Raw genomic sequence first — 57,671 nt, forward strand, 5'->3', positions numbered from 1 at the left:
TTCATTTGCGGCGTTCATGTAGTATGGGCGGCGCGCTTTGAAATGGCGCGTACGGTCGACGACGTTCTCGCCCGGCGCACCCGCGCCCTTTTTCTCAATGTCCAAGCCGCCTTAGCGATGGCTCCCGCCGTAGCCCGCCTGCTGGCGGCGGAGTTAGGATTTGACGAATCCCGGCAACAACGTCAGATCGAAACGTTCAAGAAAATAGCTGAAAAATTCACTATCGAACCCTAATGGACATAAAAAAACAGTAACGAGTGACGAGTGACGAGCGATTAGTTTTTCAACAAAGAAACATCCGAGAGCGTCTTCAAAACTGGCCGCCCGGCGGCACCCCCGCCGTTATCCCATAAAATAACGCCTGCGGCGCCCCGATATCCATTCATATCTGCGATGGCATCGCGCAATCCCGACCGGCTGGGACCTGATTTTTGAAAACTTGCCATTAAGAGATTCGCAGCATCGAAGCCATAGGCGGCGCAAGCGTCGGGCGATTCCTTATATTTTGCTCGATACCCATCGGATAAGTTAAGATATTCCTCCGTTGGATTTTGATCGTCGAAAGGATGAATAAGCTTAATCTGGCCAGAATAAACCCCAAGCAGATTTTCCTCGTTAAGACCAGGCATCCACATTAAATAAACAGGACATACGACGTTTTCATTTTTCAAAGCGCATAGCATCGGCGCGAGGCGATCCGGCGTCAGGCGTATGACGATCGCTCCCGGCGAGAATTCTTTCGCCCGCTTGGCGATTTCCGAACCATCGCCATCGGGAGTCAATTGAAAATGGAAGATTGGAGACATCGCCTCTCTTTGCAAAGCCTCCAATAGCGCCTCAGCGGCGATGCGTCCGTCATGGCGAGTGGATGTAATCATGCCGATCCTTTCGATTTTATCTCTCTTGATTCCATCTTTAACCAATATTTCCGCCTGACGGGAATCATTCGGCGGCAAACGGAAAATCCAAGGGATGCGGATATAGGTCAAAGTGGGATCGGAAGAGATAGGCGCGATCAACGGCGCTTTTAATTTGGTTACAATCTGTTCCGCTATGTGAGTTGAATCTCCGTCTATGGAGCCGATGACGGCCCAGACGTTATCTTCGATCAAGAAGCGGATCATCTCTTTGGAACCGGCGCTCCAGGGATTGTCCGACCAGCGCGGGATCAAGCGAAAGGGAACGCCCCCATAACCTCCCCGCCGATTGGCCTGTTCCAACGCCAGCGCCGCGCCCTTCCACAACGATTCGCCAATGGAACCGTCTTGCGTCGGCGCGAAAAAACCAAAACGGATTTCATCCAGCTTGGCTGGATTGTCTTTCTGGCTGTCGACGCCAGTGAATTGCAATGGATCGTCCAGCATTCTTTTATGGGGAATCGGATCGTTTTCCGCCGCCCATAAAACAACGCCGCCCATAAAGAGAAAAACAGCCCCGCATCGCAGGGCCATTAACCATAAATATTGGAAGAAAACTATATAAACCGGTTTCGGGATTTCTTTCTCATAAAATAAACCCCGATTTGGAGCGACGGCCAACCAACGTACTATTATGAGCAACGCCTCCATCATCCTTCGCCAAACAGTTCTTGCCGCGAATGAAACGTAAATACTCCGTTTTTCAAAATCGCCAAGTAGGCGGGAGAGCGGTTGGAAAAGATCGGATCGATCTCTTTTTTCCCTGTCACGCCGTCGAACGTCGTCATCTCAGCCAACTCGTCGCGTATCAACGCCCGGTTAAGACCGCCTTTTTCGATAGCCTGGATCGTCATGTTCATGCCGTCATAACCGTGAGCGGCGTAGGTTTCGGGATTGTCTCCATACCGCTCCTTGAAATCCTTTTGGAATTGTATATGAAGAGAATCTTCGCTTGCGGGATTGTAGGGATAACCCGCGACAACTTTATTCTCCTCTTTGCCGACGATATCGATAAACTCTTTCGTCACCAGGCGGTCGCTGCCCAGGAACCATTGATCCATCCCCATCGACCGCATCTGCTTGAGGATCATCGCCGATTCAACGGCGTCGCCATAGGTAATCACAGCTTCTGGTTTGAGCGCTTTGATTCGTTCGAGTTGCGGCGCGAAATCCTTATCTCCTACTTTATAATTCAGTTCGGCCAAGAAGGGAAATCCCAAACGCGTAGCGCCGTCTCGGAACTCGTCGATGCTGATGCGTCCATAACGGTTGTTGGCGCGCAAGGCAGCGATGCGGGTTACGCCCAGTTTCTTGAAAGCGTAATCGGCGAGCAGGTAGCACATTTGCCGGTCGTCCGTGAGGCAGCGAAAAACCCAGGGAATATTCGTTTCGATAAAAGTGGGATCGGTATCGCCAGTATTCATCATGGGAATTTCGATCTTCAGCGCGACGCGAATGGCGATATGGCTGTTGGCGCCGTCGATGGTGCCGAGGATGGCCCAAACGTTATCTTGATAGGCCAGATTGATGATCTCATTGCCGGAAGCGCCCCAAAGTCCGTTATCGTTTTTGACTACCAATTCGTATGGCGTCTTGCCGCGATAGCCGCCTTTGGCGTTGGCTTGTTCGATGGCCAGCCGCGCGCCTTCGAGCATTTTGATTCCCATCGGTTCTTCATGAGACGCGCCGCCTGTGGCGACGGAAACAGTTTTCATGATAGGACCGATAAAGCCAATCTTCACGGATTTCACATGCTCCGGTTCGGGAAGATGGCGACCATAGCCGCGATATTGCAGAGGTTGAAGAAAAAACCGCCGGTAAGGTTTAGTAAATTTGCCATAAGGAACGAATTCTTGCGGCGTCTTGCCGTAATCGTCCTTCGATTCGTCGACTTGGGGCGGCAATGCCGTTGTATCCATCACCCGTTGAAGGTTCTCTTCGCCTTTCGCCAGAGAAAAAAACATAAGGAACGCCGCAATAGCAAAAATCGCAAAAAACCGTTTCATCGCCATTCCTCCTTTATTTGGATTTCGACGATTCGTTCGGCGAGGATTGATTATTCTTCAAACCAGGCCAATAACCTTTTCCAATTCCCCGCGCTAGGCCATGACCCGTACCAATCCATACGTCGTCTCCCTGAAACTCGACGCAAATCATAAAATGATTGGGTAAAGATAGATTCGTAGTTTCGGCGCGGATTTCCTGGTTGCCAACGAGAACATGCGCCGTCCAGGTTTCCGCGTCTTCACGGTCGCGCCGATAGGTTACCCACGTATCGGAATCGAAATCCGCAATCGTCGCCAATCCCAAATCGGTGCAGCTGTAAGCCGACGTTCCGCTGCGTCCCTTTATGAAATTGATGAAACTGCTGGCTAGTCCGCTGTCGATTTCAGTATACCCCCGCCAATGGCGTCCATCGTAGCGGCTCATTCCAAAATAGGTAGAAACCCAAAGGACGTTGTCGATGTAAGAGGCGGCGGTGGTAATAATGTGGATCAAGCCGTCGTCGCGGTAGAGATCGATCTCCATCTCCCGGTCGGGATCGTGATGGGCGTCCCATTTTTTCGTCTTGACGTCCCATTCCAGAATGCCTCCGCCCCAGACGGCGCAGTAGACTTTATCCTCATGGGCGTCGACGTTGTAACACCAGATTTCATCCATCGGCGCATTTTTTTCCGTGAAGATTTCCCATTCGCCGGTGACGGTGTTGTAGCAGCTCATCCCCGCCGTCGTCGCCGCCCAGAGGTTGTCGTTTTCCATCGATACGCCGTAAACGACATCGTTGACGAGGCCGCTGTTCAGCTGGTGGAAATGATCGAAGCGTCCGCCGCTGAAGCGAGCTACGCCGCCGCCGAACAAGGCCAGCCATACGTCGCCCGTCTTTTTGCTTACGGTAATGCCGGTGATGACTCTCCAAGGCAGGCCGTCTTTTTCCGTCCAGCGCTTCCAAATTCCTTTTTCATATAGGGCAAGTCCGTTTTCCGTACCCACCCAAAGGCGATCGCCATCGGCTTTGAGCGAAAAGATATGGTCGTTGGGCAAGCCATTTTCTTCCGCGTAGAAAGTTTCCCACTCTTTATAGATAAATGGTTCGCCCGCCAATTGGGGAAGTTCGGCTTTCTTCTCTTCGCTCCATCCCAGCGAGAAACCGATGGACAATGCGATAAAGATCCATGCCATACGCTTCATCGTTATTCTCCATATTACAATGTTTTTAAATATTCGATTAAATCCTTCAACTGATCCTTGGTCATATCGTTGGTCACGCCATGCTCGTCGTAGGGATTGAATCGAGTCCAAATTTCTTCCAACGTTTCCGCCCGTCCATCGTGCAGGAAAGGCGCCGATTCGTAGATATTATTCAACTGGGGCACATCGAACTTATCGTTCGTATCCAACCATGATTTCGATCCAACGACTTCCACGTTGCGATTCGTAAAAAAGGGAGCGGGATGGCAGGTTACGCAACGTTTCTTGACGGGAATTTCCTCGCCGCCGTTTGTGCGATCGCGTTCGAAAAGAAGTTTTCCGTTCCATTGCGCCGGGGTTAATTCCGAACCGGCGCGGTAACGGTTTGGGGGAAGAGGAATCGTGCAGATATAACGATCGAGCGCATTGGCTTGTTCCAACGTAAAGGGATCGCTGCGCGTAAAAAATACGGCCAACCGGGGGCCGCATTGGCGCCGCAAGCTGGGATTGGTTCCTTCCCACTTGAAAGGCGCGGTATCCAGAATGCCGCGCAAAGTGCGGTTATCGACGGGATTGAAGCCGACGCCGTCCGGTTCGATGTCGTAAGTGATGCCGTCGATGCCGCCGTCGGGATGGCAGGAATGGCAGGAAAACTGCCGATTGAGCGTAATTTCTGCGCTATGGAATATTCGTTCTCCTTCGCGTTCGATAGTGATTTCCTGCGGTCCGCCAAGAGATATCGTTTTGACGCGTTCCTGTTTCGCAATATCAATAACGGACACAGCGTCGTCCAATCCATCCGCTACATAGACGAATTTTCCATCGGGAGAAACCGCCATGCCTCGAGGACTGCGGCCTACGGAAATTCTTTTCAAGACGTATTCGACGCTTACGCCAAGATTGTTGGGAAGTTTGGTTCGCCGGTATTCGGGATCGGCGCCGTCGAGAAGCGCTTTCATCTTTTCGATGTCGATTACAGCCACGGCGTTGATGCCGCCCCCGGTTACATAAGCGTATTTCCCATCCGGCGCGAATACGACGTCGGTGGGATCGGCGAAATAACCGTCGATTTCGTCCAATAACAACTGATCGACCCGCCCGTCCTTCCAGAGAACGCCGAAGCCGTTATTCATCACCCATCCTTGAATAACGCGGGTCATCGGAACGAGATTCTTGGTGCGTATCAAGGTAACGAGCGCAAATTCCCCATCCGGCGATACGTCGACGCCCTGAACCATGTTGGCTTCGGGAATCACAATCCGGTTTTCAACGAAGCCCGTACCGGAATTGATGACAGTAACCTCAGAGCGACAGGGTGTGCGGAAAGGAATGAAATGGGACAGATTGTTGGTTAAGTAAAACCGCTTTCCATCCGGCGAGCGGGCGATTCCCCAAGCGCCCCGCCCGGCGGAGAGGCGCTTCGCTTCCGCGCCCCGGCGCAAATCCACAACGGAAACGTCATAGGACCCGGCGTTAGCGACGTAGAGATAATGGCCATCCCCATCGGTCATCAGCTCATGGGGTTCGTCGCCGACGGAAATGTGGAATAACACCCCCAAAGTGGCGGCGTCAATGACGGAAACCGTATCCGAACCGCGATTGCTGACGTAAAGAAATTTTTCGTCCCGAGAAAGAGCGATATCGTGCGGCTGATCCTGGACTTCAAATTCGGAGACGATCTCGCTCGTTTCCGGATCCAAGACGATGACGCTGTCGGAGGCTTCGCAAGCGACGTATAACCGTTTGCCGTCGCGGCTGAATTCCAAGTTGAAAGGAGTTTTATATTTTCCAATAAACGCCGCCTTTCTTTCCGGCGGTTTGCCGTGTTCGATCTTCTTCCACATAGCGTCGAAGTCGAACGGCTTTCCATCGATTTCTTTGGGATGGCATTTCAAGCAGGTCTCGCGATCGGCTTTCTGCAATCCGGCCTGACGAGCGGCGATGGGATCGTTCATCACCGCTTCGGGAATATACTCGCTGCCGGGGCCGTGGCAGCTTTCGCACTGGACTCCCTGGCCTATATCGAAAGACTCCATAAATCTTCCCGCCGGTTCGCCGCCGCCGGTGGAATGGCATTTCAGACATTCCGCCGCTTCCTGGGGATTGCTTTCGATTCCCTTGTTTCTGGCAATCTCTTCCGCCTTCGTAGTTCCCAGAATCGCGTAGGCGTTGGCATGGGAAGAGAGGCGCCATTTGCTGAAGGGATACCCTTTCTCTTCTCCACGATGGCATTTGGCGCAAACCATGACGCCGACGTATGTTGGTCCGGGCAAAGGTTCGATGGAAGGAGTCTTTATTTTGATCTCGCCGCCTCTGCCGGAATGATCGATTTCGCAAAGCGCTTGCTTGAAATCGAATTTCTTAACCTTAATGACGGCGGTGTGGGAGCCTTTTTCCTTATGGCATACTAAACAGGTGGTTTCATTACTGGCGTTATCGTCCGGCATTCGCAATCCGGCTTTCATAGCTTGCTCTTTATTCGCCATGACGTTTTCTTCCGAATAGGCGCTGCCGGGGCCGTGGCACATCTCGCATTGTACGCCGTCTTCAATATAAAATTTTTCGTCGCGCTGCCATGCCTCCGTCTGGGAAGCCGTAGCGTGACAGCCGAGACAGATGGGGCTATCGAATGGATCGACGGCGATTCCGGAAAGCTTGGCGATTTCTTTGGCTTCGGGCATCGCCAGCGCGGCGTAGGCGCGGGAATGAGCGGAGAGACGCCAGGGATTGAACTGGTTGCGCTTGCCCATGATGTTATTATGGCATTGGCGGCAAGCCGTTTCTCCCACATAGTACCTTTCCAGCGGTTCGGCGGACTCGACGCTCGCCGTCCCGGCGGAGACGATCGCGGCGAGTAGAATAAGGGCGAATAGTCGTCCCATCGTGCGCAACTCCCCTCTACGAACCGGATTCGGATGGTTCCTTCACAGTCAACACTTGATCGGCGGCTATGTTTTCCAAGACTTGGACGGCGCCGCTGGGCCAACGCAATTCAATGCGCTCGGCGCGATCCACCGTTCCCAAGCCGAAATGGGCGCGGTAATCGCTTTGCGAAAGATAGCCAGAACTGCTGGCGATATCCCGCGTCTGCGTTTTGCCCCCCGCGGTGAGACGGATGCGCGTCCCAATGCCGTCGCGGTTGCTCTGAGTTCCTACAGTATGAATCTTCAACCAATGGCCGCGGTTGCCGCCGTCGTTGTGTAATAAGCGAGGCCGGGCATTCAAGTTCAGGATCAATATATCCAGATCGCCGTCGTCGTCGTAATCGCCCACCGCCGATCCCCGGCTGACGAATTTGTCCTGAAAATCCTTGCCGCATTGGGCGGATATATCTCGAAACCGCTTCCCTTCGATATTTTTAAACAACAAATCCTCTTCCGGTTCCAAATGGTGGCTATCGCCGTTGCTTATGAAGATGTCGATATAACCGTCATTATCGTAATCGAAAAAATTTCCCGACCAGCTCGTGTATTGTCCCACAACAGCCGCGATGCCCAATTGAGCGCTTTTATCCTCGAATAAACCTTGGCCAGTATTTATATATAGACAACAAAAACTCATATCGGGAACGAAAAGGTCGATGAGTCCATCTAGGTTAATATCCCCAAATTCCGGCCCCATCGCGGAAGTGGCCTCGCCGTTTTGGCCGAAACCCGTCGCCGTCATCAACGCAATGTCGGTAAAGGTTCCATCGCCGTTATTCTGGTAAAGATAATTCTCCATGGCGTCGTTGGCGACGAAGATATCCTGGTCTCCGTCATTGTCGATATCGCAGGCGGAGACGCCCATCGCCCGCCCTTCCGGATTGTAAACGCCCGCTTTTTTCGTTACGTCTTCAAAGGTCCCGTCTCCCCGGTTGTGGTAAAGAGTATCGGGTTGGCCTTTATAAGCCAAAGGGCCGGGAAACGCATCGGCGGGGTAATAATATTTGTATTCGGGATCGTAGGCGACGTAATGGCCTACATAAAGATCGAGAAAGCCGTCCTTGTCGTAATCCAAAAAAACGCAGCCGATTCCCCATAGGTCGCTTTGATCGCTTTCAAGCCCCGCCTCCTTTGTATAATCAACGAAAGTTCCATCGCCGTTATTCCGGTAAAAAACGTTGCGCCCATAATTGGTAACCATAAGATCGGCGTCGCCGTCGTTGTCGTAATCGGCCGTCAGGCAGGCCATGCCGTAGTTCTTATCGCCGATGCCCGCTTCTTCCGTCGCGTCGGTAAAGGTTCCATCGCCGTTGTTGCGGTAAAGGGCGTTGGATAGTTTTCCCTCCATTATGCGCCCTTTCACATGGCTGACGCCTTTGAGATAAGCCCCATTCATCAGATAGATATCCAGATCGCCGTCGCCATCGTAATCGAAAAAAGCGCATCCGGCGCCGGTGCCTTCGATGATATTGCTCATCTCATCGTCGCCGATACTGTGAACGAAATGAATTCCCGCCTTTTCGGTCGCATCCGCAAGTTGGGGAACGGCTTCTTCGCTGAAGCCGTTTCTATTGGCTAACGCCATCAATAATAACAGGCAAGGAAGGATGATTCTCACCACATTTCACCCCCTTCAAGTTTTTCGTTCTGAGTTTTGGCGTACTCCTGAGAATACGTCCGGCTGTCCCAGGCAGCGCCCATATCAGTCCATTCGACAAACAATCTGCGTTCGAGCTCCTCAAGCGGTTTCTCCGTCGGCATCAGTTTGGGAAGAGGGGAATATTTTATCGCTTCGGACGAATTCGTTTCCATGCGTTTACCGAAAAGATGCCAAATTAAGGGACTTTCGCGGGCAGAACCCGGTTTCACGTAATATTCATCCTTACGATCATCGATAGCGGAAAGAAGAGCAATATAAGCTTGGCTGTACGAATCGCCGCCGCGTTCGACAAGTTGACGAACATCGAGATTCGGCGGCGCTCCGCCGGACGAGTGACATGACGCCGTGGAGCATTTAGCTTCTACGATTGGAGCGATGTCATGTTTAAAATCCACCGTCCGCCGCCGCGCAGGAGGAAGAAGCAACTCCACTGCTGGCTTAATTACAGCATCCGCTAAGCGATTGGGTGGGGAAAGTTCGAGATCCTCGTGACAGCCCGTGCACCCCCGCGATTCTCGCGGCATTACCCACGTCCAGGAGCGCTGAGAGATGAACGCCATGCCGTTCTCATCCAACGCCTGGAAAGCGATAGGCGTCCGGGCGGGAACTTGAATATGAAACGAACCGTCCGCTTCAATAGGAATATCCCCTAAAATTCTTTGCAGACTTAAACTAGGAATGGAAAAATCATCAGCGTCTTTCTCCGAAAAATCGCAAAGGGGATATCCCGGCAGTCCCTCAACAAACGGCAATCCTTCAATCACCCGCAAACGCTTGATTGCGCCTGGCTTGATATCCCGCAATTCGGGCCGGTCGCTGGCGTAGGCGTTCAAACAATAAAAAACGCCCACGGTTCGCTTCTCGTCGACGACGGTAGCGCGCCCTTTTACCCGCGCATGAGGCGCGAGGAATTGCGCATCGATGCAATGCCAACCCGGCTCGGATGCTATGGGTTGGAGCAGATCGCCAAAGCGATAGATAGCGTAACTGGAATCCAGCGAATTGGCTCGGTGCGATACATACAATAATTGTTCGCCATGATCGCCAGATAGAGGGCAAGGGGAATGATAGAATCCATCACCCGCTGCGGCGAGAACTTCATGAGTATGCAAAGGACGGCGCAGGGAGACGCAAGCCAAATCGCCCCCGCCCAGCCAGGAGTTGCGGTTCGATTCGATGAAATAGACGCGCCCGCTGGGGGAAAAGCGCGCCATTTCTTTGAATAAAGGCGGTTCGCCGCCGCCATAAAACAAAAGTTGATCCGTCCCGTCGTTGCTGATTTCCAATAAGGACAAACGTCCCAACGGCGTATTGGGCGATCCGTCATTTTTCCAGCTGGTATACGCCACCCGGCCATTGGGCAGCACTTCGGGGTCGAAATCGGAATTTAAATTGAAAGTAATGCGCTGAGCGTTTCCGCCGTCCATATCGCAAACATAAAGCGAATAGGCGGAACCCAAACCGTTTTCATTGCGCCAGCCGTGATCGGCGCTGACGAATACGATGCGGTCGGCGGGCGCCGGATCGTTCAGGTGGAAGAGAGCGCCTACATAAAGGGGAGAGACGCAATCGCGCAGTCCTGTGGGCAATAGGCGTTTATTGGAGCCGTCGCGATCCATGCGCCATAGGCTCCAAGAATCATCCTTACTCTTTTTCCCGGCGAATAGAATCGTCTCGCCGTCGAAGGAAACGGCAGGGTCTTTGGCGGAAACAAATTCCGGCGTTAGAATCGCGAGATCGGATCGATCGGGAAGCAGCGCGGCGATGCGGCATCCATCGACATACCGGTCGGAAGGAACGAAATAAGGACGCCCCGCCGGTTCGGCGGAAGCGGGGATTTGAACGAAAACGATTCCCGGCGCTGCTAACGCGCCTTCAGTACATTCCCCAATGATTAAGAAAACCATCCACCCCAACAAATAACCAACCATTCTACAAACGCCCATAAATGTCCCTAGCGCGCCGGGAGTACGGCGCTGGCATCGATTTCAAACAACAATTCCTCGCGGCAAACGTCAGCCGCCATGCAGACGGCTTGTTCCACCTTATAGCCCATACGTTCGGCTACGCGGTAAAACGCATCGATATCTTCCGTCCGCTTCACGAAAACGGTTGCTTGGCAAATATCGCCGAGACCCGCCCCGGCGGAAGCGAGCAACGCTTCCACATTCTCCATTGTGCGAACGACCTGGCGCTCGGCGTCTCCGGCGTAAAGGCTTACCCCTCTTTCATCGATAGAAGCGGTGCCGGATACAAAGAGGCATTTCGATTCCGCTAAGGAAACCGACAATCCCCGCGAGAAAGCCGATCCATAATCAGGCGCTTCGTTTTGCTTGGGATTAATCATCCGTTTTACTTGGAATGGACGTCTTTCCAACGGCTTCATCGCCAATAAATCGAGCGTACAGCGCGCGCCGCGCGGATTTTTGCCTTCGATGCCGGTGCTGGCGGGAATGATGCCGGTAACTTGGCCGTTGAACAATCCAATATTGTGATAAATCGTATTGCGGGCTTTATTGAAATCGTTATACCATCCCAAGATGTCGTCCAAATAAAACCAAGTGCGCTTCACATCGGTAAACGACCAATTCGACTCCCTAAGAATTTCATTGGTCAGACGGATGGTTTCGCAAGTTTCTACCGAACGGTCGGCGGGAAGCGCATCGATCAAACGTCCTACATCGGAAAGAAAAATATGCTGCGCTTCGCTTCCTTGATAATAACGTCCGCAGATTTTATCGCCGCGCCGCAATAAGCGCGTTGAATTGCCATCCGCTGGGGAAACGGCGATGGCGTGCAGCCCCGCCCAGAACATCGGCGGAATGGGCTTCCCTTCCACAAAGGTTGCAGGGGACAAAACGGATTCGCCGAGTGGCTCCATGACGGAAGCGCGAAGTGAACGGATGCGTTCGGCGTCAGCTAGGGAAGCATATACGCGTTCCTGCAAAAGAACGGATCGATGGCTTTGAAGATAATCGGCCAATTCGCCGTAAGCCTGTTCGACGGAGCGGTCAAACGCCTCGCCAGGTTTGGGCGTAATCGTCAGAAATTGCAAGTCCCCAATTTTGTCGGATACATAAAACATAAGATGCCTCGCCGCAAAAATCGATTATATCCCCATTCCCAATTCATTCCATAGTTCGATTCAATCGAATCGTCATTCTGGCTCACCCGGTTTCGTTGCATCCCCCAAATCCAACTTCCTAGAAAAAGAAAAAGTCCCCTTTCCCTTATGCTGGACGTTTCGCAACTTTCTCGAACGCCATACTACCAAGTTCCAAGCAAATCCTCAAGACCTTCTTAGTTCAATCCGTAAATCTGTTATCCGTACTTTTTTTTCTTTATTGAATCAATTAAATGACTGTATTTTTATCATTTTTACTTTAATTAGATTTAATTTATTGACGAAAATCTGAATTTAAGATTTACTATGTATTAATTACAATCATCGATTCGGAAAGGCTGCAATGATATGAGCATATTACGCTTCAATAGATTTTTGGGTAGAGTCCTATCCTTCGCTTTATGGGCAACGATTTTCGGCGCAACCGTTCAAGATATCTATTCCCAAACAAATTCAACGCTTTTGCGTCCTATGTCGGAAACGCCTACATCAACGCCAATGCCGAAAGAAACGCCAACGGAGACGCCGACGCCATTCTCTACGCCCATTTCAGTACCCGCGTCCTCATTCCTCGTCCCCAATATCCAAGGAAAATTCATTACGTTTTGCAATAATGAATCTAGCCTGAGGATGGCCATCGATCCTTGTACGGGAGAATTGTTTATTCACGAAGAAGTTAGCACTATTAAACATCTTATCTATGGACCCATCGATCCTAGTCATCCGCCTATCGATACGCAAAGCGCTCCAATCTACGCCGAATTGCCACGGGTATCTCCATCCAACTCCTATAGCGTTCGCGGCATGATCATGATGCCAACGGGAGATCTTTTTCTATATACCAATCGTTTAGAGGCGAATTTCCTAATTTCTAAAAATAATTCCATTACGAGTCTATCTATTTCTCCTCAGTTGCCGGATGGGCGGGAATTCTTCGTGTTTCAGGATCTTTATATTGTGAAAGAAGGCGACGTTATCCCCGGAACCCGACCAGGAAGATTGATCGGTTTAGTTTTTTTTCGAGAAACGAATGAATCCGACGTAACAAAAAATCTTTACACGTTCTACATTATCGATCTTGAAATCGCAGGAGAAGAAATGCGCGCAAATGTTCTTGCTTCTTATGAGATATACGACGGGTATCCAGAATCCTTTTGTATCGGCTCGGATCGGCGGCTTTATATTATCATAAGGGGGAATGCGGATAGCTCGTTGTTTTTTGAAGGAGTTGAAAGATATCCTATTATCTTTCGTTTAGAAGCGGACGCTTCGTTTACGCAAGTGTATGAAGAGCCGCCTCAATTCGGGTCTCCTGCCTGCTTGACATTCTGGCCGAAGGACGGCGCTTTTTATTTCTTCTTGGCTAATCATCCATACGTTAGATTGCGTTTGCGCAGGGTGCATCCATTGGAAGGCATCCCCATTACAATCTTTGAGTCGGAATGGTATAACGAACCATCGTGGCATTACAACACTTCCCTATCTTCTATAGACGGCGAATATCTTTACATCTTCGATAAAGATCAGAAGGGCGGGAATAAAAAATTTATCAAAGAACTCTCGTTAACATCCCCTTTCCCCGCATTGACGATCGATCCCGACGCGATGCAGGCGCATCCTTTCCCCACGGCATTGCCCCAAGGCCCCACACTTACGCCTACCTTCACTCGCACCCCTACCGCGACGCCTACTTTTACGTCTACGCCTTCTATGACGCCGACTCCAACACTTTACATACCAACTCCCACGCCGACTCCGATTCGCGCTTGGTTCGTTCTGGACGGATACGGCGGCATCCACTCGACGAATCCCAACGTGAAGCCTCCTCTCCTGCCTTATTTCGCCCCTTTTAACATTGTCCGAGATATTGAACCGGATCCGCTGGGCCGGGGCTGGTATATGCTGGATGGTTTCGGAGGCATTCATACATCTTCTCCCGATCTACCCAAACCGGCGGAATTGCCCTATTTCGGTTTCGACATCGCCCGCAACCTGGAAATTGCGCTTATGGAGGAGGGATTGCAATTCTACTTGCTGGACGGCTACGGCGTCGTCCATACCACGGACAAGCATTTCGATTACGGTGGATTGCCTTGGCTGAGCATCGATAGTGCTCGCGACCTGGAACCGGACCCGAACGGAAACGGATGGCTGATGTTGGATAGTTTTGGATATATTTATTCAAGCCAAAGAGGAGGATACGATCTGCCGTTGTTAATCCCTTGGTTCTGGGACCCTAAAATCCGGGCTTTCGTCCGTTTTCCCGATGAAACGACGGTTGTCACCGATGGCTATGGGGGACGATACACGAATCCTTATCACCCCGCTATGGATTTACTCAACGGCTTGCCGCCGAATTTCTATTTCTCCGGCTTCGACATCATCTGGGACATCGAGGTTGTTCCCTATCAAGAACCGCAATGAGCAAAGATCACTCAATCCCGCCGCCGGAGCGGACGACGAGTTCGCCATTCGAGGTTAGGCCGTTGCTGGCGTTGTAGGGAACGCCCCAGGTAGTGTTAGGCATGTCGCCATCCGGGCCGAAACCCAGCAACACCCACTCGAAGGGGCGCAATGGCCGGACGCCGAACATATTCGTCGTGTTCTGTTTGGGATTGTAGACGGGAATATAGAAGCCGCCGATATCGGCGTCGAGCACTTCGAGATCGCCGTAGATGTAGGCCTTGAAATTGACGTTATTGCCGCCATGCACATTGACGCCGTACTTTTCGATAAAGGGATCGTTGGGAACGGACGACATATAGGAAATGGGCGTCGTCAACGGAGCGAGCACATCGGAGCTGGTTCGTTGCAATTGGTTGGATACGAAGCCCACGCCATTGAAGACCTCCTTAATCCGCTTCGTCGCCCATTCGTAGTCGTCGTCCCACAAATCGACGAGCATGACGCTCTTGTCCATGCGCAGCATTTCGATGGCCGTGCCGATGTTCTTCATATCGGCGTAGCTGCGCGCCACTTTCGCCCGCACTTGGGCGTTGAGAAAATTGGGCACGGCGATGGCGGCGAGGATTCCTATGATGGCGACGACGATCAGCAGCTCGATCAACGTGAAGGCGGAATTCCGTTTCATGTGAACAAACCTTCTCATTCAAGAGTTGGAAAACCAGATTTCGATTTCCCTTGTCCCAAAAAATGGGCGAAGATAATTAATCCATATCATATTCGAAATTATAATGTGAAGCATAGAGCGTAAAAAAAATACTACCCTACGCATTAATTCTTTGCCTGACGATTCGTTTCTCTTCCCAGTTTGGTGGATTGCAATAAACTGAATTTTTCTTGTTATCGAAGAGGAAAAGCCATGCCATCCGTCTCTCAAAGAAAGAAAAATCCGGTTATCGTCTTCCTTTTAGAAATCGCCTTTGGTCTCTGGGTTTTCATAATCCTATCTGCGCCATGGATCGTAATTCCCAACCGCGTAGGCGACGTTTTAGTAAAAAAATACGCTATTTGTTCTTCCATTAAAGATTTTTTCTCGATCGGGAATCGATACGTAAAACCGAAAGAAGCCAACGATAAATGATCGAGGCATCCATTCGCGTCCTATTCGCCGCATTCCTCGTCGTATTCTATTCGGCGGCGGCGTTTTCTTTAGGTTCGACAGCGTTGCGGCGGCTGGGTTTTAGCGATCAGGACCAGCAAGAGCTGTCTTGGGCGGGGAGAATAGGAACGGCGTTTATCCTCGGAGAAGGTCTCTTAGCCTCCGTATGGCTGATTTTATCGATGCTTTACGGCTTCACGCCTTTCTTTATTTACACCCTTCTTGTTCTCTGTTGCATTCTCGGATATCGAGAAGCGTTCTATTTTCTCGCGAAAGGGGCGCAACGCCTTCGAACTGTTTTTTTCGATTTTCAACAGGAAAAAAGAACCTGGAAAATCGTTATTCTGCTCGCCGCCGCATGCGTATTGATTTTTCTGCCCAAGACGCTTGATCCACCTTCCCATGACGCGATGAGTTTATATATGGCTGTACCGAAACTTATCGCCTCAACGCATCGCCTTTGTTCGTGGGATGGCCCTATATACGAATTGCTTGGCTATCAAGGAGAAATGCACTACGCAGCTCTATTGTCCATTGGAGGGGAATACGCCGCAAAGATGTTGACCTGGCCCACCGCGTTAGCGGCGGCGGCGCTCTTGTGGGCGATGGCTTCTCGCGCCGGTTTGAGACGCCGGGGGCAATGGATGGTCATGAGCATGCTTTTCTCGTCCAGCGGCTTTACGCTTTTTATAGGAGACGGGAAAGTGGATATGTTCACGGCGGCTTTGGGACTCGCCTCCCTCTATTGGGCTTTGGAAATCAGGGGATCTGGCTCGCGGCTGGCGATTCGAATTGTTGGCTTGGCTGGTGGATTCGCCTCCGTCGCGAAATTGTCCTATATCGCTACGCTCGGCCTGCCACTTTTTCTGATAGTTATATGGCGTTCGCTCTTCTGCGCCAATCCCACCAACGCTTCTCGGCTGCGCATGCTGACAGTAACGCTGTTTAGCGTTGCGCTTTGGGCTTCTCCGCCAGCGATTCTGCAAATGGCAAAAACCACCGTACTTTTCCAAGAACCTCTAGCTCCCTTCATCACTTTTGGGGATCATTCAAGTCAACAAGTTCTCTCCGTGGATATTTTTTCACCCTCCGAAAAATGGCGCACGGTTCTCTTCTATCCTTTTTTCTTGACCTTCGGACGTTGCGACACGCAATACGGCCACCTTTCGCCGCTGGCGTTGGCGTTTTTACCATTGGCTTTTCTATTGCCAAAGCCAAAAAAGTTAAGCCAATCCCTTCTTTTCATGCTTTCCTTGGCGTCATTGGCGGGAGTGGCGTTTTGGGCGGTATTTCATATATTTCCCGCTCCCCGTCACTTTCTCCCTCCATTGCTTACCTTGACGCTCCTGCCCGCCAAAGGCGCAGAAAAAGCGTCGCTCGCCTTGATTCCAAAACGATTCGTCAACATCGTTATTCTCATTGCCTTATTCGGCGTTTTATTGAAGACGCTGGGCATGGAAAGTTGGCATCTGAAATCGACAGTCCATTACGTCCTAGCCGGAAGCGAACATTATTCTCATCCCGCCTGGCAAGCCGCCAACGCCGTCAATCAAGCCGCCCAGCCCGGCGACCGCATTGCTCTTTCATTTTCATTTCCCTATTTATTCAATGGTTATCTGCTTAAAGATATCGTATCGGGCAATGAGTGGAACCGTATCGTTACCGAGTCGGACGATTCAAAGAAGTTATGGGATGAATTATATAAAACCGGGGCAAAATATTTTATTATCGACAAATTATGGTCTCGGAACACATTTAAATTCAAAACCAGCGTCGATCCATCGCAAAAACCAGATTGGCTGCAAGTGGAAGAAATTTTTCGCGATTCCGGCGGCCGTTATTGGGTATATCGCATAACCAAGTTGAATTCATCGTCAACGCCTTCACCATGACGGCGTCTGGGCCGCTTCTTCCGCCGTTCGGGAAATATTCAATCCGTAATACATGGCCGATCCTCCCCCTAAAGAAATAGCCAATAACAAACTGAGCGATTGCCAGATGAGAGAAAAAGCCACGGCTTCCGATTCGGCGATGTCAAATAGACCGAGAGCCAGAATGCACGCCGCCTGGTAAACGCCGATATACCCTGGAGAAGAGGGCAAGGATGCGCCCAGAGCCATGAAGACGCCCGTTGTAACCGCCGCGATAAAGGGCAAATTCCATCCCATCGTCCATAGCATGAGATAGATGCCCGACAGATCGAAAGCGAAACATGTGGCGGCGATGGCGAAGACGAGCAAAAACCGAAAGGGATTGCGAACGTTTTCCAATCCATCGATGATCTGTTCTCCCCAATCCGTAAATCGCTTGCTTTTATCGCCCAGCCGATTTTCCAACCATCCGATCATTGTTTTAATCTTCGAACCGCTGAGAAGAAAAACTGCCATTAAAATCAAAGCCGCGATGCCAATGAAAATGCCTTTACGAAAGGATGCGTAAAGGGGATTTTGCGGCAGCGAATACGTCAGTAGCCATAGCGCGATTAACGCCAGCGCCGACATATCCATTAACCGGTCGATGACGGAAGCTGCCGCCGTTTTCAAAAACGGAATGGCGCGCTGGCGGCTGATAACGACGATTCGCGCCATCTCTCCGGCGCGGGCGGGAAAGATGTTGTTGAACAAATAGCCAATTTGCAGCGCCCGCCAATAGTGGAGCCAGGGCTGCGACGACCATTCCGACAATAACGCCCAGCGCAAGGCGCGCAAGAAACCCGCCGTAATACAGACGGCGACGGCGGGGAAAATCCACCGCCATTGAATTTTCTCAAGGGCGCCGAAAAATTCCTTCCATTCTAAACGGTAAAGAATTATCCCCAATAGAAGAAGGCTTAGGGCGAAGCCGATGATTATGCGAGTTTTTCCATTTTGAATTTTCACAAACGATCCTATTATTTTATCCATCAAATGATAGAAATCGTAGGATGGGTCATGTTTTTCGACCCATCAATTACTCCATCCCAAATTCTTGATGGGTCAAAAAACGCGACCCATCCTACTTTTCTAACCACATGTCGCATGTCACTGTTTTTCATGCAGCCGGATTCCCAAAAGAGACAACTGATGCGCCGCAATCGCCATCACCGACATCACGTCCTGAATCTCCCCCCGCCGGATCATTTCCAAGCATTGGGATAAAGAAAACCAGGCGATTTGAATCACTTCTCTTTCGTCAATCTCCGCATTAGGAACCGCTTCAAAATGGGAACTGGAAAAAACATGCGTGGGATTGTCGAACGTGTCCATTCCCGGCTGATAATAAATCAGCGGTGAGAGTTCCCGGCAGCGCAATCCCGTCTCTTCGAGTCCCTCTCGGATGGCGGCCTCTTCCGGCTTTTCCCCCTCGTCGATCTTCCCGCCGGAAATTTCCCACGACAAGCCGTTAATCAACTGCCGGTATTGTTGAACCAGAAGAATCGAATCGTCCCGATGAATCAGCAATCCCGAACGCGGCCCGTGCTTGATGACGAAATACTCCTTAGCGTATTCGCCGAAGTCCACCTTCGTCCGTTCGATGGAGTAATGGGGATTGCGATATTCGATTTGCAGGATTTTACGGGACAATGGCGGATTCATATAACATACTTTCATGACCATCGTTCGGATCGCCAATTTCTATTCGTCTTTGACGCGAATGGGAGTTTTATCGAATAAGGATTTATGGGAAAAATAGATTTCGTAATACAGTTTAAAAAACGTCGTTACGACTTCGCGGAAATTCTTGAAGGAAAAGGAGGTGCTGCCTTCCAAGCCTCTCGTTTCATAGTAGGGTATTTCATAGTAAGAGCAACCCGACCGCAAGCATTTCACGGCCATTTCCGCCATATAGCTGAAACGCTTGGATTGAATATGGAAAGTCCTAAGCCTTTCCGTCGGATACATGCACCCACCGTTGATGTATTGAACGTAAATATTGAAAACAATGATATAAATCAGACTGAACATGCGGGAAAGAATCAACCTCTTTCTCCCGCGAATTTCGTTGTTCATCATATAAAGAAAGATGACGTCCGCCTTATCGCGATGGTGGAAAAGCAATTTGATGCTGTCGAGGGATACGGGATCGTCGCCGGAAATAATGCTGAATCGAGGATATTTCGCGGTCGCTATCGCTTCCTTCAAGCCTTGGCCGAGACCTTGATTGCGCGGGTGATGGATGGAGCGGATAAAGCTGTATTTCGATTCGAGTTCCTTGATAACCTCGCCGGTTCCATCCGTGCTGCCGTCGTTGACGATGATTAAATCGAGGGGAATGCCGCCGAGGCTATTCGCCGCTTCGATGATTTTCAGCGCCGTATTTTTCAAATGTTTTTCTTCGTTCAACGCGGGAATGTAAATGGAAATCATCGCAGAGCAACTCTTTTCCTCGATGAAAAACTTCTAATCTTTCGAACGAAGCGATTCTAGGGATTGCTGCAAGAATAATCGCAAATCTGCATCGCTTTTAGGCTCCCAAGCGGGAAAATTATTTTCTTCAGGATAGAACGGACCCGCCGCCGCTTCGTGAATCACGGCGAAATCGGACAATAAAACAACGGAATGCCATAATGAAGAAGAGATGCGGTATATGAAGGTTTTTCCGCTTCCTCTCGGCCCCATTTCGATTTTGTTAATCGCTTTTCCTTCCTCGTCGAAAAGAAGGACGGCCAAATCGCCCTCGATGACATGAAACGATTCGCTTTTGCCTACATGCCGGTGGGGACGAACCAAAGAATCCCGGCAAAATGCGATGACCATTTCCTGCACCAAGTCTTTATGGTTGCGATGAAGGCAAAGGCGCGAACGCCTTCGCGGCGAAGCCTCCGCTTCCTGCTTGAGTTTCGACAACCAGGCTTCATCGACTTCGATAATGTCCTGTTCGCAAAAAAACGCTTCCGCCATTAAACGCCGCTCCGATAGAATTCTTTAATTTGCTTTATGACGTAATGGATGTCGTCTTCCGTTAACTTTTCATGGCAGGGAACGCACAGAATCCGCTTCAACAGCCGTTGCGCGTTGGGATATTCTCCCTTTACGCCGTTCCGATAAGCCGGTTGTTCGGGCATCAATATAGGATGTTGGATTTTGGTCTCAACACCTTGGGCTTCGAGAAAAGTTTTCAATTCGTCTCGTCGGGATGCGCGTATGGTGAAGGTATAATAAACATTCCATTCACCCGCCGATTCGCACGGCAAATCGACGATTCCCGCCAATTCTATTTGATAAATCGCCGCGAAGCGTCTTCGCGTTTCGATAATCTCTGACAATCCGCGCAAACGTTGCAGGAGAACGGCGGCTTGGATCGTATCCATCCTTCCATTGAGACTGGTTTCGTAGCACGTCTCGCGGTTGACAACGCCATTATACCGCAGGTAAATCAGCCGGTCGTAAAGTTCCTTTTCATCCGTCACTACAACGCCCGCTTCCCCGCAAGCGGCGAAGACTTTCATAGGATTCATGCTGAAACAAGCGATGCGGCCATAAGAACCTGCAACTTGGTCATTCAATCGCGCGCCAAAAGCTTGGGCGGCATCTTCGATCACTATGAGATTATGCTTTTGCGCCAGTTCCATGATTTCCGGCATGCGGCATACCTTGCCAGTATAGTGCACAGGAACGATGGCTTTCGTTTTGGGGGAAATGAGTTTTTCGATGCTTAGCGGATCGATATTCAAATCGTCGCGGATATCGGCGAAAACCGGCGTCGCGCCTGTCATGGCTATAGCGTTAGCAGAAGCGATCCAGGATAAAGAAGTAGTAATGACTTCGTCTCCACGTCCAAGATCAAGACTTTTTAAACCTAAGTATAAAGCGTCCGTCCCGGAATTGACGCCGACGGCGTATTTCCTTCCACAATAAGACGCGATGGCTTCTTCGAATTCCTGAACTTCCGGACCTAGAATGAAGCGTCCATGAAGAAATACCTTATTGATCGCTTCTAACAAATCGTTTCGAGATTGATCGTCGAGGATGCGCAAATCTAAAAAAGGTACTCGTCTTTCCATTATCATTCATCACCAAATCGAAGATGCTCGGTTTGAGATCGATCTTCGTCTTTATTCCGTTAATTTGGGAGAAAAACCAATGGCGAAATAATACCACGCCATTTTGGAATATCCCGTGTGAACCAGTTCGTCATTCATGGTGAACGCAATCGTGCGATGGTAATATTGATCGATCAAAGTCATCAACTCTTCTTGCTCATAACAATGAACATGGGATGCTTGGCTTAACGGACTTTGATAAGGATAGGAATAAATGCTTGGCGAGCCGATGACGATCATTCCATGTGGCTTGCATCGGGAAGCCATAGCGGCGATCAATCGATTCCCTTGCTCTACGGTCAAGTGTTCGATGACGTCCAGGGCAATAACTACGTCGAATTTTTCTGGAAGATTCAATTCGAACAAGTCGCCTTGAATAAACTTGCAATTCGAACGCCGATTGATAGATCGCGCCTCTTCTATTTCCGTGCATTTCAATTCGACGCCCGTGGCTTCGGTGCAATGCTGACTGAGAAAAATGCAGCCGAGTCCAGACCCCGAACCGATCTCCAATAGACAGTCGCTTTTCTTGATTAACCGGGCGACGAATTTATATCGCGCTAACCGGATCAGAAACCGCAGCATATCCTTTTCAATAAAACTGGCGTATTCCGGCGGCAGGGTGATCGGCGGATGCTGGGCGTATAATTCCTGCACCAATTTCTTATATTGTTCCGGATCGGCGTTGTAGGTCCCGATATCAATATCCATTGCCTTGTTCTTTCAGTTTCTTTTCCCATTCCAACATATCTTGACGGCGATCTTTGAGCCTAATGGCGGGAACGCCCGCATAGACGCCCCACGGTTCCAGGTCTTTGTTGACGAGAGAAAGCGCGCCGACCGAGCAGCCTTCACCCAACGCGCAAGCGGGAAGCACGACGCTTCCCGCTCCAATCAGGACGTGCTTTCCGAGAGTGACTTTCCCTTTCTTCCCCCCAGTCATTTCCGGCGGAACTATCGGCCCTGAAAGAAATTCTCCCGAATAGTCATCGCTAGAAGTAAATATTTTCACCCCCGGCGCCAAGGTGACGAAATCTTCCATAACAAGGCCGTACTTCGCACCAATAAAACAGAAATTGGGGATGCTTACATAATGGCCAATCTCTAACGGCCCCGTAGCGATGATAATGGTAAAGTCGTCAATGCGAACATGATCGCCTAGCGATATATTCTCCACGCCGTAAACGCTGGCGCGGTTATGGATTTTTATATTCTTGCCCAGTCGGCGAAAACCGTAATTTTTTAGTTCGTTTTCGGTTAGGTATTCCCCGCCAAGATTCATTTTTTTCTCAGTTCTAATCTAATAAAAAGGGTATTTTAAACCAGTCAAATAGAAACTACGGCTTGCATTTCACTAAGCACCGCCCCGTAATCTCGCCCTTCGTCATTTTCTCGATGGCGATGTTAATGTCGTCTAGGTGGAAATGGTCCGTAATCACTTCTTTCAAGTTCAATTTCCCCGCCTGGCATAATTTGATGTAGCGGGGAATGTCCTCCGTGGGATACGTTTCGCCGCCTTCGGAGCCGGTGATGATTTTCTTGAAGTGAATCGGCAGAGAATAGATAGTAATATTATTCCCTTTTTTGGGAACGCCTACCAATACGACTTTCCCTTGCGGTTTGGTCAATTCATAAGCCAGTTCGATGATGCGCGGTTGGCCAGTGTTATCGATGGCGACATCCACGCCTGCGTTTTCCACGATCTTCTGGATTTCTGTTTTCGCATCCGTTTTGTTGGAATTGATAATGTGGGTTGCGCCCAATTTGGAAGCCAGCTTTAACTTGTCGTCGAAAAGGTCGATGGCGATAATGGGATAGGCGGAGACCATCGCCGCCGCCTGGACCATGTTGAGGCCGACGCCTCCCGCTCCGAAGATAACGACAGATTGGCCGATCTTTACTTGAGCGTTGTTGTTGATGACGCCTATAGCCGTCGTAACGGCGCAGCCGAAGAGGGGCGCGGTCTGCTGGTCGAAATCCTTGGGAATGGGCGTAATGCGGTTTTCCGAAACGATGGAATATTCGCTAAAAGTGGTCACCCAGCCGGAATTGACGCGCTGGCCGTTCCAATCGTAAGCGGGGGGATTGGCTTGGATTCCCTTCCCTTTCCGCCAATGCAGCACTACAAGATCGCCGGGTTTGGCCGCCGTAACGCCGGGGCCGGTTTCGATCACCGTTCCCACGCCTTCATGACCCAGCAGATGGGGCAGGAACTTATCCGGTCCCTTGGCTGCCTGGATTTCGTTAATCTGCGCGCCGCAGATGCCGCTGTAATGAATCTGCACCAAAACCTGGCCGATATCGAGTTGCGAAGGCAGAGCGATTTCAGCGATGGCCAACGGCTGGTTGGATTCCACCAGTATCGCCGCCTTCATGGTTTTCACGGATGTCATTCGATGTCTCTCCCGGTTGTTATGTTCCTGCTCAAGGGCAGAAAAAACCTTGCCCTTGGCGCCCATTATTTTAGAAATAGAAATTACTCGAAATAGATAAATTCGTAGTCGCCTGTATATCCGAAATGGCGGTATAGCCAAATCCATTCCGCCGTATCGAAGAAGGATTCGCAGGTCAGCGCCCAGCATTGCAGGTTGAATTGCTCCAGCTCGTTGCGGTAGCTTTCCAGCATCACATAGCGGTTAACGCCCACGCGCTCGATTTCCCGCAGCGCCGTCTCTAGCTCGAAAATGCGCAGGTTATGCAGGCAGCCCAGCGAAATCGCCAGGTCGAAATAATTATCGCCCCAAGGATAGGCGTCCTGCGCGCGATAGCGGATCAGATGATCGCGGATGCCTTCCGGCGCGTCGGCGAGGCCGTGGCGGGAGATGTCGAAGCCGACGACTTCGGATTCGGGCAGTAATTGCTTCAGTTCGTAAAGCAAATGCGCCTTGCCGCAGCCCACGTCCAAAATCTTGGCGTTGGATTTCAAGTTATAAATGTCGATTAACTGCTTAGCGACGACGGACCAACGCCCGTCGTATTTATAACCGCCGTAGCCATAACGGCGGTCGCCGTCCCAATAGTCGTATTCGTATTCCTTCGCTTTCAACATGCAATGGACTTTATCGTCAACCATGCGGTCGATATACGCCCGTTTCGCTCTTTTGTGCAGAGGAGTAACGATGTTCAACAAACGGCCCATAAGCCTTCTCCTTCTAGTTCTGAATATTATTCGCTCATTTTACGCATTTCCATTCCCTCGCCCTTTGGGAGAGGGTTAGGGTGAGGGGGCTAAGTTTAATCTTATCAGCCCTCACCTAACCTCTCCCAATCTTGGGAGAGGGATAGGGAAAACAGCAAAATCATAATAAAATGGTCTTCGTGCGCAACATGCGTTATTTAGTCACCCTCATTTCCACAAACGGCGCGGCATTCAAATCGATTTGGCCGAACATGGCGCGCGCCTTGGCGAGTTGCGCCTCCTTGACGGCGTCGAAAACTTCCGGTGAAGAAGCGAAGCGGCGGCGGTCGGCGCCGACCTTGATAAATTCGTTTAAAAGGATGCAGCACCATTTGACCTGATAGACGGGCCGCAAAAGCGCAATGCGCCGCAACAGGATTTCCGGCTTGGAAATATCATTAACTATAATATCAATAAAAAAAGGATGCAATGATCGCGGGATGGGCGTTCCCACATGGCATAAGAAATCGCAGACCATCTTAGCGGCGTCGTCCCAACCGGCGTATTCGAAATCGAGAAAGCGAATGCGTCCTTCCGGCGTCAACAAGGCGTTATGAAAACCAAAATCCGATGGCGAAAGGCAGCGTTCGTCATGAGTCAACTCCCTTTCCATGGCGGCAGGACCGCCAGCAGATCGGTTGACGGCTTCTTTGATTCGCGCCCATATTGTTTTCATTTCATTCTGGATGAAATCTCTCGCCGCGCCGTCTATGGGTGATGCATCTTTCACGGCTTCCAACATTTGCAGACGGCGGTCGACGCAACGCAGATGGCTCGCCAGGCTGAAGCACGCTTCCGAGCCGATGGGCAGCATTTGCGCTTCCGGCGCTTCTTTATGGCGATTTACCTCCCGGAAAAAATCGACGGCGATGCGAATTTTTTCTTCCGTAATTTCACTCGCCTGCAACCGCCGCCCTTCGACGAATTCATACAGTCCCATACCATGCTCGGAATCCCGCGCCAAGGGTTGAGGCAAAGCGCGCAGCCCTTGATTCCAGGCGAATTGCGTAAAGCGAAATTCGGAATCGAGCCGGTCGCGAGGATCGTTTTCATGGCGAAAATAGGCTTTGAGAAAATAACGGGATCGATCCAATTCGATGCGGTAGCCGCGATTGTTGCCGCCGCCAGGAACGGGATGCAGCGAAAAATCGCCGTTCAGACCGGCGGACTTCAACAAGGAGGGAATAGCGGCTTGAATTTCGGATTCCGTAATCACGCCAACGCCTTTTAATTAATTAAAAAGTAGGATGAGTCGCGTTTTTTGACCCATCGGTTTTCAATAATGGATGGGTCAAACGGCATGACTCATCCTACGCTCGTAATCCCTAATCGATTCGAAACCAGCTGCTTCTCAATGAGGAAATTATCTCTTCCCACGAATGAAAGATCGAATAATCGCCGTCGGAAGAATATAGATAATGAGGATCGAATAAAACCTTCTTCACTTGAGATGGAAACTGCGCATGGCGCAGACATTCGGGAAGATCGTCGATAAACCAAGAACATCCCAACTCGGCGATGCGCTCCAGTTTTTTTTCCAACGTTAATTCGAAAAATACTTGCTCCCGCGATAATCCGATCCCGTCTTTTTCGTAAAAGCCATTCTCTTCCAGCCAAGCTTGCGCGCTTTGATGAAGATCGCAACGCGGCCCGATGACGGGATAGCGGGTTTTAAAACTGACGATGCAAGGCTTAACGCCCCAAGCGCAACAATCGCGGAAAAAATCGGCGACTCCAGGATAGGGCTGCGCTTCCAACATGCGCAAACCGTAGACGCGCCCTTGCAATTCCGTCCAGTCGTCTTCCCTTCCCTGGCGGCGCAGGTAATCCCGTACTTCGTTTTTTGAATCAGGAACGTCTTGAGGGATCAATCCCAATTCCATAGCGGCGCGATGGAAGAGGCCGTCGTAACACACAATTGTATTGTCGAAATCGATTCCGATGAGAATCCCAGGCATAGAGTATTCTACTATTAATGAATGGAATTAAAGAAGATTTTTAATTTTCTCTGCGATGCTATCCGCATCCAAACCGTACTGTCTTCGAGCGAAATTCTGAGAGCCGGTCTCATAGAGAAAGCGGTCGGCGGAACCAAACCGCGCTAATTTCGCCGGGAAGGGCGGACGATCGGCAAGCCATTCCGCTACGGCGGCGCCGAAGCCGCCGATCAGGCTATGTTCCTCGATCGTCGCCACGACGCGGCAATGGCTGAACACTTTTTTCAAGCATTCTTCATCCAATGGCTTCACGGTGTGAAAACTTTCCACTCTCGCCGAATATCCCGCTTGTTCCAGCTTTTCTGCCGCTTGCAAAACAACGGAGATCATATTTCCCGTACTCAGAAGGCAAACGTCGTTTCCTGGACGCAGGCAAATCGATTTGCCGATAACGAAATCCGGCGGGGCGGCGTGAACGACGGGTTCGTTTTTCTTGCCGATGCGGATATAAATCGGTCCGTCATGCTTCAAGGCGGCGCGCACCGCCGCTTTCACTTCCACAGCATCCGCCGGACAGATCACCGTCATCCCCGGAAGAACGCGCAGCATGGCGATGTCTTCGCAAGAATGATGCGTAGCGCCCAGGCTGGCGTAGGAAAGGCCGGAGCCGGTGCCAACGATGGTTACGGGGACATTATGATAGCAGAGATCGACCCGGATTTGCTCCAGACACCGCGCTGTGATGAAAGGGGTAATGGTGTAGCAGATGGGACGCAATCCGCTCATGGCCATCCCCGCCGCGACGCCGATCATATTGGCTTCGGCGACGCCGCAATTGTAAAAGCGGTTGGGGCTGAAATCTTTAAACTGATTGAACAAACGGTTGCCGATATCCCCCGCTAATAACACCAGCCTGGGGTCTTCCTGCGTAAGTTCCGTTACAACAGCGGCGAAAGCGTTTCTCATGATTCCACCAATCCCAACTCCCGCTTCGCCGCGAACACCTCTTCTTCCGTAGGAACGCGGTAATGCCAGTTATTGTCGTCCTCCATGAAAGAGACGCCTTTGCCTTTGACCGTCTTGGCAATAATCGCTCTTGGCTTGCCGGAACCGTCGGGAACGGTATGGAGCAGCGCGCATAAAGCCGATAGATCGTGGCCGTCGATTTCATGAGCGTCCCATCCGAAAGCCGCCCATTTTTCCCGCAACGGCTTCAGCGCCAGCACTTCTTCGCTGCGTCCCGTCGCCTGCCATCGGTTGTAATCCACGATGACGGCGATGTTGTCCAAGCCGTGCGCAGGGGCCATCATCGCCGCTTCCCAGACGGAGCCTTCGTTGCATTCGCCGTCGCTAAGCAGCGCAAACACGCGGTACGTATGCCTCAAAATACGGCCCGCCAGCGCCATGCCGATGCCCAACGATAAGCCATGTCCCAGCGATCCCGTCGCCGCTTCGACGCCGGGGATGCCCTTGGGACATGGATGCTCGGCGAAATGGCTGCCGTCCTGGGCGAAGGTGGTTAGTAACTCTTCGGGAAAGAAAGATTTGTATGCCAGCGCAACGTACAACGCCGGGGCGGCGTGTCCCTTGCTTAATATAAAACGATCCCGGCAAGGATCGCCGGGCGCCTGGTGATCGATGCGCAGAACGCTCCAATAACAGGCTGTCAAGATATCCACGCAGGAGAGCGAAGAGCCGAGATGCTGCGTTTTGGTCAGGTGGGAAAGTTCCACCACCCGCCCGCGAATACGCCGGGCGATCTTCTCCATCTCTTTAATGGGCGCAGGGGTCATATCCAAATATTCCTATTCGCCAAGAACGATGCGCTGAGGAAAAACCCGTCTATATTGTCCTAGCAAATATTCCATTTCCATCCAGAATTATTATTTCATGTTACGAAGTCGCTGTTCTCTCGCCTAGGGGATAAGTATTTCACAACCAATTGGAACCATCATTCAAGAAAAGCGTAAAGGTTTCTTTATGTAGCGTTATTGAATCGCGAAATCACGAAAAGGCTCGAATTTCACGAAATATTTGAATCACTGATATCTCGGATTCTATTGGATATCACGGAAAATCTCTTTCGCAACGCTATTCCTTGCGCCAACCGCTTTTCCTTTTTTCGTGTTTTTCTTTTTCATTTCGTGTTTTCGTGATTCAAACGACGATGGTAAGAGATTCCTATAATTTCCCATGGCGCATTACATGACTTATTATTTCATCAACGATTCAATATGGCGCGTGAAGCATAGGGAATCAATGGGTTCGCGGTTGCCCACCACGGCTACGGCTTCGGCGCCAGCCACATTGCCCATAAACGACAATATATCCAACGGCGCCGACTGGTAAGCGCAAACCGAAGCAAGAGCGAAGAAAGCATCGCCGCCGCCAACACGGTCCACGACGCGGATGGCCAAGGCGGGCGACTCCAAATACCCCTCTTCTTTGCGGTAGCAGGTGCATCCCCGCTTGCCTTGCGTGATCGCGATTTGATCCGCTTGCATTTTCTTGGCGATTTGTTGAACAAGGGGATAACAGCCGCTATAACGGTCGCGGCATTCCAAGCGCATCTCCTCTTCCGACAAACAAACGAAATCGGCCTTCGCGTATTTCGAAATCGTATGGTAGCCCATATTTCCCGCATTGGCCTGGGTTAGCAAAGCGAGAAAATTCGAACGGCTGCTCAGCGCTTGCGCCGCCGGCCGGTCGATCATCCCATGTCCATAATCGGCGACGATAATCAAATTGTAGCGGCTGAGCATTTCCTCCAGGCGAGAGCATAACGTTTGGCTGTCCCGCTCGTTGAGCGGTTCGTCGTTCATCGTATACACTTCGAAAACAGGAAGTTCGAAATATGGTTCGCGATATCTGCGCTTGACGATCGTCGGCGAATTGGATTTTCGTAAAAATGTTGGATGGATGTTTTTGTTCAACCGTTGGCGAATCCAATCCTCGCGCGGCTCTTCGCTTCCCAGCATCGACAACAATCCCACCTCGCCGCAAAAGCCCGCCAGATGGTTGGCTATGGCCGCCGCGCCGCCGACGAACTCCTCGTCGGATATGTACTTCATCGGCAAAATGGGAGCGTGGGCGGAGATATTGAGCGCATTGCAATAAAAATATTGGTCGATGATGGTTTCGCCGATCACCAACGGCTTCAATTCCTTGGCCGAATGGAGGTATTTCAAAATATCCTGCACGGAATAGGTCTCGCTCAAAGAATGCAGATATTGTTCCACGGACTCCGGAAACGGCGAGAAATGTTTGTTGATGAGGAAAGACGAACTGGATGTAATATCCTCGATATAAGCGATTTCGCCGTTGACGGCGGCGATGGCGATCTCTTCCCGCATGATCTCCGGCGTGCGTTTGTCGCGGTATTCGGCGCCTTTGGCGTAGACGTCCGGCTTCAACGCCGCGATAGTCTCTTCCGCCGTCGGCCATTCGTTGATCGCTACATAATCCGTAAAATCAAGCGCCGCCAGCGATTCCGCGCGCAAACCTTCTGGAAATACCGGACGATGCGGCCCTTTGTTCACAAAGCGGTCAGGCGTAACGGTCGTGATGAGAACATCGCCCAACTTTTTCGCCTTGTGCAAGTACCGGATATGCCCGATATGAAGCAGATCGAAAACACCATGGCACAGGATCGCCTTTTTCCGATCCTTATGCAGATTCTCGATAATCTCCGCCAACTCGCTTATTTTTTTTATCTTATCGAAGAAACTCATCGAATATTATACGCAAGCGAAAACATGGTTCCGCATCGCCCCTTTTCCAAAACATATTTCCAATCCAGGAAATTTTACGATTATATCAACATCTCGACGCCGGTTTAAGTCAACCGATGTGAAAAACCTTTGGTGAAAAATTTCTTTTCGAATAAGATTCGAACCTTATATTCATGGTTTATTTGGCCTCCCTGAATCCACGATTTCGCCGCCGCGTTCATCGATATCGCCTATTCCGGCAACTGGCGCAATACTTCATTCATATTTTCCCGGTACGCTTTAAGCGCCTGGCGTCCTTTGGGGGTTATCCTAAGGAGCGTTCGGGGAATTTTGTCTACGAATTCTTTCTTGATTTCGAGATATCCCGCTTCTTCCAGCTTGCTCATGTGCGAAGACAAATTTCCCCGTGTTAGGCTGGTTTGACGCATAACGAACAAGAAATCCGCGCAATCCACGGCGTATAAAACCGCCATGATCGCAAGCCGCGCCGGTTCATGCACCAAACGATCGATTTCGGGAAGAGATTGAAAATCGCCGGAATGGGATTCCTTAGATTTCATGAGCGATATCCTCCGGCGGAAACGGATTCATTCGCAAAAAACGGATGAAAACGATCGCTCCCATGATGGTTGAGATTATTCCAATTAGAAAAATCTGCCTTCCAAGAATTTCATAAAAAGATAGGCTATAAAAAAAGGGAATAACGATTCCACTGATTATGCAGATTATCCCCAACGACAGCCAACGTGGAGATTGATATTGGGACGCCAAAGTTACTGGTCCTATAGCCAACACAATTCCGTAAATAGCGGGGAAAAACCGCAGCGACCAAAAATTCCACCCTAAATTTTTCCCTAGAAACCATTGGAAAAGTGGGATAGTCGCTGCAGCAAGCAACAAAAACAAGGAAGTTACTCCCACTATTCCCGGAAGTTTTTTCGACAAGGTTATCCAGGGATGGGATTCTTCCTCCGAATTTAACGAGGCATAACCCATGCGGGGATAAATTAAACGCTTTTTGACGTACTTTATAAAAAAATAACAGAGAAACGGCAACAAGAAAGTAGGAATGGAAATCCACTTTATCCAAACGATCATCACAACGCCCAAAATCGTCAAATACAATCCTAGAAAAATCTCTAGGAGACCGTCTTGCATGAGCGATCTCTTGGCCCTTCGTTCAATTTCTTGAAAATCCAATTGAGAAATCATAGTAATTGACCTCCGTAAACGCTTGTTATTCGCAAATGAGTTTGCTTTGCAAACCTGTTTGCAATTCTATTATAAATAGAATCATCGTCAAGGTTATTCATAAAAAAATTTCTAAAAAAAATATTTGCCGTCTTTCCTTATCGCGGAATGATAAGAAAAGACGGCAATAAAAAACGGGCAAGCGCAATGCCTGCCCGTCCTTCGTTCATTGATTGAAATATCTTGAACGGCGATCTATTTCATAATCGTCAATTCCACGCGGCGGTTTAACGCCCGGTTCTCGTCCGACGTATTCGGCTTGATCGGCTTAGTCTCGCCGAATCCGCGCGCCGTCATGCGGGAAGCTTCAACGCCCTTTTCGATAAAGTAGCTGCGTACGGCATCGGCTCGGCGTTCGGATAGTTTCTGATTGTATTCTTCGGTGGCGATATCGCAGGTGTGACCGTCTACATAAATCTTTATTCCCGGATTCTCCTTCAATACGTTCGCCATATCATCCAGTTCGGGGAAGAATTGAGGCCGGATTACCGACTTATCGTATTCGAAGGTAACGCCGGGAACGGTCCAGCAGCCCCGGTCGTCCACTTTTGCCCCCTTGGGCGTATCGGGACATTGATCCGCGTCGTCGCATATGTCGTCTCCGTCGCTGTCGGGAATCGATACGATGAATATCTTACGAACGAAATCCACCATAGTATACTCGTTATAGAGATCCGTCCCCATGCGATATTCTCCGCATGGGCTTAATTCGACGAGTTTATTCAGAAATTCTTTCCCTTTCCGGCTAGCTTCGGTTTGGATGGCGTGAATGCAAACTTCGCCCTGTCCCGCCTTTACTAACTCCTTCATCGCTTTCAATGCACCGGGAGCAAACGTGGGAAGTCCATCGCTGAAGAGGATGACCACCGTCTTCCCCTGCCTCCCTTGCAGAACGGAAGCAGCGCCTTTAATAGCGCCTTCCATAGGCGTAATCCCACTCAAATAAGGGATATCTTTCGCCGCTGCGGCTAGTTCGGAGCGATTGAAAGGTTTCAGGGTTCCTACCTCCAACTTATCGCCGCCGAATACGATCAAACTCGTGGAAAAATCGCCGTCCGGGATCGCCGAAACGAACGATTCCACCAACGATCTAGCGAGGGCGATTTTTTCCTCGCTTTTCATCGAACGCGAAGAATCGACGATAATCACTGCTTGGTTAATCGCCACTTTCTCGCATTTCTCCGGTCCGACGGGACTGAGCACGAGTGGCTTTTTGTATGGAACCGATCCGCAGCCCGCCAACAAGAACGCAACGAATAAAACAGAGGCCCATTTCTTCATCGTGAATCTCCTTTTCTTCAAAATATGGATTGTATATATAAAAATTACGACTAGATCAAATTATTATCCAATGAGCCTCTTGCAAAACTCCATTATTCCTCCCCCAAGCGTGGGGGAGGTTAGGAGAGGGTTGCCTTAAGCCTAATAAAATCAACCCCCCTCTAACTCCCCCCAAACTTGGGGGGAGAATTAAAGCGTAGACTTAATCCTTTTTGCATGAGCCTCCAATTATGATAAATCCAATTATATAGAAGTTGTATAGAAAATCAATTCTTTTACTAGTAAGATTCCTCAACCAGCTTGTATCGAAATCTCAAGACGCTTCATGAGTTAAAATGAAGAGTTGACCGCTCTTTTCCATACATGCAATGGAACCACGCCTTGCGATGCGTCCGCGATATCTCTCATCTGGTTGCTGGGATCGATAGTTTCCAGGCGGCGATTCATGCGCTTCCATCGCTTTTCCCCCAAGGCTTTCCGTTCGACTTCCAACTTTTCACGATAAGGGCGAATCTCGCCGTTACGAAGCGCTTCTAGGTCAAGTAGATCGATGCGCCATTTCCGTAGACTCAGCAACAGCAAATCGCCGGTCGCAAGGTAAAGAATGCCCCCGCGCCGGTAGGCTTCCGGCGTAACGTGACCGACGGCGGCGCCGTAACTTACGCCGGAATAACGCCCATCGCTGATGATCGTAACCATTTTCTTCAACGACTGATTGCAATTGATATGGTGCATGGGCGTAAACATTTCCGGCATTCCATACCCTTCCGGCCCAACGCCAGCGATAATAAGCGCAATGCGCAGCGCCGAATCTTCGATCAAGCGCCGGAAAAGGCGCTGCGTCCCCTTGATCTTCTCTAAGGAGGGATCGTTCTCGCTGGTATTATGCCGGTGGATGCAAAGAAGCGTCTGGCGATTTAGTTTTGCCATCGCTTGAAAACGATTCAGCAGATCAACATCGAGCAAGCGCGACGTCGCCTCCTCCTCGTTTTCGCAATAGAGAACCACGGCGATTTTATTGTCGAATTCGTCTAACTGCACATCGGGCATCCCGCTGATTTTCACAATGGCGGAATCGAAAAAATTGCCTTGCAGGATATCGATTCCACTGACGGCCCGCCGAGGGTGGGAAAGGATGATGGGATTGTCCTTCACGTTCGCAGCGGCGAGACGCTGTTTGTTTTTCAACCGCTGCTTCCAGGTCGTACCAGTCATTGTCGGCGCGTTCTCGGCGATGGGAACGCCGTTGCGGCGCAGTTCGTACAGCATCGTATCCACCCCGCGAATGCGTCCCTCTTCGCTTTGCCGCGCCAGCGCGAAGATATCGCGCCCCAGCGTCAAGCTAAAATCGAAGAGATCGGGAATAGGAAATTGGCGGCGGATGCGGTCGTAATCCGCCAATGTGAAGCGGCGTCCAGCGTAAATCATGGAAGCAACCAAATGCATCGTCAAATTGGTCGATCCCCCCATCGCGCTATGGACGCGCACAGCGTTTTCGATATTTTGAATGACGATATTTGAGACGCCGAAAGCGGAATCGTTGCATACGGAAAGCATATCCACCACGGCTTCATCCACTTGCCCGAACGTTGGCGGCTCGGTTAAAAAATCCAACGCTGGATGGGCCAATCCCAAAGCGCAAACCAGATGGCGGCTGCTGTTGCCGGTTCCGTTGAAAGCGCAAATGCCGCCCAGCCGGTGGCAAGTATGGACGGCTAAGCGTTTTTCCAATTCTTTATGCCGTTTGATCGAAATGATCCCTTTTTGCTCCGCCCGCTTCAGAATGCCTTGAAAAGCCTGGTTCGTGGTGCATTGCAATAGATAACGCAGCGTTTCGCGTATATCGCCGCCGATATCCGGCGCGCCGTTCTCATCGGCGCGAGCGGCGATTTGCAACAGATCGCTTCGCAAATCGTCAGGAAAAACGCCGCCGCGCAAGACATGAGCGGGAGCGAAGACGCCGAAGACGGGCGCTTCTCCCCTCGCCCGCCGTGTAACGTCCAGCGAAGCGAGGGCGTTGACAATGGCGAAGGGGGTTTTGTCGCAGCCTTGAAGGACGAAAGCGCCGTGGTAGGAGTGGCTTTCCATCTGGTTGACGACTATGGCGCTGACCAGGTTGCGCGAGGCGAGGGAGTAGCACATCCCCTGCGTGCTCTGCGCCGTTCCATCGCACATGACGGGAACGCCGAAGGCGAAGGGAACGGCGCCGCGATTCCAAAGGCTGGCAACCGCTTTCAACATCGCCGCTTCATCCATAATATGCGCGGGTTGATCGGGCGAACCCGTAATCACGGCTACGCGAGGCGCGTTTTCTTCCAGCCGGTCATATATTTCCTCCAACGTCGCGCCATCGGGATTTTTCAGATAATCCCCCGCCCGTTCCAGCAGCCGGGCGACGCAAATCGGTTCGTTGGCTTTCCCCTGCACTTCCTTGGCGTAGGGATTGGAACCTATCAGTATCCGCATCTTTTTCGAAGAATTTTTTCGGCGCATCAATTTTTCCTTTTTATTGCAGAGGTCTGGCGAAAATCTTACTCAATCATGTTACGCGCGGCGAAAAAACTAAGGTGATATTGGGATCTTCGATTGAATCACGAAAACTCGAAAGAATGAAGAAAACACGAAAAAAACTTAAATTCAATTAACATTAGGGATTGCGCCATAAAAAGGATTTTTCCGTGTAATCCTAAAGCATCCGTGATATCCGTGATTCAATACATTTCGAGGAATTCGCGCCTTTTCGTGGTTTCGTGTTCCAATAGCGCAACGAAAAATAAAATCCATACGCTGCGTTGGATCGGCTGCTCCAACCTGCGGGCAGGATGCCCGCGCTCCCAGACTGCGTAACATGAGTTACTCAATCCACATGAAAAACCTCTTCCATATTGGCCCACCATTCACCTTCCGCCCGCGTTTCCAATGGTTCCTGGCAAGGCTTGCAATGGCTCCACCAATCCTGCGTCGTTGGATCGGCCGCCATCTTGGCCATGTCGGCGGCGAAATCGGCTCCAACATACTCGAAATAGCTGAAGAGAAAGCCGTCTTTGAAATATATGGAATAATTGCGGATATGGCATTGCTTAATCATATCCAAAACGTCCGGCCAGACGGCGGCGTGCAATCTTTTATATTCTTCCAATTTTTCCGGACGCACTTTAATAACCATGCCGTAGCGTTTCATAGTGCGAAACCTCGCTTTCTTGGAATTTTTTGATATTTTATCAAATTACAGAAGCAAACGGCATGTCTCGATCCATTTCAATCGCGGGAAAAGAGAAAAATAATGAACCAGCAAACGCGCCGCCGTTTTTTACGAAATTCCGCTCTGAACGCCGCAGGAGCCGCTTTGGCGTGGGAAACTCGATCTGTTCTAGCGCAAAATCTTGGAGAACGCCCTCCATCTTCGCAGGACATTGTTGTTCTCAATCCTCAAAACCGCGTCCCCGTCAGCCTAATCATTGACGATTCGACTTGCCTGGTTAACTTGGCTCACTTCGGCATTCCCCAATTCAACGAAGTATTCCCCGATCGCTACCGGCAACCTTGGCGCGAACTGCCGCGCGAGATTCCCGACTCTTTCGTGCGAAAATTCGGGGAATGGTGCGCCGAGCATGGCGTCAAAGGCAAATACAGCCAGGTTCCCTGCCCCGCTTGCGTCGGCTGGCTGGACCGCGATCTTCCCGGCTGGTCCAAACGGGAATTGGAAGAGAGTTTGAATCTGGTTCGCACCCTCATGGCGCCGAACTGGGACATCCATCCGGAAATGATTACGCATACTTGGGTAATCGACGTGAAAACGGGACGTCCTTTTCCTGAACGCAGCGAAAACTATATGGAAAATTGGGGCTGGTCGGTGGGCAAATCGGCGGACGAATTGACGGAATACCTAAGTTATGCGCTGCGCATTCTCAAAAACGCCGGATTTTCATGCGAAGGGATCACTACGCCCGGCGGATTCGGGAGCCGTTCCCGTCCCGCGTTGGCGCAGGCGACGCTGCAATCCTGCCGCGATGTTTTCAACGCCGAGATTCCCCATTATTTCCGCGACTTGTTCACCGACGAACAAAGCGTTGCGCCTTTAGTACAATACGCCGCTGGAATCGACGGCCCCCATCCCGAATGCGTCGTCTCCATCATCGGCTGCACCGGCGATTGGTTTGGCGGATGGGATGGCCTGGTTCCCGGTTCCGCCGATCTATTGATAACGGAAGATGGACAGGGCGGACGGTTGCCCCAAGTGATTGCGCGGGGCGAACCGGCGATTATGGTATGCCATTGGCCGGGGATTTATTTCAACGGCGACGAGATCGGCTTCCGAATTTTGCAAAAAGCCGTTCTTCGCCTGCATTCGGCTCATGACAATATTATTTGGATGAAACTAAGCGAAATCGCCCGCTATTGGGCGGCCAAGGAATTAACCCGCATCCAAAAAACGAACGGCCGCATCGATTTTCTCGCGCCTTTCGCATGTCCTCATTACACAATCCGAATTCCCGGCATTCTTACGGCGCCTCCTCGAATGGAGCAAGAAGCCAACCCATTAAAAGAAATCCAGCGCCCGTTGCAACTGGATAGCGGACGCTGGATGGTTGATGGCAATAATACGATACTATGTTTCGATTTGCCGAAAGGAAAATCGAGTCTTATTATTTAGCTCATGATACGCATTTTCATTCCCTCGCCCTTTGGGAGAGGGGTAGGGTGAGGGTGGTAAGTTCTATCAAATCAACCCTCACCTAACCTCTCCCAATCTTGGGAGAGGAATTGTAAAGATGGCAAATTCCATGAAAAAAGCCTACGTGCGTCACATGAGATATAAATGTTCGCCGCTTATTCGATTTCCAAAACCACGACAGATTTTGGCGGCAAGTTCGCCGTTAAATTCCCGCCGTCGATCTTGGCTCCATTGAAGGTAACCGGTTTAACGTTTTCCGGTTTGTCGAAGGTGTTATGCGCTGTAATCTCGTCGGCGGTCAGCAGCCGTCCGGAGACGCTTTTCGCTTGAATGCCTTTCAACTCACAGTTCAATTCCGCCGCATTTTTGGGATCGAAATTGCACAAAGAAATGTGAATTTTACCGGCTTGATCCCGCGAGGCGGAGACGTTCAATGAGGGAATCTTCTTACCGCCGAATTCGTAATCTCCGCATTGCAAATCCGTGGGTAGAGAAATGGCGTCTTGATGAACCTGGTAGAGATCGAAGACGTGATACGTCGGCGTCAGCAGCATTTTTTCCCCATCGGTCAACGCCATCGATTGCAGCACGTTAATGGTCTGTGCGATGTTCGTCATCTTCACGCGGTCGCAATGCTGATGGAAGATGTTCAACGTGAGGCCCGCCACCAGCGCGTCGCGCAGCGAATTTTGCTGGCGCAAGAAGCCGGGATTGGTTCCCGGTTCGACCTCATGCCATGCGCCCCACTCGTCCACGATCAGCCCCACTCTCTTTCGCGGATCGTATTTATCCATGATCGATCCATGCAACACCAAAATCTCATCCATTTTCAAAGCGCGATCGATTTGATCGAACCAATCCTCTTCGTCGAATTTCGTCGCCGAGCGGCTTCTCTTGCCCGAACCGCAGTAATAATGCAAGCTGAGGCCGTTCATGTTTCTACCCGCTTGCTTCATAAGAACTTCCGTCCAGTCCGCCCATCCACCGTTGGCGCCACAGGCGATTTTATATAGCCGATTGCCGGAAAAATTGCGCAAATAAGTCTGAAAACGCTTGTAGAGATCGGCGTAATAATCCGGCGTCATATTGCCGCCGCAGCCCCAGCTTTCGTTGCCGACGCCCCAGTATTTCACTTTCCACGGCTCTTGCCGCCCGTTCTGGCGCCGTAAATCCGCCATTGGGCTTTTGCCGTCGAACGTCATGTATTCGACCCATTCCTGCATTTCCTGCACGGAACCGCTGCCCACGTTGCCGCAGATGTACGGCTCGCAATCGATCTGCTCGCACAGGTCCATGAATTCGTGCGTTCCGAATTGGTTTCCTTCCGTCACCATGCCCCAATGAGTATTGACCATCGGACGCCGCTGATCGCGAGGCCCGATTCCATCTTTCCAGTGATACTCGTCGGCGAAGCATCCCCCCGGCCAGCGCAGCACCGGCGTATGAATCTTCTTCATCGCCTCCACAAGATCGTTGCGAATGCCGCGGGTGTTGGGGATCGGACTATCCTCGCCCACCCAGAAGCCGTCGTAAATGCAGTTTCCCAGGTGCTCGGAAAAGTGCCCATAGATATTCCGGTCGATCTCGGCTCCGCCCTTATCGGCGTGTATGACCAGGCGATTTCCCGCCAATTCTTCTCCATTTGCAGTGAAGATGAAACACATGAATCCCGTCGCTGCCAGAACGATGGCCCGCACGATTTTACTAAGGGAAAAAAACTTCTCGATTCTCCCTTGCATCATTCGATTGCCCTCCCTATTGTTAGTAGTCGCTTAACAAAGCGCAGCCTATTATCCTATATCTTTTGCTTAATCCAAGGGGGAAATATTCAACCGCCTATCATAAAGCGATTTTCCCAAATCCACCCCCTTGTAGAACAGGATTGTTTCTTTTTCCGATATTACGCATTATTATGAGATTCCAAAATAATAATCAATACGAACTCCATTCCTCGATCGATTAGGAGAATAACGATGAAGGATAGAATACAAGAGTCTCATCTTTGCAGCCGCCGTTCTTTTTTACGGTTAGGATTGGGATTGGCCGCCGCCGGTCCGGCGGCGCTGGCTTATGCGCAAACCCAAGAGACGGCGCCCTCCGCCGCCATTTCCCCCGCTCATCTAGCCAATGCCAAAGTCGCTATCGCCCGCTGCCGAACATACGGCAAAGAAGTGGAAGAATCGATCAAGAAATGCTTCGACCTTCTTGGCGGCGTCGGTTCTCTCGTCAAAGGCAAAACCGTAGCAGTGAAGGTGAACTTTACTGGCAGCCCCTATCAGACCCTGTTCAGCAAACCTCCGGGAGAGACTTACTTGACTCACGGCGCCACGGCTTGCGCCCTCGCTTCCATATTAATGGCGGAAGGAGCGAAAAGGGTTCGCTTTATCGAATGCGCCTATTATAAAAAAACTTTGGAAGAAGCCATGGAAATGGTCGGTTGGGACGTAAAATCGCTTATGCAAATCAATGGCGTGGAGGCGGAAAACACCCGCAATCTTGGTCAGGGCAAAAAATATTGCGAATTAAAAGTCCCCGGTGAAGGTTATCTCTTCAATTCCTTCCAACTGAATCACTCGTATGAAGACGCGGATATCTTCGTCTCGCTAAACAAACTAAAAAATCATGAAACCGCTGGCGTTACTCTCTCGATGAAAAATATGTTCGGAATCACTCCCTGCTCGCTTTACGGCGACGACGCCGGTTCCGAGGACGCTACCCAAGCGCGCGGCGCTATGCACGGAACCAGCGGCTGGGGCAAAAAGAATATCGTCTTGCCCGGCGCAAAAAAAGTATTAGACGCCGTTGCGGGCGTCGTCGTTCCCCGTATCGTCGTGGATATCTGCGCCGCCCGGCCGATTCACCTAGCCGTCATTGACGGCATCACATCCATGAAAGGCGGCGAGGGATTTTGGAACGCCAAGATTAAACCCACCGCCCCCGGCATCGTTATGGCGGGTCTGAATCCCGTCTCTACCGACGCTGTAGGAACGGCCGTGATGGGTTATGCGAATCCCAGAGCCGAACGTGGAACGGCGCCGTTCGAGAAATGCGACAATCATCTCCTGCTCGCCGAACGTGTGGGCTTGGGAACGGCGGACCTCTCGAAAATCGACGTGCGCGGATTATCGATCGAAGAAGCCCGTTATCCCTATAACGCATAAGAGAATTGCGAAATCCTATCGACGCGGATGGCGCCTTGAATCGGCGCCGTCCGCTTATTCTATTCGGCCATTTTATCCCCGTGCATTCCTAAGCGTCCATCAAGAAAACTTCTGCGCTTTCTCCTATTCACGCCTTAAATGCAACCCCTTTTTTTGTTACTATTTTTCCAAAGGCTATAGACAGCCTCTGAGAATTTCTCATGCGGGAGAAAAAAGCAGGGCGGCGAATTGATTTCTTTTTTGAGGGTGAAGCCATAACATGAGCGGAATACCACGAGCCTTTGTTGCCAGCACAAGTCCGTTGATCTCGCGATTCATTGTCAAGTCGTGCTTGAAAAACGGCGTCGATCCCATCGAAATGCGCAACGAATGCGATTTGTTGAAAGAACTGTGGCAGGCCAAACCCGATCTCATCTTCATCCAGGCTACGATCATCGAACAAGCCGACGTCAACGTCGTCGCCCGCGTGAAAGTGGACGAACACATGGGACGCGCTCTTTTCGTGGTAACGGCTTCCCGCGACGACGGCGCGGATTTCGCTTATAAAATCGGCGCCGACGCTTTTCTACCCGTGCCTCATACTGAAGCCCAAATCGAAGCCATCTTGCGGCATGTCCTTCCTTGGCCCAAAAAAATCCTACTTGTCCATTCGCTGGAAGATCCGCCGGTCTCTCTTCGGCAAAAGCTCATGTCGGCGGGGTACAGCTTAGTAGCCGCCGATTCCGGCGAAGAAGGCGTAAAAACCGCCGCCGCCGAATCGCCGGATTTGGTCCTGTGCAATTTTCAACTGCCGGACATGAGCGGACTTCGATTGTGCGAACGCATCAAAGAATCCATACTGCTCAATCATATCCCCGTTATGGTTCTTAGCCGCGAATGGAACCTGGAGACGAAGGAAAACTGCTTCGAATCCGGCGTGCATCAGGTTCTGCGCTATCCCTTCGAATCGGGCGAAAATTTACGCATCATCGCCTCCGTCGTCGACGCGCCCCGCAAGAGCAAAAAATTCAAAGCCCTCGTCGTCGACGACAGCCCGCTGGTTCGCGAAGTCGTCGCCAAGATGTTCCGCCAAATCGGCTTTTTCGTCATCACGGCGGAAGACGGCCGCGAAGGACTGCAAGCCGCCATCGCAGAAAGCCCCGATATCATCACCTCCGACTGCGAAATGCCGGTGATGGACGGCTATCAATTTTGCATGAGGCTCAACCAGGATCCGCGCACGAAAAATATCCCCGTCATCATGATCACAGCCCGCAAATCGAAAGAAGATAAGGAAAGAGGCCGCAACGTGGGCGTCGCCGTCTATATGACTAAACCTTTCGAAGTGGAAGAACTCGAACGCCGGGTGACTCAAGTGCTGGTTTCGTGAATCGCAGCGATAAATAATTTTTTGATAGGCTCGCTCTCTTGGCGCAAATTATTTCTTCGATCTGCATTCCATCCAAAATAAATTATGGAATTCTACAAACGCGAAACCCTATGTTATAGTACTTACCTTCAGAAACCGTATAATGGAACGCCGAACGGCAACTGCTGGAATAATCGAACCAACTCCCGCCTCTGATAACAATGGACGTCCCTGTTTCAGGACCTTGCGGATCGACTTGCGGCCATCTCGCGTAAGGCGCTTCCCACCAATCCGAACACCATTCCCATACGTTTCCGTGCATATCATAAAGTCCCCAAGGATTGGGCAGTTTCAAACCTACTTCGTGAGGCTGATCGCTCGAATTTGTGCACCACCACATATACTGGTCGTGAATCGGCGAAAATTCCCGTTGATCGTCTGTTTCAAGAATATCCCCATAAGAAAATCGCGTCCTTGTTCCCGCTCGGCAAGCGTATTCCCATTCCGCTTCCGTGGGCAAACGAAAGATTCCTTGACCTAGTTGGTTCAATTTTTCAATGAATTCCTGGCAATCGCTCCATAAGAGATTTTCAACGGGATTGTTTGGATTTCCTTGAAAATTGGATGGATTCGACCCCATAACCGCTTGCCACTGCGCTTGTGTTAATTCATATTTCCCCAAATAGAAATCCTTCGATATCGTCACTTCATGCGGCGGCCAATCGTAATCGTTCGATCGTCCGCGTTCGCTGTAAGGCGCACCCATTACAAACATCCCCGTTTTAATCAAGACCATCTCCAACGGCTTCGCGCCTTCGGGAAGATTGGGAAGAGGAATTGTAACCGAAATCCCGCTTGGCGCCGGCGTTGCGGGAAAAGTAAGGCTCTTCGAAGCGAAAAGAGCGTCCTCCACTAAATAGACTTCCAACCGGTCGATCCACACCGTCGTCACTCCGAAGCCGCCGGTTCCGGCGACTTGAATGGCGGGAGTGATATCCGTCCCTGAATCGGGTTGATAGAGCAAGGTCAGGCAATACTCGGATTCGATCATCTTTGAAGAATTAGCGGGAATATGAGTCGCGATGGAGCCATCCATATTCTCTCCCGTCTGTAAGTCGCCTTTTAGAGCAACGAGAGCCAGTTGCGCGTCTAGGCCGTTGGCTCGCGCAATTAAACGCAATAAAACTGGCTTTCCTTGATTTTGAATCGGATTCATGGCCAGTAGAAACGCAACTTGTTTACCCTGAACCTGAACTTGCATCCCTAATTTATCGTTGGATGACGGCATCTCTCCCGAATTGAACGCCGCGAACGCCACGCGGCCCGCCGGCGTTCCCAATTGAAAGCCGCCGGGAATCGCCGACCACCGATTTTCCAATAACGTCGGCTGTTCGAATTCGTATTGGAAATAGAAATTCGCCGCGCTGGAACCGGTCGCCATCGGGATCGAGGCGAATCCATGCGTTTCGGGATGCGCCTCCAATATCTCGCAAGACGCGGCGAAGACAATGAGAAAGCGCAAAAACAATCGGTCATATATCGTCTTATAATTCATTTTCGATATCCTGGTTTCCAAACCAACGCCTCCCTTTTATTCTCGAATCCTAAAAACACTATTTCGTTAACATAACGCTATTTATTTCTTTTTACAAGATGGCGATAATGCGCGATTGAATTTTTTCGCAACATTTCCATAATAATTTTTACAGAAATACTCCTATCATTTTTCAGTGGACATCGAATCCTCATTTACTTGCGCATTATAATCTTCATATCATTGCATAATGCTTACGCCGCAGAGCGCTAAACGACAGTTTTTTTTCTTTGACCAAAGAAAGGCTATAATTGACAGGGATGCGCAAGCGCTATTCAAAGGAAAAAGACAAAAACAAATTAAGGGATTTTGTCGGGATCCTATCAAATAAATAATCTTGCTTTATAAAACCGAGAGTTGTAAATTTTATTCATATAGCATGTTGATATAACCATCCTATAAAAACGGCGGATTTCGCCTGCGAGGAAACGATGCGGTTCAGCGAATTGATTCAAACGCCGGAAATTACTATCGCGGAAGTGGGTCCGATTTATAACATTTTGAGTTCTTTCAACCAGGTGGAGTGCGTTTTCAACATCGATTCCGCCGAGGAGAAGAAACTCAAATTGACGAAGACCAATCCGTTGGGAAAAGAAGATACGGTTTATTTATCGTTGAAAAAGCATTTCGAGATGGAGAAGGATTTCTTTATCGCCGAGAACGTTCCGTATCAAGAATTGTCTCAGGAAGCGGCGGCAGTCGGCGCGAAAGTCGGCATCATGTTTATCTCGGCCAGCGTCCGCCTGGGGGGAATGTGCTCGATCCTGAAACGCATCGAGAAGCCGCTTTCCAACAAGGGCCAACGGTTAGTGGGTAAAGACGCTTTGTTTATATCCTTTCCCGACGCCTTGCTGTCGATCAACCGGCGCAAGCGGTTCCGGGCGTATCCTCGGATTGAAGATCATTTTTGCGAGATTACGGGATATGAAAACAACCGCCATGCGCCGATACCGTCCTACCTTGTGCGCAGCCTATCCGACATCGGCGCCTCCGTGATTATGATGAACGTCCGTAGCGACGATCTGCCTAATGCAGATGAGGAGATTTTCCTACGGCTCAATCTCTTCAGCGCCGCCAAGGATTACCGTCTGAAACGGGGGGTATTGGTGAGCGTAGCGGAGATTACGGAAGGGAAGGTCAATCAATCGCAATTCGTTTTTAAATGCCGAGCCATCCACATAGTGAATAAAAGCGAGCGGGCCGTAGAGATCGGCCTGCAATTTCTAGAAATGGCGCGGGAAGGCGTTTCCCTCGATCCCAAACAATTCTCCCACTTAACCTATCTTCCCATCGACCGCGATAAAGGAATAGAACCACTCCTCGCCTGGATCAACAAACTGCAACAATTGCTCCGCTCCCAGGAAAAAGAGAGAGGGCTGATGGCGTAATTTTTCGCTCAGTTTCTTTTATTCGAATATTTCCCACAAACGCCAACTTAGAACGCCGGTGCGGACCGGTTCGTTGGGATCGAGAATAATGCCGTTGCCGGTGCGGAAATAATCGAGCGTGATCTTGCCGCGCGTGTTGCCTTGAAAGCCGATTTGCATGATGCCGTCCGCATCGACGGCGGGCGATCCCCAGCCATTCCAACCGCTGCCGGGCATATCGGTCAAGGCCGGTTCGACGAAGTTGCGGTCGACGTAGAGCGTCCACGGGGAGTGATCTCCCAAAGCGCGGTCGGGGTAGGCGTCTCCTTCAAAGGCTTCGCCGTAATTGATGTCGGGCGCGAGGAGAACCTTTTCGTCATAAAGGACATAATCGAATTTGCAGACGAATGTCAGCACGTGAAATTGGGATAAATCCAGTTCATAGATAGGTAGCAACGCATTGGCGAAATAGCGGCTGCCGATGTAATTCTTATCGAAACTGCAAAGCCAAGTGCGTCCATTCGAGTAAGTATCCACGACGCCGTCGGGACGGTTTTTGAGGGGATAGATGGAAGAACGGTCGCCGTGTTCGTCAGCGGCGCCGCTGTTGGGACCGCCGATTTGATCGACTCTTAGCCGGAACTCGTAGGTAAAATACCAAAATTCCGCCGTTCCGTCGGGCGGTTCGATCCAGGAAACGTCATGGGTGAGGTAGACCGTCTGGCTGTCGGCGCCTAGCCGGGCAATAGAGACGGTTCCATCGCTATTTTGAGTGATTTCCGTTCCAGCGCGCGGCGCCGAGTAAATATACCAACCTTCCGTTTTGTAATCGTCGAAGAGGCTTGAAATATCCCACGACTGGGCGAACGAGGAACAACAGAAAAGGAACAACGCGAAGGATGAAAATACCGTTCTCATTAGATTTTCCCCCTTGGTAAAGGAATATGTACAACGATATTTTTCGATGGTTTATGGTTGTTTGCTTACGTCTACATAATTTACGCCAACCGAATTTCCATTCGATTCAATCCAGGCTTCCAGTCTTCCCGCGCCGGAGTTCAAGGATACAGAAGAGAATATACAAGAGTCCTCTCCTTTTTGTATAGGCTGGGTCGCGGTTGCGCTGCTCAGTTGAAAATGGGCTTCAGAGGCGTTTTGGACGGGATCAAAGCGCAAGATGATTTTATACGTTCCCGCTGCGGCTGTTTCGACTTCCCAATATCCGAGAGAATCTTTGCTCCAACCGGCGCGGGGGCCGCGCCAGTCTTGGCGAGTGAGGATCGTAGGATTTTCATACGGCGTTCCTAGTTGAATACGGGGGGGAGCATAGCCGCGCGAGGACGAAACGTCGCGGAACCATTTCTCGCAATCTTTACGCATGGCAGCGGCGATATCCGGATGGACGGCGGCGATATCGTTCTTTTCGCCGGGATCGGCATTCATATCGTAGAGTTCTTCGCCATTAATGAGTTTATAGCGTTGGCCGCGGGCGGCGCAGTTGCGGAAGAGAATGGGTTCGTCGCCGCGATGCCATTGAAAATACAGCGTGCGATCAGGCCAAGCGGGAGTTTTTTGCGTCAGGAGCGGTAGCAGGCTTTTTCCATCGATGGCGAGATTATCGGGTTTGGAAACGCCGCAGGCTTCGAGCAAAGTCGGCAGAATGTCGATATGAGCAGCGATGCGGTCAATTTTCGCGCCCGTTTGTATACGCTCCGGCCAGCGGATGAAGAAAGAGGTGCGAATGCCCCCTTCATAGACTTGCCCTTTTAAGCCGCGCAGTCCAGCCGTATAACGAGTCTGCTGCGGGCCGTTGTCAGTGAGGAAAATGACGATCGTGTTGCGTTCCAGGCCGAGGGTTCTCAATTCGGCCAACAAATTGCCGATGTTGTCGTCGATGTTGGTTACCATGCCGTAGACTTTGGCAGTTGTCTCGTCGAGGCCCATATCCAAGTAAGGTTTGACGTAAGAATCGTCGATTTGCAGCGGCGTATGGGGAGCGTTGGTCGCGAGATAGCAGAAAAAGGGACGCTGGCGGTTCTCGCGGATGAAGCCGATGGCGGCGGAAGTGAAGATGTCCGTGCAATAACCTTCGTGTTTTTCCGCCTTGCCGTTGCGTTGAAGAATGGGATTGTGATACCTATTGCCTGGAGGATCGGCGGGCTGGCCGATGCCGCCGCCATTATGAACCAGCGCCTCCTGGAAACCCTGGTCGATGGGGCGCATAGGGTAATTGTCGCCCAGATGCCACTTGCCGAAGATGCCCGTGCGATAGCCCGTCCCGCCGAGCAATTCGGCGAGCGTGGTTTCGCCGCCGTGCATCATGGCGCGGCCTAAATAGGTGTCGACGACGCCGGTGCGATAATTGTAGCGTCCGGTCATGAGGCTGGCGCGCGTTGGGGCGCAGACGGGAGAAACGAAGAATTGCGTAAACTCCACGCTTTCCCCGGCAAATCGGTCGATGTTCGGTGTACGTATCTTATCGTTGCCATGAACGCCAAGGTCGCCATAGCCTTGGTCGTCGGTAAGAATGAGAATCACATTAGGCGGCTTGGCGGCGGACTCATGAGCGATCGTCTGCGAGGACGCCATAAAGGCGGCGGAACCCGCCAGAAGACCTTGGCCGCTTTTTTCCAAAAACTCCCGGCGGGTGAAGGTAACTTTTAAAGGCATTTTACTTCTCCATTTCGCCTTCCAACAGATCATGGATGAAGTAGATAAGCGATCATTCTTTCAAAACAGAAATCGCGATGGAGAGAAGAAAGAGCGAGTTGGCGAAGTTCATAAAACTTTGGGGCTTGAAGGGGTACAATACGAATGCGGAGGAAAAATCGATGCCAATCAATTTGACAACAATCCCCACAATAATGGCGATAATACCCAATAAAATCAACAATTTCGGAATAGACTTCATGAACGCTTCCTCCTTAAACCTATCCTGCGGCGCCTAAACGCCGATTTTATTATTTCCATCATTATTACTTTAAAACTTGCAAGACTCTCCGTATAGGGAATAAACGATTCTATAATATCTTTTTGCAGCGAAACCATCGTTTGGATGGAAATAAGGAGATTTATTATGCCGAGAAAGGAAGACTTTCTCAAAGAGACGATTCAACATATCGACATGACGAAACATAATGTCGTTCCCCTCGTGGAAGCTATGCGCGGCATGGCTTTCAGCGCGAGAGACCTGTCCCGCGCGGCGGAGATTTACGACCGCATGTTGATGGACAAGGATTGCGCCGTTATTCTTTGCCTGGCGGGATCGCTGATCAGCGCCGGATTGAAGCGGATTTTCGCGGATATGATCCGTCTTAATATGGTGGACGCCGTAGTCAGCACGGGCGCCAACATCGTCGATCAGGATTTTTTGGAAGCGCTGGGATTCCGTCACTACATCGCCGAAGACCGCCTCAAGGCGGGATTGGACGACGACGTCTTGCGCAGCCTGCATATCGACCGCATCTACGATACGCTGATCGACGAGGACGACCTGCGCCAATGCGACGAAACCATTCGGAAGATCGCCGACGAATTGGAGCCGCACCCCTACTCATCGCGGGAATTCATCATGGAGATGGGCGCTTATCTGGAACGGACGAAACCGGAAACGGCGGACAGCATCGTTTTTGAAGCCTATAAAAAAGAGCTGCCCATCTTCTGTCCCGCCTTCAGCGACTGTTCGGCGGGATTCGGACTCGTGGCGCACCAATCGGCGCGGGGAGACGCGCCCAAGGTGAGCCTCGACAGCGCCAAGGATTTTCTCGAATTGACGCAGATCAAAATCCGCAACAAAGAGACGGGATTGTTCATGATCGGCGGCGGCGTTCCCAAAAATTTCGCTCAGGACATCGTCGTGGCGGCGGAAGTGCTGGGCAACGACGCGCCGATGCACAAATACGCAATTCAGGTAACAGTGGCGGACGTACGCGACGGCGCGCTTTCCGGCAGCACGCTCAAGGAAGCCAGCAGCTGGGGCAAGGTGGATACGGTTTTCGAGCAGATGGTCTACAGCGAAGCGACGCTGGCGGTTCCGTTGATCGCCGGATACGCCTATTTCAAGGAAAACTGGAAGAGCCGGGAAGCGCGCGGCTTGAACCATCTATTCGAAACGGCGCCGATTATATGATTATATGATCGAATAATAAATAGCTTCTAGTAAAGCGGGAATGGGTTATAGCGCATTCCCGCTTTTTTTTATACGCTATTCGTCATTGAATATTGTTTTTTTATATCCAGCGTATTCCATTGAAAACAACCGGACATTAGCGGCTCATAGCTAATTCTAATTTCATCGGATGGCGCCTGGTCATAACATTCATCGCGGACGTTTCCATTCCAAAGTACGCATATGGATTTTACATGAATCGATCCGAGAATTTTTCTCTCGGATTATGCTGAATATTACGGTTCCACCAACACAATCGCCCGGCGATAACTGAATAGCGGTGGAGTCCCATGATCTTTTAACTGGAGAATGACGTGAATGGTAGATCGTTCTTTTATCGGAGGGGCAATAAACGCGGTCTTGGCTCCTTGAGAATTGGATAATTCAACTACACCCGAATAGGTTCCCGCTTCCGGATAAACAAACCAGGATGTATCGAATTTGTCGCCGTCAGGATCGCTCGATCCTTCGCAGGATAACTCGACTTTATCTCCTGGTTTGACATTCAATTCGAGAATATCCTTACCCGGCATAGCGTTGATGATTGCAACGGGATTATGGTTGGCGTCTTGAAAGTTTTTCGCAACGCACCAATCCATACGCGCGGCGAAATCGTATTGAAACGCCTCCCGCCAGCGCCAGACGGTTGCCTGAGCCGTGGTGTAAGTCGAACCATCTCGCGCAGTCACTGTATCGCGGCTGTTGGTATAGATGGGATGCGTTTCCGCATAGGATTGGTGAAGAACGTAACGGCCTCCCCAACCGCCGTACGCGGGATTTTGATCGCTGCCCAAACCATTGTTGATGAGATTCAAAAAGGAAGGAGTATCGCCTTCCATGATATAAGCCAGTTTGGGATACAACGCGCCCAAAGGCCCGTGATTCTCGATCACGTTTTCCGTCAGCCAAGGATTATCCACCAGCTCGAAATATTCAAACGGCCCGTTTTTATAGTGCCGGTCTCCAGAAATCCCCGTCCAGGCGGCTTTGTAGTATTCCTTCGAATCGACGCTGCTGGGAGTGACGATGTAATATAAATCGGGATAAGCGATGCGCAGCCAACGCCCCGCATCGTCTTGATCGGAGATGGTATACACCCGCAGCTTGGATACGAATCGCTTTAATTCCGACTCCGTTCGCGCGTATTTTACATCCCACAACGCTTGCGCCAACGTATTGGCTCCTCCCCATATCGAAATCCAAATGGGGCGCTCATCGGGTTGATCCACTACAGCAACGATATGGTTGGAACCCTCCGTGCTTTTTCCGAATCCCACTGCTTCCATTCCGAATCCAGTCTGCCCCTCTTTGGCGACTGACATCAAGCGATCTGCGGCGGGATAGCCTTGGGCATGTTTCAACAGATTATTCCGCACCTGGCCGTATGCTTGGATGTCCCGCTGAATTAAGTCCAGTCTTGGATTCTGGCGCAGCCATACTGAGGTTGTGGCGATGATCCCTTCGACATCGTATTCATTGCTGTATACCAGAAAACGCACGAGCGATTCCTCATCATCCGGTTCGTTGGAGATATCGGTGAGAACGATAACGCGGGGTTTTTCTGCAGCGTACCCACTAAGATATACGGTCATCAAAGCGAATAATCCGATTAATCTTGCATATCGGTTCATGGTTTGATTCCATCTCCTTTTGTTCCGATTCAGCGCTGTTTGTACGAGATATATACTTCTGCGCCCAGAAAGTAAGCAATGATATTGAGTCGTATTCAGTCCGTTTGCAGCGGCGATATTTTCAGAGCCATGCCAAATAGAGAAATTCTTAAGTATTTGTAAATAGTGGATTTTGTTAAAAACGCCTGTTTTTATGTTATATCCAATGTTGGATTATCATGAACTGCGGCGTATTCAATGTAATACTTGTGATATTCCTCCAGGATTTCGTTGGCGCGGTTCAATTTGGCGCATAGAAGTTTCAATAGCGCTTCTCCAATATCGGGATAACGGCGGATCATGGTTTTGATGCGGATTTTTTCTATTTTCAGCAGCTTGGCGTTCTCAACGACGGTGACAGTGGCGGATCGCGGACTGTCGCTGAGGATGGACATTTCGCCTACAATATTGACCGGTTTCACTTCGGTGATGAAAAGCGGTTTGCCGTTGACTTCGCGTTCGACTTTCAACATGCCGGACAGAAGCATATAAGCGCATGTTCCCGCTTCGCCCTGGCGAATCAATACATGGCCGGGGGGATAAAGACGGATATCCTTGGCGAGATCCACGTTGGTTTCTTTAAGAATTTTGAGCAGACTCATAATTTCGCTGGCCGATCATCCACTTGGCGCTTTTTTCGCCGCGAACGGCGAAATCGTTGGAGATGAATATTCTTCCATAATAAAAGGAAGAAAAAATCGGTTCTAATCCTCCATTTCCATCCATTTTTTGAATTCGCCGGAAAATTGTCTTTCATATTCGCAGTGTTCGGCGATAAATTCATTGGCGCCGATGAGTTTGGCGCAAAGGAGTTTTACAATAAATTCAGCTGCTTCGGGATTGCGCCGGAATAAAAATTTGAGCCGAGATTTTTCCAGGCGGATCAATTTCGAGTTTTCGATCGCCGTCACAGTGGCGCAGCGCGGCTTGCCGCTTAAGATGGCTATTTCGCCTACGATATCGATGGGAGTGATTTCCGCAATGAAAACAGGAGGCGGTTTTTTTTCCAATTCCACTTTTAGTTTTCCTTCCACCAAAAGAAAGGCGCACGTCCCCGGCTCGCCCTGGCGCATCAGAACCTGGCCTTTGGCCGCTTCGACGATTTCATTTTCCGACTCGAACAAAAAATAATTCGTCATCATCCAAACATCCGAAAAGATATAATTTAGATTGCGGCAATAAAAACCTTGAACGCATCGTACGCTTCGTTTTTTTAATCCTATAATGGAAATCTCTCGTTGTCTATTTATATAAGCGGGATGGCAGGGGAAAACGGCGCTTGATTTTTTTCATTTCTTCGGGTTTATTGCGCAAACGAATAAAGATGGAATGAAGAAGCAATGTGCGCCAAGACCATTTATCATTATACGCCGGAGATGGACGAACAACTCGTCTCCCCCGGAAGCATCGACGAAAAACTGGATTTCGAGAAAATCTTCGGAAATCGCCATCCGGTGGAAATCGAAATCGGGACGGGAAAAGGACGCTTCATCCTCGCCGAATCGAGACGGCGGCCTGAAACGAACTTCATTGGCATCGAACGGTCGTTGAAATGGATTCGCATCGCTCTTTGGCGCGCCGCCCGCGATCCCCGGCCCAACCGTTTTTTTCTATGTTTGGATGCTGATTTAGTAGTGAAGCTGCTGACGCCGCCTCGTTCGATTGCGGCTTATCACGTCTATTTTCCCGATCCCTGGCCCAAAGACCGTCATCGCAAGCGCCGGCTTTTCAATTCCCGGCTCTTGGAGAAAATGGCGGAGACGCTGGTAGCGGAGGGAAGGCTTTTGTTGAAAACCGATCACGCTGAATATTACGCCGACGCCCGCCAGCGTATTGACGGCAGCGGTTTATTTTCGCTTATGGAAGATAATGTTTCCAACGAGATTATCGAAGATAGGGAGGAAGCCCCGGACTCCGCGACGCATTACGAAATCAAGTTCCGCCAAGAATCCCGCCCCATCTACTCCGCTGCCTATCAAGTAGTAGCGGCGTATTCGTAAAATACAACTACATATTTGTAAATATATTTGACAGAATCAAATTGGCATTTCTGTAACAACGAGATATAATTCAAGATAGGAGGGTTTGAAAACGCCAACGAAAGGAGGCGGTGATCATGTTAGGCCAAATCTCTTGGATCAAGCCTACCGACGTGCCTGTCGAATTGTTATTCTGGTTTCTCATCGGGATAACGCTAGCCGTACTAGCGATTTTATATATCTGCCGGCGATATGCCTATTTCAAAAAAGTGCAAATCCTTCAAGAAGAAATGAAGGCGTTGGAACTGGAAAATGGCGAGAGCCAGACGCTGGAAAGTCTCGTCAAGCGGTATATGCTGAACGAACCGGTTGAAATTCTCTATTCGCTGCGTCTGTTCGACGACTTGGCGCTGAAAGAGATGGGGCGCATTCTTGGTAGTCCGCTTTCTCAGGAATCGAAGAAAAAGTACATCGATATGCTCTATCTGATTCGGCAAAAGACCTATTTCCCCGGCGGCGCGTATTCGCAAGCGCCGGTATCTTTCGATCCTTCCGATCTGCATTCGGCGCTGCCTTCCTACTAGCCGCAGTGGCGGGCCGCCATTCGCTTCGAGTTAACCCTGCGTCTATATTTTTATAAAAATCCTTTTGCAGTATAGGATGGATGTTGCACCCAACCAGAAGAGGACGAACGCTATCGCGTAAAGCAGAGAAGCGTTGACGGGGGAGGTCCAGGGAGCGAAGAGATTTTGCACGATCCAGGAAATCGCATCCATCCGCGCCTCGCCCTGACCGATGGAGATCATTCCCAACAGCTCGCCGCCGATGCTGGAGAGAACGTACACGAATATGGCGTTGCTGCCGAAAACCAGAAAAGGAACAGCCCATTTTCGGTAGCCAAATACGTCGATAATCAGATAGAAGAAAGCGAGTAAATGAAGCGCCAGCCCGGCGGTGAGAAAAACATAGGGAACGGTCCATAGGTTTTTGTTGAAGGGCATCCATGCCGTGAGGATATACCCAAGCAGCAAACAGGCGTCGCCGGAGAGAAAGAGGCCGATCAAACGGCTTTTTTCTTCCTGATGGGAGCGCAGCCAGGTCCCCGCGAAATACCCCAATAACGTCGTAACAATGGCGGGCAAAGTGCTAAAGACGCCCTCCGGATCGAATCCGGCGGCGGGAGCGTTGGGCCATGTGTGTCCGCCGAGAGTATGGTTGTCGATCCACCAGCAGAAGTTGCCGACGGGTTCGATTACGCCTGCGCCATAGCCGGGAACGGGGATGAAAAGCATCCCGATCCAATAGACGGAGAGCAACGCGAAGGCTGACATCCATTGCCAAAAGGGAGACAATCCGATAACGATCCACCCAACGGCGAAATAGCAAATGGCGATGCGCTGGAGTACGCCGGGGATGCGGATGGTGTGGAGATCGAAGTTGCCCAAGGCGTTCAGAAACAGGCCGAGAGCGAAAATGATGAGGCTGCGACGGATGAGTTGCCGGATAAGCGGCGAGTTGTCGCCGCCGCTTTGCAGGCGTTTGGCGAAGGAAAAGGACATGGAGACGCCGACGATGAAGAGAAAGAAGGGAAAGATGAGATCGGTGAACGTGCAGCCGTTCCATTTCGCGTGTTCCAAGGGCGAGTAGATATGCTCCCAATCTCCGGCGTTATTGACCAGCACCATCGACATCATGGTAAATCCACGAAATGCGTCGAGGGAAACGAGCCGGCCTTTTGGGTAGTTGTTTTGAATCTGCGCTTCGTTCATGTAAAAGTTGCTCCCTTCGTCATTCGTTGAAAATTCATTATTGATAATCCCCGCCGATTCTTTTATCAAGACGCCTATGGCGAAGATTTAAGCGAACCGAATACGGATTTTCGCTGCTTTTTATTACAATTTAATTCATGCGTCAATTGGAGTATACTAATCGCATAACTTTTGGGTAAATGCAACTCGTTCGGCAACGGATAAATAAGGAGGTTTGCGCCGATGATTATACAAGCGGAAATTGGCGTAGATGGCGTCGTGAAGGTGAAAGATCCTGAATGGAGAGGGAAACAGATATCTATATCGATACGCGATCAAGAGGAGCCTGAACTAGCCAAAGAAACGGATTGGGAAGCCATCAAAGAAATTTTACATAAAGCCGATGCGCTGGATTTTCCCCGGCGAAGCCATGAAGAAATTATTAGAGATTTGCATGAGCTGAGAGGGTAAGAACCTATTCTTTGGATCGACCTTTCTTTGACGTCCTAATCCTAAAATCGCCATTTTCATCCACTCCATTCTCTTTCCCGATCAATACTTACCCCATTTTTTTAAACGATTATAAATTGCAAAAATGGAAAAATGCGGTAATATCAACCGCCTTCTTTAACGGAGAAATGCCCTTAGAAATGCTGCTACGGGTTGGAGAAATTCGGCTGGGTATAGTAATCTAGCCAATAATCAATGGGAAATATACGATCCTAAAAATATGGAATCGCGCCTAAATCTTCCTTTGGAAAATCCATCGCCGTCTCCAAGTCAGAAAACGGGGACGGCATCCTCATTGATGGCGGATGCAAGCCATCCCTGGGATGTTCCCTGGATATGGATATCGTCTTTGCTATTGTTGGCGATCATTCCCCGATTGTTATGGGCTTTCGCCGATCATCCCCGGCCTTTTTCGGATATGGAGGATTATTACCTTTGCGCCGTCAATTATCTTAAAGGCGGCCATTTGGCGCAGGACGAGGAGCATTTGGCGTACCGGGCGCCGTTGTATCCCTTATTCATCGCCGCTTGTTGGAAGATGTTTCCGGGCAATCCACTGCTGGCGGTGCGGATCGTACAAGCGATTTTGGGCGCCATATCGGCGGCGTTGCTTTATGCGCTTTTTCAGCGGATGCTGCGGCCTTTGCAAAAAGAGAACCGCCATATTCTCTTGCGGCATCCCCGCATCATTCCCTTTTTCGCCGCGTTGACATTTTCCTGGATGGCGGATCAGATTTTCTTTTCGTCGGTATTGCTATCGGAGACGTTGTTTATTTTTACGCTTTTGATTTGGGCGAATTTGGGCGTCCGTTGCGGCAATTCCTGCCGGATGGACGTATTGTTTTTGTTTTCCGTTTTAGTAGGCGTTATGACGTTGATCCGCCCCGTAGCGATTTTTTTTCTGCCCATCGTTGCGTTTAAGTCGCTGCAAGCGATTCCCCGCCCTCAATGGCCGCGGCGGATTTGGCTGCCGATGTTCGCCTGGACAATCCCCATCGTTCCCTGGTCGATTCGCAATGCAATCGTATTGAAAGCGTTCGTTTTGTTGACAACGAATTCGGGAGTGAATTTTTATCTTGGCCACAATCCTCAATTCGGCTATTACGACCACGGCGCCAAAGAAGCCGTAAGACGGGAATTCTTGCGGACGAATGAGCCGAATGAAGTATTGGAGGATCGCTATTTTTTAACCCAAGGCATGAAATTCGCCTTGGAACATCCGCAAGCGCTGGTTGCGCGAACTATATGGAAACTCTATTTTCTTTACCTTCTCGATAAAGAACCGTGGCCATGGGAGGAATACAATCAAGGAGAAGGCATGAGATTGGCGGGCGGCGCGCAGTGGCCTTTAATCTGGTGGAATCCATTTTTTCTACTGATGGCGCTGGCGGGGGGGGCTTACGCATGTATGCGCAAAATCCAGCACGGATTTTGTTTGTCCGTGGTGGGTTTATATACGTTTTCTTGCCTGATTTTTTTCGCCCGTACTCGTTTCCGGCTGCCTTTGGAACCGTTTTTGTTGATCTATGTTTGGCTAGGCATTGCATCGCTTGCCGATACGGCGGTTTGGGGGTATGGTAAGATGATGAAAAGAAAGGGCTGATTTCTTCATACCGCCTGGGTATGAAGCATCATGAGTTGCAACAGGGAGAAATGGCAGCATGTCGTCCAGCCCCCGCGATCTTTATATTCCCGCCGATTGTTGGAAAACCATCGTAGACGCCGTAGCGCCAAAGCCTCGGGGAATGGATCCCGCCTTCGTGAAGGCGGTAGAGCCGTTCCGACGTTACGCTGCGACCATCACCGGCGAAATCGGCGAATCCATCCAACGCTGCCGGGATCACTTGGAACGTTTTCTCGCTTCGGCGCAGGAAACCGTAGCGGCGGAATCGGGCGCGATTCCCGAACGGTTAGGCCGTCCCAAAACCATTCCTTATGGACAAGAATCTCTCCCTTTTCAAATCTTCAATTACCGTGGAACGGACAGCGTCAATATCCGCGAAGACAGGCTGGCGGCGCTGCTTACACAATACGATTTATTTCTCGAAACCATGAAATTCATGGAGAGAAAAGTGGAAGAAGGCGATTTGGGGATTTTGAGAAACAGCTTTCTTTTCGTCCATAAACCATTGCATCAAGCGGCGGAATTGATGACCGCCGCCATCCATAAGATGCCGGTAGAAGTTACGACGAAGATCGGAGAACCCGCCGATCCTCATTATGTTCACATCGCCGGCGTTGAGGCATGCGAAGATATCCCTCCCGCCTGCATCTGCCGGATATTGAAGCCGGGATACGTATTCGAAGGCCGAGAGATTCAGGAAGGGGTTGTGATCGTAGCGGACAAGAGAACCTCGCCTTCTTTAGGTTGACCGAGAATTACGCAACCCGATCCGTACGCCATTTTTTTGCGGCGATTTTAACGTTTTTTCCCTCATATCCCACATCATGGGGAAAATAATTCCTCCTTCATTTATAGCCATCCTGCCTTTATACAGCGATTTTTACATCGTCTTAATAAAGAATATTTCTTATAACTTACTTATATTTAAGGACTTGAAGAAATAAAATCTTTTTTTCTCCGCCTAAAGGCATCCTTCATTCTTGTTTTGGCATAATGATTGTTATTAAGGAGACTGGGTGCTGTAGAGAAGGATGTAAGGGAACTTCGACGG

The 57,671-nt window shown here is 50.4% G+C and carries 50 protein-coding genes; 14 read left to right on the forward strand and 36 right to left on the reverse strand.

Annotated features, from left to right (window positions below):
• Window positions 1-234, forward strand: a 234-nt coding sequence (locus AB1656_23695; protein MEW6238399.1) for a glycerol-3-phosphate dehydrogenase C-terminal domain-containing protein, incomplete at its 5' end; no start/stop codon positions are given.
• Window positions 235-275: 41 nt separating this feature from the next.
• On the opposite strand, the gene AB1656_23700 is transcribed toward AB1656_23695, so the two are convergent.
• The 7 genes from AB1656_23700 to AB1656_23730 form a co-directional block, all read right to left on the reverse strand.
• The gene (locus AB1656_23700) at window positions 276-1,451 is read right to left on the reverse strand and encodes an ABC transporter substrate-binding protein (protein MEW6238400.1); all 1,176 of its coding nucleotides are present in this window, start codon (window positions 1,449-1,451) and stop codon (window positions 276-278) included.
• 116 nt (window positions 1,452-1,567) lie between these two features.
• The gene (locus tag AB1656_23705; protein ID MEW6238401.1) at window positions 1,568-2,923 is read right to left on the reverse strand and encodes an ABC transporter substrate-binding protein; all 1,356 of its coding nucleotides are present in this window, start codon (window positions 2,921-2,923) and stop codon (window positions 1,568-1,570) included.
• A gap of 13 nt (window positions 2,924-2,936) precedes the next feature.
• Complete coding sequence (locus AB1656_23710) at window positions 2,937-4,106, reverse strand: two-component regulator propeller domain-containing protein (protein ID MEW6238402.1); 1,170 nt, start codon at window positions 4,104-4,106, stop codon at window positions 2,937-2,939.
• Between the two features lie 14 nt (window positions 4,107-4,120).
• Window positions 4,121-6,988: a multiheme c-type cytochrome gene (locus AB1656_23715; protein ID MEW6238403.1), complete on the reverse strand. Its 2,868-nt coding sequence runs from the start codon at window positions 6,986-6,988 to the stop codon at window positions 4,121-4,123.
• Between the two features lie 16 nt (window positions 6,989-7,004).
• Window positions 7,005-8,651, reverse strand: coding sequence for a CRTAC1 family protein (locus tag AB1656_23720; GenBank protein ID MEW6238404.1), 1,647 nt, complete (start codon window positions 8,649-8,651; stop codon window positions 7,005-7,007).
• Window positions 8,645-10,621 (reverse strand): hypothetical protein, encoded by a 1,977-nt coding sequence (locus AB1656_23725; GenBank protein ID MEW6238405.1) that lies wholly within the window; start codon window positions 10,619-10,621, stop codon window positions 8,645-8,647. Before AB1656_23725 ends, AB1656_23720 begins: the two co-directional genes overlap by 7 nt.
• A 23-nt stretch (window positions 10,622-10,644) precedes the next feature.
• On the reverse strand, window positions 10,645-11,775 hold the full coding sequence (locus tag AB1656_23730; GenBank protein MEW6238406.1) for a Rid family hydrolase: 1,131 nt from the start codon (window positions 11,773-11,775) through the stop codon (window positions 10,645-10,647).
• Window positions 11,776-12,162: 387 nt separating this feature from the next.
• Here AB1656_23730 and AB1656_23735 point away from each other — a divergent pair, with 387 nt between their 5' ends.
• A complete protein-coding gene (locus tag AB1656_23735) occupies window positions 12,163-14,238 on the forward strand; it encodes a hypothetical protein (GenBank protein MEW6238407.1) in 2,076 nt (691 codons plus the stop codon).
• A 7-nt stretch (window positions 14,239-14,245) separates the two neighbouring features.
• On the opposite strand, the gene AB1656_23740 is transcribed toward AB1656_23735, so the two are convergent.
• The gene (locus tag AB1656_23740) at window positions 14,246-14,905 is read right to left on the reverse strand and encodes a prepilin-type N-terminal cleavage/methylation domain-containing protein (GenBank protein MEW6238408.1); all 660 of its coding nucleotides are present in this window, start codon (window positions 14,903-14,905) and stop codon (window positions 14,246-14,248) included.
• 231 nt (window positions 14,906-15,136) lie between these two features.
• Between AB1656_23740 and AB1656_23745 the strand changes: the two genes are divergently transcribed.
• Window positions 15,137-15,358 (forward strand): hypothetical protein, encoded by a 222-nt coding sequence (locus AB1656_23745; protein MEW6238409.1) that lies wholly within the window; start codon window positions 15,137-15,139, stop codon window positions 15,356-15,358.
• The gene (locus AB1656_23750) at window positions 15,355-17,268 is read left to right on the forward strand and encodes a hypothetical protein (protein MEW6238410.1); all 1,914 of its coding nucleotides are present in this window, start codon (window positions 15,355-15,357) and stop codon (window positions 17,266-17,268) included. The genes AB1656_23745 and AB1656_23750 overlap by 4 nt, the downstream gene beginning before the upstream one ends.
• On the opposite strand, the gene AB1656_23755 is transcribed toward AB1656_23750, so the two are convergent.
• The 19 genes from AB1656_23755 to AB1656_23845 all read right to left on the reverse strand — a co-directional run bounded on the left by AB1656_23755 (window position 17,260) and on the right by AB1656_23845 (window position 35,957).
• Window positions 17,260-18,255: a lysylphosphatidylglycerol synthase transmembrane domain-containing protein gene (locus tag AB1656_23755; GenBank protein MEW6238411.1), complete on the reverse strand. Its 996-nt coding sequence runs from the start codon at window positions 18,253-18,255 to the stop codon at window positions 17,260-17,262. The genes AB1656_23750 and AB1656_23755 overlap by 9 nt on opposite strands.
• A 141-nt stretch (window positions 18,256-18,396) precedes the next feature.
• Window positions 18,397-18,966, reverse strand: a complete 570-nt coding sequence (locus AB1656_23760; protein MEW6238412.1) for an NUDIX hydrolase — start codon at window positions 18,964-18,966, stop codon at window positions 18,397-18,399.
• A 24-nt stretch (window positions 18,967-18,990) separates the two neighbouring features.
• Window positions 18,991-19,722 (reverse strand): glycosyltransferase family 2 protein, encoded by a 732-nt coding sequence (locus AB1656_23765; protein MEW6238413.1) that lies wholly within the window; start codon window positions 19,720-19,722, stop codon window positions 18,991-18,993.
• Between the two features lie 33 nt (window positions 19,723-19,755).
• Entirely contained in the window at window positions 19,756-20,256 is a 501-nt protein-coding gene (locus AB1656_23770; GenBank protein ID MEW6238414.1) for a WbuC family cupin fold metalloprotein, read from the reverse strand.
• Complete coding sequence (locus tag AB1656_23775; GenBank protein ID MEW6238415.1) at window positions 20,256-21,359, reverse strand: DegT/DnrJ/EryC1/StrS family aminotransferase; 1,104 nt, start codon at window positions 21,357-21,359, stop codon at window positions 20,256-20,258. The genes AB1656_23770 and AB1656_23775 overlap by 1 nt, the downstream gene beginning before the upstream one ends.
• A 51-nt stretch (window positions 21,360-21,410) precedes the next feature.
• On the reverse strand, window positions 21,411-22,109 hold the full coding sequence (locus AB1656_23780) for a class I SAM-dependent methyltransferase (protein ID MEW6238416.1): 699 nt from the start codon (window positions 22,107-22,109) through the stop codon (window positions 21,411-21,413).
• Entirely contained in the window at window positions 22,099-22,680 is a 582-nt protein-coding gene (locus AB1656_23785; protein ID MEW6238417.1) for an acyltransferase, read from the reverse strand. Before AB1656_23785 ends, AB1656_23780 begins: the two co-directional genes overlap by 11 nt.
• A gap of 55 nt (window positions 22,681-22,735) precedes the next feature.
• The gene (locus AB1656_23790) at window positions 22,736-23,791 is read right to left on the reverse strand and encodes a zinc-binding dehydrogenase (GenBank protein ID MEW6238418.1); all 1,056 of its coding nucleotides are present in this window, start codon (window positions 23,789-23,791) and stop codon (window positions 22,736-22,738) included.
• Between the two features lie 83 nt (window positions 23,792-23,874).
• Window positions 23,875-24,537 carry a class I SAM-dependent methyltransferase gene (locus tag AB1656_23795; protein ID MEW6238419.1) on the reverse strand — a complete coding sequence of 221 codons (663 nt, stop codon included), beginning with the start codon at window positions 24,535-24,537 and terminating at the stop codon, window positions 23,875-23,877.
• A gap of 193 nt (window positions 24,538-24,730) precedes the next feature.
• The gene (locus AB1656_23800) at window positions 24,731-25,792 is read right to left on the reverse strand and encodes an aminoglycoside phosphotransferase family protein (protein ID MEW6238420.1); all 1,062 of its coding nucleotides are present in this window, start codon (window positions 25,790-25,792) and stop codon (window positions 24,731-24,733) included.
• Window positions 25,793-25,901: 109 nt separating this feature from the next.
• On the reverse strand, window positions 25,902-26,534 hold the full coding sequence (locus AB1656_23805) for a hypothetical protein (protein MEW6238421.1): 633 nt from the start codon (window positions 26,532-26,534) through the stop codon (window positions 25,902-25,904).
• A 27-nt stretch (window positions 26,535-26,561) separates the two neighbouring features.
• Window positions 26,562-27,479 (reverse strand): transketolase C-terminal domain-containing protein, encoded by a 918-nt coding sequence (locus AB1656_23810; protein MEW6238422.1) that lies wholly within the window; start codon window positions 27,477-27,479, stop codon window positions 26,562-26,564.
• Window positions 27,476-28,306 (reverse strand): transketolase, encoded by an 831-nt coding sequence (locus AB1656_23815; protein ID MEW6238423.1) that lies wholly within the window; start codon window positions 28,304-28,306, stop codon window positions 27,476-27,478. The genes AB1656_23810 and AB1656_23815 overlap by 4 nt, the downstream gene beginning before the upstream one ends.
• Window positions 28,307-28,726: 420 nt before the next feature.
• Window positions 28,727-30,244, reverse strand: coding sequence for a PfkB family carbohydrate kinase (locus tag AB1656_23820; protein MEW6238424.1), 1,518 nt, complete (start codon window positions 30,242-30,244; stop codon window positions 28,727-28,729).
• Between the two features lie 230 nt (window positions 30,245-30,474).
• Entirely contained in the window at window positions 30,475-30,804 is a 330-nt protein-coding gene (locus tag AB1656_23825; protein MEW6238425.1) for a transcriptional regulator, read from the reverse strand.
• Window positions 30,794-31,402, reverse strand: coding sequence for a hypothetical protein (locus tag AB1656_23830; GenBank protein ID MEW6238426.1), 609 nt, complete (start codon window positions 31,400-31,402; stop codon window positions 30,794-30,796). The genes AB1656_23825 and AB1656_23830 overlap by 11 nt, the downstream gene beginning before the upstream one ends.
• A 288-nt stretch (window positions 31,403-31,690) precedes the next feature.
• Window positions 31,691-32,776 (reverse strand): OmpA family protein, encoded by a 1,086-nt coding sequence (locus tag AB1656_23835; protein ID MEW6238427.1) that lies wholly within the window; start codon window positions 32,774-32,776, stop codon window positions 31,691-31,693.
• 330 nt (window positions 32,777-33,106) lie between these two features.
• Window positions 33,107-35,269 carry a dihydroxy-acid dehydratase gene (locus AB1656_23840; GenBank protein ID MEW6238428.1) on the reverse strand — a complete coding sequence of 721 codons (2,163 nt, stop codon included), beginning with the start codon at window positions 35,267-35,269 and terminating at the stop codon, window positions 33,107-33,109.
• 364 nt (window positions 35,270-35,633) lie between these two features.
• Window positions 35,634-35,957: an L-rhamnose mutarotase gene (locus AB1656_23845; GenBank protein MEW6238429.1), complete on the reverse strand. Its 324-nt coding sequence runs from the start codon at window positions 35,955-35,957 to the stop codon at window positions 35,634-35,636.
• A gap of 102 nt (window positions 35,958-36,059) precedes the next feature.
• Here AB1656_23845 and AB1656_23850 point away from each other — a divergent pair, with 102 nt between their 5' ends.
• A complete protein-coding gene (locus AB1656_23850) occupies window positions 36,060-37,430 on the forward strand; it encodes a hypothetical protein (protein ID MEW6238430.1) in 1,371 nt (456 codons plus the stop codon).
• Between the two features lie 176 nt (window positions 37,431-37,606).
• On the opposite strand, the gene AB1656_23855 is transcribed toward AB1656_23850, so the two are convergent.
• Window positions 37,607-39,115, reverse strand: a complete 1,509-nt coding sequence (locus AB1656_23855; protein MEW6238431.1) for an alpha-N-arabinofuranosidase — start codon at window positions 39,113-39,115, stop codon at window positions 37,607-37,609.
• Between the two features lie 309 nt (window positions 39,116-39,424).
• On the opposite strand from AB1656_23855, the gene AB1656_23860 reads away from it, so the two are divergent.
• Entirely contained in the window at window positions 39,425-40,612 is a 1,188-nt protein-coding gene (locus tag AB1656_23860; GenBank protein MEW6238432.1) for a DUF362 domain-containing protein, read from the forward strand.
• Between the two features lie 259 nt (window positions 40,613-40,871).
• Window positions 40,872-41,981, forward strand: coding sequence for a response regulator (locus AB1656_23865; GenBank protein MEW6238433.1), 1,110 nt, complete (start codon window positions 40,872-40,874; stop codon window positions 41,979-41,981).
• Between the two features lie 82 nt (window positions 41,982-42,063).
• Here the strand turns inward: AB1656_23865 and AB1656_23870 are convergent, their stop codons facing one another.
• The gene (locus AB1656_23870; GenBank protein ID MEW6238434.1) at window positions 42,064-43,515 is read right to left on the reverse strand and encodes a formylglycine-generating enzyme family protein; all 1,452 of its coding nucleotides are present in this window, start codon (window positions 43,513-43,515) and stop codon (window positions 42,064-42,066) included.
• Between the two features lie 470 nt (window positions 43,516-43,985).
• On the opposite strand from AB1656_23870, the gene AB1656_23875 reads away from it, so the two are divergent.
• Complete coding sequence (locus AB1656_23875; protein MEW6238435.1) at window positions 43,986-44,942, forward strand: hypothetical protein; 957 nt, start codon at window positions 43,986-43,988, stop codon at window positions 44,940-44,942.
• 18 nt (window positions 44,943-44,960) lie between these two features.
• Here AB1656_23875 and AB1656_23880 read toward each other — a convergent pair whose 3' ends face one another.
• From AB1656_23880 to AB1656_23890, 3 genes are read right to left on the reverse strand one after another with little or no spacing between them, the layout of a single operon-like run.
• Entirely contained in the window at window positions 44,961-45,839 is an 879-nt protein-coding gene (locus AB1656_23880) for a hypothetical protein (protein MEW6238436.1), read from the reverse strand.
• Window positions 45,840-45,890: 51 nt separating this feature from the next.
• Window positions 45,891-47,591, reverse strand: coding sequence for an arylsulfatase (locus AB1656_23885; GenBank protein MEW6238437.1), 1,701 nt, complete (start codon window positions 47,589-47,591; stop codon window positions 45,891-45,893).
• Between the two features lie 52 nt (window positions 47,592-47,643).
• Window positions 47,644-47,832 carry a hypothetical protein gene (locus AB1656_23890; GenBank protein ID MEW6238438.1) on the reverse strand — a complete coding sequence of 63 codons (189 nt, stop codon included), beginning with the start codon at window positions 47,830-47,832 and terminating at the stop codon, window positions 47,644-47,646.
• Between the two features lie 165 nt (window positions 47,833-47,997).
• On the opposite strand from AB1656_23890, the gene AB1656_23895 reads away from it, so the two are divergent.
• Window positions 47,998-49,050, forward strand: a complete 1,053-nt coding sequence (locus tag AB1656_23895; protein ID MEW6238439.1) for a deoxyhypusine synthase — start codon at window positions 47,998-48,000, stop codon at window positions 49,048-49,050.
• Window positions 49,051-49,325: 275 nt separating this feature from the next.
• Here AB1656_23895 and AB1656_23900 read toward each other — a convergent pair whose 3' ends face one another.
• The 3 genes from AB1656_23900 to AB1656_23910 form a co-directional block, all read right to left on the reverse strand.
• Window positions 49,326-50,720, reverse strand: a complete 1,395-nt coding sequence (locus tag AB1656_23900; GenBank protein ID MEW6238440.1) for a nucleoside hydrolase-like domain-containing protein — start codon at window positions 50,718-50,720, stop codon at window positions 49,326-49,328.
• Between the two features lie 191 nt (window positions 50,721-50,911).
• Window positions 50,912-51,361, reverse strand: coding sequence for a cyclic nucleotide-binding domain-containing protein (locus AB1656_23905; protein ID MEW6238441.1), 450 nt, complete (start codon window positions 51,359-51,361; stop codon window positions 50,912-50,914).
• Window positions 51,362-51,463: 102 nt separating this feature from the next.
• Window positions 51,464-51,901, reverse strand: coding sequence for a cyclic nucleotide-binding domain-containing protein (locus tag AB1656_23910; GenBank protein MEW6238442.1), 438 nt, complete (start codon window positions 51,899-51,901; stop codon window positions 51,464-51,466).
• A gap of 198 nt (window positions 51,902-52,099) precedes the next feature.
• On the opposite strand from AB1656_23910, the gene trmB reads away from it, so the two are divergent.
• Together trmB and AB1656_23920 are read left to right on the forward strand one after the other, a co-directional pair.
• On the forward strand, window positions 52,100-52,759 hold the full coding sequence (trmB, locus tag AB1656_23915; protein ID MEW6238443.1) for a tRNA (guanosine(46)-N7)-methyltransferase TrmB: 660 nt from the start codon (window positions 52,100-52,102) through the stop codon (window positions 52,757-52,759).
• A gap of 116 nt (window positions 52,760-52,875) precedes the next feature.
• Window positions 52,876-53,322, forward strand: coding sequence for a hypothetical protein (locus tag AB1656_23920; GenBank protein ID MEW6238444.1), 447 nt, complete (start codon window positions 52,876-52,878; stop codon window positions 53,320-53,322).
• 42 nt (window positions 53,323-53,364) lie between these two features.
• On the opposite strand, the gene AB1656_23925 is transcribed toward AB1656_23920, so the two are convergent.
• Window positions 53,365-54,507, reverse strand: a complete 1,143-nt coding sequence (locus AB1656_23925; protein ID MEW6238445.1) for a heparan-alpha-glucosaminide N-acetyltransferase domain-containing protein — start codon at window positions 54,505-54,507, stop codon at window positions 53,365-53,367.
• 222 nt (window positions 54,508-54,729) lie between these two features.
• Here AB1656_23925 and AB1656_23930 point away from each other — a divergent pair, with 222 nt between their 5' ends.
• The 3 genes from AB1656_23930 (at window position 54,730) to AB1656_23940 (ending at window position 57,368) form a co-directional block, all read left to right on the forward strand.
• A complete protein-coding gene (locus tag AB1656_23930) occupies window positions 54,730-54,957 on the forward strand; it encodes a hypothetical protein (GenBank protein ID MEW6238446.1) in 228 nt (75 codons plus the stop codon).
• A 259-nt stretch (window positions 54,958-55,216) separates the two neighbouring features.
• Complete coding sequence (locus AB1656_23935; GenBank protein ID MEW6238447.1) at window positions 55,217-56,599, forward strand: hypothetical protein; 1,383 nt, start codon at window positions 55,217-55,219, stop codon at window positions 56,597-56,599.
• A 58-nt stretch (window positions 56,600-56,657) separates the two neighbouring features.
• A complete protein-coding gene (locus AB1656_23940; protein MEW6238448.1) occupies window positions 56,658-57,368 on the forward strand; it encodes a hypothetical protein in 711 nt (236 codons plus the stop codon).
• Window positions 57,369-57,671: the final 303 nt, after the last annotated feature.

Source organism: Candidatus Omnitrophota bacterium (assembly GCA_040755155.1).
Classification (GTDB): domain Bacteria; phylum Hinthialibacterota; class Hinthialibacteria; order Hinthialibacterales; family Hinthialibacteraceae; genus JBFMBP01.

Excerpts from the sequence above, each read along its gene's own strand:
- AB1656_23700 (MEW6238400.1), bottom strand. The coding sequence starts at position 1,451 with ATGGCCCTGCGATGCGGGGCTGTTTTTCTCTTTATGGGCGGCGTTGTT.
- AB1656_23705 (MEW6238401.1), bottom strand. The coding sequence starts at position 2,923 with ATGAAACGGTTTTTTGCGATTTTTGCTATTGCGGCGTTCCTTATGTTT.
- AB1656_23710 (MEW6238402.1), bottom strand. The coding sequence starts at position 4,106 with ATGAAGCGTATGGCATGGATCTTTATCGCATTGTCCATCGGTTTCTCG.
- AB1656_23715 (MEW6238403.1), bottom strand. The coding sequence starts at position 6,988 with ATGGGACGACTATTCGCCCTTATTCTACTCGCCGCGATCGTCTCCGCC.
- AB1656_23725 (MEW6238405.1), bottom strand. The coding sequence starts at position 10,621 with ATGGTTGGTTATTTGTTGGGGTGGATGGTTTTCTTAATCATTGGGGAA.
- AB1656_23730 (MEW6238406.1), bottom strand. The coding sequence starts at position 11,775 with ATGTTTTATGTATCCGACAAAATTGGGGACTTGCAATTTCTGACGATT.
- AB1656_23735 (MEW6238407.1), top strand. The coding sequence starts at position 12,163 with ATGAGCATATTACGCTTCAATAGATTTTTGGGTAGAGTCCTATCCTTC.
- AB1656_23740 (MEW6238408.1), bottom strand. The coding sequence starts at position 14,905 with ATGAAACGGAATTCCGCCTTCACGTTGATCGAGCTGCTGATCGTCGTC.
- AB1656_23745 (MEW6238409.1), top strand. The coding sequence starts at position 15,137 with ATGCCATCCGTCTCTCAAAGAAAGAAAAATCCGGTTATCGTCTTCCTT.
- AB1656_23750 (MEW6238410.1), top strand. The coding sequence starts at position 15,355 with ATGATCGAGGCATCCATTCGCGTCCTATTCGCCGCATTCCTCGTCGTA.
- AB1656_23760 (MEW6238412.1), bottom strand. The coding sequence starts at position 18,966 with ATGAAAGTATGTTATATGAATCCGCCATTGTCCCGTAAAATCCTGCAA.
- AB1656_23765 (MEW6238413.1), bottom strand. The coding sequence starts at position 19,722 with ATGATTTCCATTTACATTCCCGCGTTGAACGAAGAAAAACATTTGAAA.
- AB1656_23770 (MEW6238414.1), bottom strand. The coding sequence starts at position 20,256 with ATGGCGGAAGCGTTTTTTTGCGAACAGGACATTATCGAAGTCGATGAA.
- AB1656_23775 (MEW6238415.1), bottom strand. The coding sequence starts at position 21,359 with ATGGAAAGACGAGTACCTTTTTTAGATTTGCGCATCCTCGACGATCAA.
- AB1656_23780 (MEW6238416.1), bottom strand. The coding sequence starts at position 22,109 with ATGGATATTGATATCGGGACCTACAACGCCGATCCGGAACAATATAAG.
- AB1656_23785 (MEW6238417.1), bottom strand. The coding sequence starts at position 22,680 with ATGAATCTTGGCGGGGAATACCTAACCGAAAACGAACTAAAAAATTAC.
- AB1656_23790 (MEW6238418.1), bottom strand. The coding sequence starts at position 23,791 with ATGACATCCGTGAAAACCATGAAGGCGGCGATACTGGTGGAATCCAAC.
- AB1656_23795 (MEW6238419.1), bottom strand. The coding sequence starts at position 24,537 with ATGGGCCGTTTGTTGAACATCGTTACTCCTCTGCACAAAAGAGCGAAA.
- AB1656_23805 (MEW6238421.1), bottom strand. The coding sequence starts at position 26,534 with ATGCCTGGGATTCTCATCGGAATCGATTTCGACAATACAATTGTGTGT.
- AB1656_23810 (MEW6238422.1), bottom strand. The coding sequence starts at position 27,479 with ATGAGAAACGCTTTCGCCGCTGTTGTAACGGAACTTACGCAGGAAGAC.
- AB1656_23815 (MEW6238423.1), bottom strand. The coding sequence starts at position 28,306 with ATGACCCCTGCGCCCATTAAAGAGATGGAGAAGATCGCCCGGCGTATT.
- AB1656_23820 (MEW6238424.1), bottom strand. The coding sequence starts at position 30,244 with ATGAGTTTCTTCGATAAGATAAAAAAAATAAGCGAGTTGGCGGAGATT.
- AB1656_23825 (MEW6238425.1), bottom strand. The coding sequence starts at position 30,804 with ATGAAATCTAAGGAATCCCATTCCGGCGATTTTCAATCTCTTCCCGAA.
- AB1656_23830 (MEW6238426.1), bottom strand. The coding sequence starts at position 31,402 with ATGCAAGACGGTCTCCTAGAGATTTTTCTAGGATTGTATTTGACGATT.
- AB1656_23835 (MEW6238427.1), bottom strand. The coding sequence starts at position 32,776 with ATGAAGAAATGGGCCTCTGTTTTATTCGTTGCGTTCTTGTTGGCGGGC.
- AB1656_23840 (MEW6238428.1), bottom strand. The coding sequence starts at position 35,269 with ATGCGCCGAAAAAATTCTTCGAAAAAGATGCGGATACTGATAGGTTCC.
- AB1656_23845 (MEW6238429.1), bottom strand. The coding sequence starts at position 35,957 with ATGAAACGCTACGGCATGGTTATTAAAGTGCGTCCGGAAAAATTGGAA.
- AB1656_23850 (MEW6238430.1), top strand. The coding sequence starts at position 36,060 with ATGAACCAGCAAACGCGCCGCCGTTTTTTACGAAATTCCGCTCTGAAC.
- AB1656_23855 (MEW6238431.1), bottom strand. The coding sequence starts at position 39,115 with ATGTGTTTCATCTTCACTGCAAATGGAGAAGAATTGGCGGGAAATCGC.
- AB1656_23860 (MEW6238432.1), top strand. The coding sequence starts at position 39,425 with ATGAAGGATAGAATACAAGAGTCTCATCTTTGCAGCCGCCGTTCTTTT.
- AB1656_23865 (MEW6238433.1), top strand. The coding sequence starts at position 40,872 with ATGAGCGGAATACCACGAGCCTTTGTTGCCAGCACAAGTCCGTTGATC.
- AB1656_23870 (MEW6238434.1), bottom strand. The coding sequence starts at position 43,515 with ATGAATTATAAGACGATATATGACCGATTGTTTTTGCGCTTTCTCATT.
- AB1656_23875 (MEW6238435.1), top strand. The coding sequence starts at position 43,986 with ATGCGGTTCAGCGAATTGATTCAAACGCCGGAAATTACTATCGCGGAA.
- AB1656_23880 (MEW6238436.1), bottom strand. The coding sequence starts at position 45,839 with ATGAGAACGGTATTTTCATCCTTCGCGTTGTTCCTTTTCTGTTGTTCC.
- AB1656_23885 (MEW6238437.1), bottom strand. The coding sequence starts at position 47,591 with ATGCCTTTAAAAGTTACCTTCACCCGCCGGGAGTTTTTGGAAAAAAGC.
- AB1656_23890 (MEW6238438.1), bottom strand. The coding sequence starts at position 47,832 with ATGAAGTCTATTCCGAAATTGTTGATTTTATTGGGTATTATCGCCATT.
- AB1656_23895 (MEW6238439.1), top strand. The coding sequence starts at position 47,998 with ATGCCGAGAAAGGAAGACTTTCTCAAAGAGACGATTCAACATATCGAC.
- AB1656_23900 (MEW6238440.1), bottom strand. The coding sequence starts at position 50,720 with ATGAACCGATATGCAAGATTAATCGGATTATTCGCTTTGATGACCGTA.
- AB1656_23905 (MEW6238441.1), bottom strand. The coding sequence starts at position 51,361 with ATGAGTCTGCTCAAAATTCTTAAAGAAACCAACGTGGATCTCGCCAAG.
- AB1656_23910 (MEW6238442.1), bottom strand. The coding sequence starts at position 51,901 with ATGATGACGAATTATTTTTTGTTCGAGTCGGAAAATGAAATCGTCGAA.
- trmB (MEW6238443.1), top strand. The coding sequence starts at position 52,100 with ATGTGCGCCAAGACCATTTATCATTATACGCCGGAGATGGACGAACAA.
- AB1656_23920 (MEW6238444.1), top strand. The coding sequence starts at position 52,876 with ATGTTAGGCCAAATCTCTTGGATCAAGCCTACCGACGTGCCTGTCGAA.
- AB1656_23925 (MEW6238445.1), bottom strand. The coding sequence starts at position 54,507 with ATGAACGAAGCGCAGATTCAAAACAACTACCCAAAAGGCCGGCTCGTT.
- AB1656_23930 (MEW6238446.1), top strand. The coding sequence starts at position 54,730 with ATGATTATACAAGCGGAAATTGGCGTAGATGGCGTCGTGAAGGTGAAA.
- AB1656_23935 (MEW6238447.1), top strand. The coding sequence starts at position 55,217 with ATGGAATCGCGCCTAAATCTTCCTTTGGAAAATCCATCGCCGTCTCCA.
- AB1656_23940 (MEW6238448.1), top strand. The coding sequence starts at position 56,658 with ATGTCGTCCAGCCCCCGCGATCTTTATATTCCCGCCGATTGTTGGAAA.